This is a genomic window from Streptomyces sp. NPDC046727 (assembly GCF_040645635.1).
Classification (GTDB): Bacteria; Actinomycetota; Actinomycetes; order Streptomycetales; family Streptomycetaceae; genus Streptomyces.
Genome location: NZ_JBEYYR010000040.1, coordinates 1 through 55,088, shown reverse-complemented (window position 1 = coordinate 55,088; position 55,088 = coordinate 1). Strand labels below are relative to the sequence as shown.

The 55,088-nt window shown below is 72.1% G+C and carries 57 protein-coding genes (1 of these 57 running past the window's edge); 33 read left to right on the top strand and 24 right to left on the bottom strand.

The features are described 5' to 3' along the window. The 3 genes from ABZ937_RS35300 to ABZ937_RS35290 form a co-directional block, all read left to right on the top strand. Positions 1–1,570: the 3' portion of an ABC-F family ATP-binding cassette domain-containing protein gene (locus ABZ937_RS35300; protein ID WP_361698140.1), read on the top strand. The gene continues 29 nt to the left of window position 1, outside the view; only the last 1,570 of its 1,599 coding nucleotides appear in the window; its start codon lies off the left edge, out of view; its stop codon occupies positions 1,568–1,570. Positions 1,571–1,917: 347 nt separating this feature from the next. Continuing rightward, on the top strand, positions 1,918–2,139 hold the full coding sequence (locus ABZ937_RS35295; protein WP_004002281.1) for a helix-turn-helix domain-containing protein: 222 nt from the start codon (positions 1,918–1,920) through the stop codon (positions 2,137–2,139). A 116-nt stretch (positions 2,140–2,255) separates the two neighbouring features. Then, positions 2,256–3,059 (top strand): enoyl-CoA hydratase/isomerase family protein, encoded by an 804-nt coding sequence (locus ABZ937_RS35290; RefSeq protein ID WP_361698077.1) that lies wholly within the window; start codon positions 2,256–2,258, stop codon positions 3,057–3,059. Positions 3,060–3,089: 30 nt separating this feature from the next. On the opposite strand, the gene ABZ937_RS35285 is transcribed toward ABZ937_RS35290, so the two are convergent. Continuing rightward, positions 3,090–3,815, bottom strand: a complete 726-nt coding sequence (locus tag ABZ937_RS35285; RefSeq protein ID WP_361698075.1) for a nucleopolyhedrovirus P10 family protein — start codon at positions 3,813–3,815, stop codon at positions 3,090–3,092. 155 nt (positions 3,816–3,970) lie between these two features. Here ABZ937_RS35285 and ABZ937_RS35280 point away from each other — a divergent pair, with 155 nt between their 5' ends. The 5 genes from ABZ937_RS35280 to amaP are packed head-to-tail and all read left to right on the top strand — an operon-like array spanning position 3,971 to position 6,235. Then, positions 3,971–4,441 carry an Asp23/Gls24 family envelope stress response protein gene (locus ABZ937_RS35280; RefSeq protein ID WP_361698073.1) on the top strand — a complete coding sequence of 157 codons (471 nt, stop codon included), beginning with the start codon at positions 3,971–3,973 and terminating at the stop codon, positions 4,439–4,441. Between the two features lie 30 nt (positions 4,442–4,471). Next, the gene (locus tag ABZ937_RS35275) at positions 4,472–4,666 is read left to right on the top strand and encodes a hypothetical protein (RefSeq protein ID WP_361698072.1); all 195 of its coding nucleotides are present in this window, start codon (positions 4,472–4,474) and stop codon (positions 4,664–4,666) included. Continuing rightward, positions 4,663–5,031 carry a hypothetical protein gene (locus tag ABZ937_RS35270; protein WP_361698070.1) on the top strand — a complete coding sequence of 123 codons (369 nt, stop codon included), beginning with the start codon at positions 4,663–4,665 and terminating at the stop codon, positions 5,029–5,031. The genes ABZ937_RS35275 and ABZ937_RS35270 overlap by 4 nt, the downstream gene beginning before the upstream one ends. Next, on the top strand, positions 5,031–5,651 hold the full coding sequence (locus ABZ937_RS35265) for a DUF6286 domain-containing protein (RefSeq protein ID WP_361698068.1): 621 nt from the start codon (positions 5,031–5,033) through the stop codon (positions 5,649–5,651). The genes ABZ937_RS35270 and ABZ937_RS35265 overlap by 1 nt, the downstream gene beginning before the upstream one ends. Positions 5,652–5,656: 5 nt before the next feature. Then, the gene (gene amaP, locus ABZ937_RS35260; RefSeq protein ID WP_361698066.1) at positions 5,657–6,235 is read left to right on the top strand and encodes an alkaline shock response membrane anchor protein AmaP; all 579 of its coding nucleotides are present in this window, start codon (positions 5,657–5,659) and stop codon (positions 6,233–6,235) included. 12 nt (positions 6,236–6,247) lie between these two features. Here amaP and ABZ937_RS35255 read toward each other — a convergent pair whose 3' ends face one another. The 6 genes from ABZ937_RS35255 to ABZ937_RS35230 all read right to left on the bottom strand — a co-directional run bounded on the left by ABZ937_RS35255 (position 6,248) and on the right by ABZ937_RS35230 (position 12,272). Continuing rightward, on the bottom strand, positions 6,248–7,003 hold the full coding sequence (locus ABZ937_RS35255) for an SDR family oxidoreductase (protein WP_361698064.1): 756 nt from the start codon (positions 7,001–7,003) through the stop codon (positions 6,248–6,250). A 5-nt stretch (positions 7,004–7,008) separates the two neighbouring features. After that, entirely contained in the window at positions 7,009–8,814 is a 1,806-nt protein-coding gene (locus tag ABZ937_RS35250; protein ID WP_361698062.1) for a glycoside hydrolase family 15 protein, read from the bottom strand. Positions 8,815–8,919: 105 nt separating this feature from the next. Beyond that, entirely contained in the window at positions 8,920–9,750 is an 831-nt protein-coding gene (locus ABZ937_RS35245) for an SURF1 family protein (protein ID WP_361698060.1), read from the bottom strand. A 16-nt stretch (positions 9,751–9,766) separates the two neighbouring features. Further along, on the bottom strand, positions 9,767–10,000 hold the full coding sequence (locus ABZ937_RS35240; protein ID WP_361698058.1) for a hypothetical protein: 234 nt from the start codon (positions 9,998–10,000) through the stop codon (positions 9,767–9,769). Positions 10,001–10,098: 98 nt separating this feature from the next. Beyond that, positions 10,099–11,082, bottom strand: coding sequence for a DEDDh family exonuclease (locus ABZ937_RS35235; RefSeq protein WP_361698056.1), 984 nt, complete (start codon positions 11,080–11,082; stop codon positions 10,099–10,101). A 548-nt stretch (positions 11,083–11,630) separates the two neighbouring features. Then, positions 11,631–12,272 carry a TetR family transcriptional regulator gene (locus tag ABZ937_RS35230; protein ID WP_361698054.1) on the bottom strand — a complete coding sequence of 214 codons (642 nt, stop codon included), beginning with the start codon at positions 12,270–12,272 and terminating at the stop codon, positions 11,631–11,633. Between the two features lie 101 nt (positions 12,273–12,373). Between ABZ937_RS35230 and ABZ937_RS35225 the strand changes: the two genes are divergently transcribed. The 6 genes from ABZ937_RS35225 to ABZ937_RS35200 all read left to right on the top strand — a co-directional run bounded on the left by ABZ937_RS35225 (position 12,374) and on the right by ABZ937_RS35200 (position 18,504). Beyond that, positions 12,374–13,171 carry an acetoacetate decarboxylase family protein gene (locus tag ABZ937_RS35225; RefSeq protein ID WP_361698138.1) on the top strand — a complete coding sequence of 266 codons (798 nt, stop codon included), beginning with the start codon at positions 12,374–12,376 and terminating at the stop codon, positions 13,169–13,171. Next, entirely contained in the window at positions 13,171–14,055 is an 885-nt protein-coding gene (locus ABZ937_RS35220) for an SDR family NAD(P)-dependent oxidoreductase (protein WP_361698052.1), read from the top strand. The genes ABZ937_RS35225 and ABZ937_RS35220 overlap by 1 nt, the downstream gene beginning before the upstream one ends. Positions 14,056–14,068: 13 nt before the next feature. Beyond that, on the top strand, positions 14,069–15,379 hold the full coding sequence (locus ABZ937_RS35215; protein WP_361698050.1) for an amidohydrolase family protein: 1,311 nt from the start codon (positions 14,069–14,071) through the stop codon (positions 15,377–15,379). Further along, on the top strand, positions 15,376–16,602 hold the full coding sequence (locus ABZ937_RS35210; protein ID WP_361698048.1) for an amidohydrolase family protein: 1,227 nt from the start codon (positions 15,376–15,378) through the stop codon (positions 16,600–16,602). The genes ABZ937_RS35215 and ABZ937_RS35210 overlap by 4 nt, the downstream gene beginning before the upstream one ends. A 25-nt stretch (positions 16,603–16,627) precedes the next feature. Beyond that, entirely contained in the window at positions 16,628–17,338 is a 711-nt protein-coding gene (locus ABZ937_RS35205; protein ID WP_361698046.1) for a VIT family protein, read from the top strand. A 110-nt stretch (positions 17,339–17,448) separates the two neighbouring features. Continuing rightward, positions 17,449–18,504, top strand: a complete 1,056-nt coding sequence (locus tag ABZ937_RS35200) for a zinc-dependent alcohol dehydrogenase family protein (RefSeq protein WP_361698044.1) — start codon at positions 17,449–17,451, stop codon at positions 18,502–18,504. A 6-nt stretch (positions 18,505–18,510) separates the two neighbouring features. Here ABZ937_RS35200 and ABZ937_RS35195 read toward each other — a convergent pair whose 3' ends face one another. Continuing rightward, complete coding sequence (locus ABZ937_RS35195; RefSeq protein ID WP_361698043.1) at positions 18,511–19,887, bottom strand: CoA transferase; 1,377 nt, start codon at positions 19,885–19,887, stop codon at positions 18,511–18,513. A gap of 74 nt (positions 19,888–19,961) precedes the next feature. Next, complete coding sequence (locus ABZ937_RS35190) at positions 19,962–21,500, bottom strand: S8 family serine peptidase (RefSeq protein ID WP_361698041.1); 1,539 nt, start codon at positions 21,498–21,500, stop codon at positions 19,962–19,964. A gap of 286 nt (positions 21,501–21,786) precedes the next feature. On the opposite strand from ABZ937_RS35190, the gene ABZ937_RS35185 reads away from it, so the two are divergent. The 3 genes from ABZ937_RS35185 to moaA all read left to right on the top strand — a co-directional run bounded on the left by ABZ937_RS35185 (position 21,787) and on the right by moaA (position 24,926). Further along, entirely contained in the window at positions 21,787–22,143 is a 357-nt protein-coding gene (locus ABZ937_RS35185; RefSeq protein ID WP_361698039.1) for a DUF485 domain-containing protein, read from the top strand. After that, positions 22,140–23,765 (top strand): cation acetate symporter, encoded by a 1,626-nt coding sequence (locus ABZ937_RS35180; RefSeq protein WP_361698037.1) that lies wholly within the window; start codon positions 22,140–22,142, stop codon positions 23,763–23,765. Before ABZ937_RS35185 ends, ABZ937_RS35180 begins: the two co-directional genes overlap by 4 nt. A gap of 171 nt (positions 23,766–23,936) precedes the next feature. Beyond that, on the top strand, positions 23,937–24,926 hold the full coding sequence (moaA, locus tag ABZ937_RS35175; protein WP_361698035.1) for a GTP 3',8-cyclase MoaA: 990 nt from the start codon (positions 23,937–23,939) through the stop codon (positions 24,924–24,926). A 37-nt stretch (positions 24,927–24,963) separates the two neighbouring features. On the opposite strand, the gene ABZ937_RS35170 is transcribed toward moaA, so the two are convergent. Both ABZ937_RS35170 and ABZ937_RS35165 read right to left on the bottom strand, forming a co-directional pair. After that, positions 24,964–25,182 carry a hypothetical protein gene (locus ABZ937_RS35170; RefSeq protein WP_361698033.1) on the bottom strand — a complete coding sequence of 73 codons (219 nt, stop codon included), beginning with the start codon at positions 25,180–25,182 and terminating at the stop codon, positions 24,964–24,966. 225 nt (positions 25,183–25,407) lie between these two features. Beyond that, positions 25,408–25,830 (bottom strand): DUF3099 domain-containing protein, encoded by a 423-nt coding sequence (locus ABZ937_RS35165; RefSeq protein WP_361698031.1) that lies wholly within the window; start codon positions 25,828–25,830, stop codon positions 25,408–25,410. A 239-nt stretch (positions 25,831–26,069) separates the two neighbouring features. Between ABZ937_RS35165 and ABZ937_RS35160 the strand changes: the two genes are divergently transcribed. Then, positions 26,070–26,348, top strand: a complete 279-nt coding sequence (locus ABZ937_RS35160; protein ID WP_361698028.1) for a GlsB/YeaQ/YmgE family stress response membrane protein — start codon at positions 26,070–26,072, stop codon at positions 26,346–26,348. Between the two features lie 42 nt (positions 26,349–26,390). On the opposite strand, the gene tyrS is transcribed toward ABZ937_RS35160, so the two are convergent. The 3 genes from tyrS to ABZ937_RS35145 are packed head-to-tail and all read right to left on the bottom strand — an operon-like array spanning position 26,391 to position 30,630. Beyond that, a complete protein-coding gene (gene tyrS / locus ABZ937_RS35155) occupies positions 26,391–27,659 on the bottom strand; it encodes a tyrosine--tRNA ligase (RefSeq protein WP_361698025.1) in 1,269 nt (422 codons plus the stop codon). A 56-nt stretch (positions 27,660–27,715) separates the two neighbouring features. Continuing rightward, on the bottom strand, positions 27,716–29,110 hold the full coding sequence (locus ABZ937_RS35150) for a TldD/PmbA family protein (protein WP_361698022.1): 1,395 nt from the start codon (positions 29,108–29,110) through the stop codon (positions 27,716–27,718). Further along, positions 29,107–30,630: a TldD/PmbA family protein gene (locus ABZ937_RS35145; RefSeq protein ID WP_361698019.1), complete on the bottom strand. Its 1,524-nt coding sequence runs from the start codon at positions 30,628–30,630 to the stop codon at positions 29,107–29,109. The genes ABZ937_RS35150 and ABZ937_RS35145 overlap by 4 nt, the downstream gene beginning before the upstream one ends. 249 nt (positions 30,631–30,879) lie before the next feature. Between ABZ937_RS35145 and fabG the strand changes: the two genes are divergently transcribed. The 3 genes from fabG (at position 30,880) to ABZ937_RS35130 (ending at position 32,892) form a co-directional block, all read left to right on the top strand. Further along, the gene (fabG, locus tag ABZ937_RS35140; protein WP_361698016.1) at positions 30,880–31,584 is read left to right on the top strand and encodes a 3-oxoacyl-[acyl-carrier-protein] reductase; all 705 of its coding nucleotides are present in this window, start codon (positions 30,880–30,882) and stop codon (positions 31,582–31,584) included. 5 nt (positions 31,585–31,589) lie between these two features. Then, positions 31,590–32,357: an enoyl-ACP reductase FabI gene (fabI, locus tag ABZ937_RS35135; RefSeq protein WP_361469014.1), complete on the top strand. Its 768-nt coding sequence runs from the start codon at positions 31,590–31,592 to the stop codon at positions 32,355–32,357. 184 nt (positions 32,358–32,541) lie between these two features. Next, a complete protein-coding gene (locus ABZ937_RS35130) occupies positions 32,542–32,892 on the top strand; it encodes a hypothetical protein (RefSeq protein ID WP_361698013.1) in 351 nt (116 codons plus the stop codon). Here the strand turns inward: ABZ937_RS35130 and ABZ937_RS35125 are convergent. Next, a complete protein-coding gene (locus ABZ937_RS35125; RefSeq protein WP_361698010.1) occupies positions 32,870–33,562 on the bottom strand; it encodes a FadR/GntR family transcriptional regulator in 693 nt (230 codons plus the stop codon). The genes ABZ937_RS35130 and ABZ937_RS35125 overlap by 23 nt on opposite strands. A gap of 70 nt (positions 33,563–33,632) precedes the next feature. Here ABZ937_RS35125 and ABZ937_RS35120 point away from each other — a divergent pair, with 70 nt between their 5' ends. From ABZ937_RS35120 to ABZ937_RS35105, 4 genes are all read left to right on the top strand, one after another. Next, complete coding sequence (locus ABZ937_RS35120) at positions 33,633–34,976, top strand: CynX/NimT family MFS transporter (RefSeq protein ID WP_361698007.1); 1,344 nt, start codon at positions 33,633–33,635, stop codon at positions 34,974–34,976. Positions 34,977–35,036: 60 nt separating this feature from the next. Next, positions 35,037–35,156 (top strand): SGM_5486 family transporter-associated protein, encoded by a 120-nt coding sequence (locus ABZ937_RS35115; protein ID WP_361698004.1) that lies wholly within the window; start codon positions 35,037–35,039, stop codon positions 35,154–35,156. Between the two features lie 234 nt (positions 35,157–35,390). Next, positions 35,391–35,597 carry a hypothetical protein gene (locus ABZ937_RS35110; RefSeq protein WP_361698001.1) on the top strand — a complete coding sequence of 69 codons (207 nt, stop codon included), beginning with the start codon at positions 35,391–35,393 and terminating at the stop codon, positions 35,595–35,597. A gap of 79 nt (positions 35,598–35,676) precedes the next feature. Further along, positions 35,677–36,195 (top strand): histidine phosphatase family protein, encoded by a 519-nt coding sequence (locus ABZ937_RS35105; protein WP_361697999.1) that lies wholly within the window; start codon positions 35,677–35,679, stop codon positions 36,193–36,195. Between the two features lie 105 nt (positions 36,196–36,300). On the opposite strand, the gene serB is transcribed toward ABZ937_RS35105, so the two are convergent. After that, a complete protein-coding gene (serB, locus tag ABZ937_RS35100) occupies positions 36,301–37,524 on the bottom strand; it encodes a phosphoserine phosphatase SerB (RefSeq protein WP_361697996.1) in 1,224 nt (407 codons plus the stop codon). A 464-nt stretch (positions 37,525–37,988) separates the two neighbouring features. After that, complete coding sequence (locus ABZ937_RS35095) at positions 37,989–40,100, bottom strand: streptophobe family protein (protein ID WP_361697994.1); 2,112 nt, start codon at positions 40,098–40,100, stop codon at positions 37,989–37,991. A 242-nt stretch (positions 40,101–40,342) separates the two neighbouring features. Here ABZ937_RS35095 and ABZ937_RS35090 point away from each other — a divergent pair, with 242 nt between their 5' ends. Continuing rightward, positions 40,343–42,940, top strand: a complete 2,598-nt coding sequence (locus ABZ937_RS35090) for an FHA domain-containing protein (protein WP_361697991.1) — start codon at positions 40,343–40,345, stop codon at positions 42,938–42,940. Positions 42,941–43,031: 91 nt separating this feature from the next. Here the strand turns inward: ABZ937_RS35090 and ABZ937_RS35085 are convergent, their stop codons facing one another. The 3 genes from ABZ937_RS35085 to ABZ937_RS35075 form a co-directional block, all read right to left on the bottom strand. After that, a complete protein-coding gene (locus ABZ937_RS35085; protein ID WP_361697989.1) occupies positions 43,032–43,790 on the bottom strand; it encodes a transglycosylase SLT domain-containing protein in 759 nt (252 codons plus the stop codon). 297 nt (positions 43,791–44,087) lie between these two features. Further along, entirely contained in the window at positions 44,088–45,173 is a 1,086-nt protein-coding gene (locus tag ABZ937_RS35080; RefSeq protein WP_361697987.1) for an S-adenosylmethionine:tRNA ribosyltransferase-isomerase, read from the bottom strand. Continuing rightward, positions 45,170–45,865, bottom strand: a complete 696-nt coding sequence (locus ABZ937_RS35075; RefSeq protein ID WP_361697984.1) for an SDR family oxidoreductase — start codon at positions 45,863–45,865, stop codon at positions 45,170–45,172. Before ABZ937_RS35075 ends, ABZ937_RS35080 begins: the two co-directional genes overlap by 4 nt. 227 nt (positions 45,866–46,092) lie before the next feature. Between ABZ937_RS35075 and ABZ937_RS35070 the strand changes: the two genes are divergently transcribed. From ABZ937_RS35070 to chpE, 3 genes are all read left to right on the top strand, one after another. Beyond that, entirely contained in the window at positions 46,093–47,238 is a 1,146-nt protein-coding gene (locus ABZ937_RS35070; RefSeq protein ID WP_361697981.1) for a GAF domain-containing sensor histidine kinase, read from the top strand. Further along, positions 47,231–47,872, top strand: a complete 642-nt coding sequence (locus ABZ937_RS35065) for a response regulator transcription factor (RefSeq protein ID WP_361697978.1) — start codon at positions 47,231–47,233, stop codon at positions 47,870–47,872. The genes ABZ937_RS35070 and ABZ937_RS35065 overlap by 8 nt, the downstream gene beginning before the upstream one ends. Positions 47,873–48,041: 169 nt before the next feature. Then, positions 48,042–48,287, top strand: coding sequence for a chaplin ChpE (gene chpE, locus ABZ937_RS35060; RefSeq protein ID WP_361697975.1), 246 nt, complete (start codon positions 48,042–48,044; stop codon positions 48,285–48,287). A 220-nt stretch (positions 48,288–48,507) separates the two neighbouring features. Here the strand turns inward: chpE and ABZ937_RS35055 are convergent, their stop codons facing one another. Continuing rightward, positions 48,508–49,296: a hypothetical protein gene (locus tag ABZ937_RS35055; RefSeq protein WP_361697973.1), complete on the bottom strand. Its 789-nt coding sequence runs from the start codon at positions 49,294–49,296 to the stop codon at positions 48,508–48,510. A 151-nt stretch (positions 49,297–49,447) separates the two neighbouring features. Here ABZ937_RS35055 and ABZ937_RS35050 point away from each other — a divergent pair, with 151 nt between their 5' ends. From ABZ937_RS35050 to ABZ937_RS35040, 3 genes are all read left to right on the top strand, one after another. Next, positions 49,448–50,245 carry an ABC transporter ATP-binding protein gene (locus tag ABZ937_RS35050; RefSeq protein WP_361697970.1) on the top strand — a complete coding sequence of 266 codons (798 nt, stop codon included), beginning with the start codon at positions 49,448–49,450 and terminating at the stop codon, positions 50,243–50,245. Positions 50,246–50,305: 60 nt separating this feature from the next. Then, entirely contained in the window at positions 50,306–50,737 is a 432-nt protein-coding gene (locus tag ABZ937_RS35045) for an NfeD family protein (RefSeq protein ID WP_361697968.1), read from the top strand. Positions 50,738–50,860: 123 nt separating this feature from the next. Next, positions 50,861–51,802 carry an SPFH domain-containing protein gene (locus ABZ937_RS35040; RefSeq protein WP_361697966.1) on the top strand — a complete coding sequence of 314 codons (942 nt, stop codon included), beginning with the start codon at positions 50,861–50,863 and terminating at the stop codon, positions 51,800–51,802. A 113-nt stretch (positions 51,803–51,915) separates the two neighbouring features. On the opposite strand, the gene ABZ937_RS35035 is transcribed toward ABZ937_RS35040, so the two are convergent. The 3 genes from ABZ937_RS35035 to ABZ937_RS35025 all read right to left on the bottom strand — a co-directional run bounded on the left by ABZ937_RS35035 (position 51,916) and on the right by ABZ937_RS35025 (position 53,958). Next, positions 51,916–52,422 (bottom strand): HNH endonuclease, encoded by a 507-nt coding sequence (locus tag ABZ937_RS35035; RefSeq protein WP_361697964.1) that lies wholly within the window; start codon positions 52,420–52,422, stop codon positions 51,916–51,918. A gap of 168 nt (positions 52,423–52,590) precedes the next feature. Continuing rightward, a complete protein-coding gene (locus tag ABZ937_RS35030; RefSeq protein WP_361697962.1) occupies positions 52,591–53,130 on the bottom strand; it encodes a YbhB/YbcL family Raf kinase inhibitor-like protein in 540 nt (179 codons plus the stop codon). A 45-nt stretch (positions 53,131–53,175) separates the two neighbouring features. After that, a complete protein-coding gene (locus tag ABZ937_RS35025; RefSeq protein ID WP_361697960.1) occupies positions 53,176–53,958 on the bottom strand; it encodes a sporulation protein in 783 nt (260 codons plus the stop codon). 100 nt (positions 53,959–54,058) lie between these two features. On the opposite strand from ABZ937_RS35025, the gene ABZ937_RS35020 reads away from it, so the two are divergent. Further along, entirely contained in the window at positions 54,059–54,709 is a 651-nt protein-coding gene (locus ABZ937_RS35020) for a DNA-3-methyladenine glycosylase (protein ID WP_361697957.1), read from the top strand. The last annotated feature ends 379 nt before the right edge of the window (positions 54,710–55,088 follow it).

Below are 55,088 nucleotides of genomic sequence, written 5' to 3'. Positions count from 1 at the left end.
CGCCGGTGCGCGCGTCCTCATCGAGAACGCCACCTTCCGTGTCGCCAAGGGCGACCGCATCGGCCTCGTCGGCCGTAACGGCGCAGGAAAGACCACCCTCACCAAGTGCCTGGCCGGCGAGGGCATCCCGGCCGCCGGCCAGATCGCCCGCTCCGGCGAGGTCGGCTACCTCCCGCAGGACCCCCGCACCGGCGACCTCGACGTCCTCGCCCGCGACCGCATCCTGTCCGCGCGCGGCCTCGACGTACTGATCCGCAAGATGCGCGAGAACGAGGAGCGCATCGCCAACGGCAAGGGCGGCACCCGCGAGAAGGCCCTGAAGCAGTACGAGCGCCAGGAGACGGAGTTCCTCACCAAGGGCGGGTACGCCGCCGAGGCCGAGGCCGCCACCATCGCCGCCGCCCTGAACCTGCCCGACCGGGTGCTCGGCCAGCCGCTGCACACGCTCTCCGGCGGCCAGCGCCGCCGTATCGAGCTGGCCCGGATCCTGTTCTCGGACGCCGACACCCTGCTGCTGGACGAGCCCACCAACCACCTCGACGCGGACTCGATCATCTGGCTGCGGGACTACCTGAAGACCTACCGCGGCGGCTTCATCGTGATCTCCCACGACGTCGATCTCGTGGAGACCGTGGTCAACAAGGTGTTCTACCTGGACGCGAACCGGTCCACGATCGACGTCTACAACATGGGCTGGAAGCTGTACCAGCAGCAGCGCGAGGCCGACGAGAAGCGCCGCAAGCGCGAGCGCGCCAACGCCGAGAAGAAGGCCGCCGCGCTCAACGCCCAGGCCGACAAGATGCGCGCCAAGGCCACCAAGACCGTCGCCGCGCAGAACATGGCCCGCCGCGCCGACAAGCTGCTCTCCGGACTGGAGGCGGTCCGCCAGTCCGACAAGGTCGCCAAGCTCCGCTTCCCGGAGCCCGCGCCCTGCGGCAAGACCCCGCTGATGGCCGAGGGCCTGTCGAAGTCGTACGGCTCCCTGGAGATCTTCACCGACGTCGACCTGGCCATCGACAAGGGCTCCCGGGTCGTCATCCTGGGCCTCAACGGCGCCGGCAAGACCACCCTGCTGCGTCTGCTCGGCGGGGTGGAGACGCCCGACACCGGTGAGGTCGTCCCGGGCCACGGCCTCAAGCTCGGCTACTACGCGCAGGAGCACGAGACCCTGGACCCCGACCGCACGGTCCTGGAGAACATGCGCTCGGCCGCCCCCGACATGGACCTGGTCGAGGTCCGCAAGGTGCTCGGCTCGTTCCTGTTCTCCGGCGACGACGTCGACAAGCCGGCCGGTGTCCTCTCCGGCGGGGAGAAGACCCGTCTCGCCCTCGCCACGCTCGTCGTCTCCTCGGCGAACGTGCTGCTCCTGGACGAGCCGACCAACAACCTGGACCCGGCCAGCCGCGAGGAGATCCTCGGCGCCCTGCGCACCTACAAGGGTGCGGTCGTCCTCGTCACCCACGACGAGGGCGCCGTCGAGGCGCTCCAGCCCGAGCGGATCATCCTGCTGCCGGACGGCGTCGAGGACCTGTGGGGCTCCGACTACGCGGATCTCGTCGCCCTCGCCTGATCGAAAGGCGGATCCACCGCGTATGGATCTGCGTATGGATCATTCGGCCCATCCGTGATCCATCATCTGTGTGAGATCTCCTCGTATCGAGGTGTGTCGTACACGGATTTTCCGGCCGATCCCCCGGCAGCCGAGGGATCGGCCGCTTTGCGTCCCTGACCTGGTACTTCGCGAATCCACCCGTACGGACCCATGCCTCCCATCCTCTGGAATCCTTGATTCCGCTTGTGGGGATCCACTCCTGTCGTCACAACGATGTCTCACGGACCTTGCCGAATGGGTGGCCATCACGCCCCAGAGGGGTGATCATGAGGAGACCAGAGCGCACTTCCCATGAGGAGGCACGGGTGGCCGAGACTCTGAAGAAGGGCAGCCGGGTGACCGGCGCCGCGCGCGACAAGCTCGCGGCAGACCTGAAGAAGAAGTACGACTCCGGTGCGAGCATCCGGGCGCTGGCCGAGGAGACCGGCCGCTCGTATGGCTTCGTGCACCGGATGCTCAGCGAGTCGGGCGTCACGTTGCGTGGGCGTGGCGGAGCGACCCGGGGCAAGAAGGCCGCTTCGTCCTGACTCCGGGCGGCCCATCGCCTTCGATGGTGGCCACCCGGTCGGCGGACCGACCGGCCGGGTGGTTACTGTGCAGTCACTTAGCTCCGCTCTGCTGACCGCACCCATCGGAGGGCCCCATGGCTTCGCCCGACCAGGACCTCGCTCCTGCACTCGACAAGGACGGCGTACGGCTCACCGTCGACGACGCGCTCGCCACGGTGACGTTGACCAACCCGGCCAAGCGCAACGCACAGAGCCCCGCCCTGTGGCGGGCACTCGCCGAGGCCGGGCGGTCACTGCCGGGCTCCGTCCGGGTCGTCGTGCTGCGCGGCGAGGGCAAGTCCTTCTCCGCCGGGCTGGACCGACAGATGTTCACCCCGGAGGGGATCCCGGGCGAGCCGACCTTCATCGACCTCGCGCGTCGAGACGACGCCGGGCTCGACGCGTCCATCGCCGAGTTCCAGGAGGCGTTCACCTGGTGGCGGCGGACCGACATCGTGTCCATCGCCGCCGTGCAGGGGCATGCCATCGGGGCCGGCTTCCAGCTCGCGCTCGGCTGCGACCTGCGGGTCGTCGCCGACGACGTGCAGTTCGCCATGCGCGAGACCAGCCTCGGCCTCGTTCCCGACCTGACCGGCACCCACCCGCTGGTCGGCCTCGTCGGATACGCCCGCGCGCTGGAGATCTGCGCGACCGGGCGGTTCGTCGGAGCCGAGGAAGCGGTGTCGAGCGGGCTGGCCAACCTCGCGGTGCCCGCGGCGGAACTCGACGCGGCGGCGCGGGACCTGGCCGCCGCGCTGCTCGCCGCGCCGCGGGATGCCGTGGTGGAGACCAAGGCGCTGCTCCGCGGTGCCGTCGACCGCACCTACGACGAGCAGCGTGCGGCCGAACGGGCCGCGCAGGCACGGCGGTTGCGGGACCTGGCCGGCCTCGGCGAATGACCCCTGCGCCGGGCCGGTGCCCGGCATCGGTCAGTTCACCGCGGTGACCAGCACCGCCACCGTCGGCCGGTCCGGCAGCGCGGTGCGCACGGCCGCGCGGACCAGCCGGGCCACGTCCACGGCCCGGTGGGTCGCGTCCGTCGTCAGTTCCACGCGGACATGACGGCGCGGCAGCGCGGCCTCGTCGGCGTGCTCCTCGATGTGCACCGCCCGGCCCGGGCCGCCCAGCGACCCGGTCAGGCGGACCACCCCGGGGACGCCGAGGGCTGCCGCGGCCACCGCGCTCTCGTCCGGGTCCGTCGGCTCCCGGGCGGGGGGTGGCTGCGGGGCCGGTGCCGCCGCCGGGGCCGGCTCGTCCGTCTCCAGCAGGTCCGTCACCCGTAGGTCGATCTCCGTGACCGCGAGGCCGAGCCGCTGCGTCGCGGCCGCCGCCAGGGCCGACCGCAGCCGGGACGCCACGGCCGGCAGCGGCTCGCCGCCGGTCGCCGCGAAGTCCGCCGTCACCCGCAGCACCCCCGGCGGCAGCGCGCTCGGCGGCGCCGGTACGACGGGCTCCCGCACATCCTCCGGGTCGGCCAGGGAGATCCGCAGCGCGCCCAGGCGCACCCCCGGCGCCCCGTCCGCCGCCGCGCGCCCCAGCACGGCACCGGCCGCCCCCTCCACGATCCACGCGCCGTCACGCGGCTCGCCGAGCGGCAGCAGCCTGCCCAGCCCTACCTGATGCCGCACCATTCGGGTCCACCGGTCCGCCGTCATTCCACCAGCCTGCCGCATCCCCGGCGCACGGCGGCGCAACCTTGCATACCGTGGTCGCAGGACGACGAACTGAGCAGGACGACGAACCGAGCAGGACGACGAACTGAGCAGGACGACGAACCGAGCGGGACGACGACCGAAAGGGACGTACGGCGATGACCGACATGACGACGACCCCCGAAGGCGACCGCGAACCGCAGCCGACGACCCGCAAGGCCACCCGGCGCGGTGGCGGCGATCCGGCGACCCGGGGCCGCACCACCATCGCGGACGGTGTCGTGGAGAAGATCGCCGGGCTCGCCGCCCGTGACGTGGTCGGGGTGCACGCCATGGGCAGCGGCCTGGCCCGCACCTTCGGCGCCGTACGGGACCGGGTGCCGGGCGGCAGCAAGTCGGTGACCCGCGGCGTGAAGGCGGAGGTCGGCGAGGTGCAGACCGCGCTCGACCTGGAGATCGTCGTGGACTACGGCGTCTCGATCGGCGATGTCGCCCGTGCCGTGCGGGAGAACGTGATCGCCGCCGTGGAACGCATGACCGGACTTGAGGTGGTCGAGGTCAACATCGCGGTCAGCGACGTCAAGCTGCCCGAGGAAGAGGAAGAGGAACCGGAACCCCGGATCCAGTGATCGCACGCCCGACGAGCTGAGGAGCGTCGCATGAGCATGGCCGTGGCCGGCATGATCGCCGGAATGGCGCTGGGATTCGCCGGCTACTTCGGGGGTTTCGGCGCCTTTCTGCTGGTGGCCGCGCTGGGCGCCGTCGGCTTCGTGGCCGGCCGGTTCGCGGACGGCGACCTCGAACTCGGTGACTTCTTCCGCACCCGCGACGGCCGGCGCGACCGGCGGCGGTGACCCCGGTGAGCGCCGAGACCGGCACGTCGCGCCCGGCGCCGGCCCGTGTGCCGCCGGCCGAGCGCGGTGCCGTCCGGATCGCCGACCGGGTCGTGGCCAAGATCGCCGCCCAGGCCGCCCGCGAGGCCCTCGCCCCGCTGCCCGGCACCGCCTCCTCCCCGCACGCCACGGTCGCCGTGAGCCACGGGACGGCCCGGGTCCGGGTCCACGTCGAACTCGGCTACCCCTGCGACATCGGCGCCCACTGCGCCGCCGTACGCCGCCATGTCACCGAGCGGGTGGGCGCGTTGACGGACATGGCGGTGCCGCAGGTCGCCGTCCAGGTCGAACGGCTGCACCCGGTGACGGGCCAGGGGAGGGTCTGATGAGCGACACGCGGAGCACCCCGGCGGTCGGCGAGTCACCCGGCACGCACCCCCCTGCCGGCGAGCCCTCCGCCGACGGCAGCGGCCGGTTCTGGTCGCCGCGCCGGGTCCCCGCCGCCCTCGTCGCCGTGCTGCTCCTGGGCGGCGCGGGCCTCCTGCTGTACGACATCGCCGCCGTACGGGCCCACCACTCCGCGATGCGCTGGCGCCGCGCCCTGGCCCGGCAGCTGGCCGAACGGCCCCTGGACGACCCCTGGGTGCTGGCCGGTGCGGGCGTCGTCGCCGCCCTCGGCCTGTGGCTGGTCGTCCTCGCGGTCACCCCCGGCCTGCGCGGCCTGCTGCCGATGCGGCGCCCGCATCCCGATGTGCGCGCCGCACTCCGGCGCGACGCGGCGGCCCTGGTCCTGCGCGACCGGGCCATGGACGTGTCCGGGGTCCGCGCGGTACGGGTACGGATGCGCCGCAGGAGAGCCGACGTCCGGGTGGTCTCGCACTTCCGTGACCTGGACGACGTCCGCGCCGATCTGGACACCGTGCTCACCGCCGCGGTCCGGGACCTCGGCCTGACCCGCCCGCCCACGCTGTCCGTGCACGTGGCCCGGCCCGGACGGAAGGGGTGAGCGCGATGCGCACCGGCGTCCACCGCGCCCTGCTGGCCCTCGCCGGGCTGCTGCTGCTCGCGCTCGGCGGGGCGGTCCTGGCCGTCGGCCTGGGCGCGCCGCCGCCCTCCTGGTGGCTGCACACCGGCCCGCACGACGTCCTGCTCACCAGGGCCGAACGGACCCGCTGGCGGGACGCCGCCTGGTGGTGGCCGACGGTCATCGCCGTCCTGACCGTCCTCGTCCTGCTCGCCCTGTGGTGGCTGACGGCGACCCTGCGCCGCCGCCGGCCGGCCGAACTCCTCATCGACACCGGCGACGGCGCGGGCGCGCAGCTGCGGGGCAGGGCCCTGGAGAGCGCCCTGGCGGCCGAAGCGGCCGGCCTGGAGGGCGTGACCCACGCCCATGTCGTCCTGCGGGGCCGTCGTACGAAACCGGCCGTACGGGTCTGGCTCCAACTGGACGCCGACACGGCTCCGGCCGAGGCACTGGCCGCCTTCACCGCCGGGCCACTGACCCACGCGCGCGAGTCGACGGGTCTGGCGTCCCTCCCGGCCGAAGTCCGGCTGGGCGAGGTCAAACACCGTGCGGAACGGGTGACATGACGGCGCCCGCGGCTAGAAGCCGTGCCGGGCGCCCCCGTCCACCGACACCATGACCCCCGTCACATAGGAGGCCGCCGGGGACAGCAGGAACGCCGCGACCCGCCCGAACTCCTCGGGACTGCCGTACCTCCGCAGCGGAATCCGCGACTCGTTGGCCGCCCGCGTGGCCTCCGGGTCGGCCGACAGCGCGTCCAGTTCGCGCAAGCGGTCCGTGGCGATCCGGCCCGGCAGCACCCCCACCACCCGGATCCCGCGCGGCCCCAGCTCGTCCGCGATCGACTTGGCGAACCCGGCCAGCCCCGGCCGCAGCCCGTTGGAGATGGTCAGCGCCGGGATCGGCTCGTACACCGACCCGGACAGCACGAACCCGATGACACCGCCCTCCTCCAGCTCGGCCGCCGCCGCGCGGGCGATCCGTACCGCGCCGAGGAACACCGACTCGAACGCGTTCCGCCACTGCTCGTCGGTGTTGTCGGCGACGAACCCGGGCGGCGGCCCGCCCACGCTCACCAGCACACCGTGGAAGCCGCCGAAGTGCTCACGGGCGGCGGCGATCAGACGTTCGGCGGCCTGCGGGTCGGCGTTGTCCACCGCCACGCCCACCGCGTTCGGGCCCAGTTCGGCGGCGGCGTCGGCGACCCGCTTCTCGTCCCGGCCGGTGACGACCACCTTCGCCCCGTCGGCGACGAGTTCCCGCGCGGTGGCGTTGCCCAGTCCCCGGGTGGCTCCGGTGACGACGTACACCCGGTCCTTCAGTCCAAGATCCATGGCCCCTATCCTGCCCCCTGCCCGGCCTCCGCCGTCCCGCCGCCCCCGAACAGCGTGAGGGCGGTGTTCACCAGCGCGATGTGGCTGAACGCCTGCGGGTAGTTGCCCACCTGACGGCCCAGGCCGGGGTCGTACTCCTCGGCCAGCAGTCCCACGTCGTTGGTGAGGGCCACCAGACGCTCGAACAGCTCCCGGGCCTCGTCCGTGCGGCCCGTCATGTGCAGGGCGTCGGCGAGCCAGAACGAGCAGGCGAGGAAGGCGCCCTCGCCGCCCGGCATCCCGTCGACGCCGATGGCGTCGGTGTCGTAGCGGCGCACGAAGCCGCCGTGGCCCAGGTCCGCGCGGATCGCGTCGACCGTGCCGATCACCCGCGGATCGTCGGGCGGCAGGAAGCCGACGCGGGGGATCAGCAGCAGGGAGGCGTCCAGTTCGCGCGAGCCGTAGTACTGCGTGAAGGTCTTGCGCCGGGGGTCGTACCCCTTCTCGCACACCTCCCGGTGGACCTCGTCGCGCATCGCCCGCCAGCCCGCGAGGTCGCCCTTCAGCTCATGGTGCCGCTCCAGCGTCCGTACGGCGCGGTCGGCGGCCACCCACACCATCACCTTGGAGTGCACGAACTGGCGCCGGCCGCCGCGTACCTCCCACAGGCCCTCGTCGGGCTGCCGCCACTGCGACCGCAGGAAGTCCATGAGCGAGCGCTGGATGGCCCATATGTGGGGCTTGGCGGGCAGACCCGAGGAGCGGGCCAGCGACAGCGAGTCCATCACCTCGCCGTACACGTCCAGCTGGAGCTGCTCGACGGCGCCGTTGCCGACGCGTACGGGCGCGGACCCGGCGAATCCGGACAGCCAGGGCAGCTCCCACTCCGGCAGCCGTCGCTCGCCCGCGAGCCCGTACATGATCTGCAGGTCCGCCGGGGCGCCCGCGACCGCGCGCAGCAGCCAGTTGCGCCAGGCCTCGGCCTCCGCGTGGTAGCCGGCGGCGAGCAGGGCTTCGAGGGTGAGCGTGGAGTCGCGCAGCCAGCAGTAGCGGTAGTCCCAGTTGCGGACACCGCCCAGCTCCTCGGGCAGCGAAGTGGTGGCCGCGGCCACGATCCCGCCCGTCGGGGCGTAGGTGAGGGCCTTCAGTGTGATCAGGGAGCGTTCGACGGCGTCCCGGTACGGCCCGTCGTAGCGGCAGCGGGACGACCAGCGCCGCCAGCCCCGGACGCTGGCGCTCAGCGCCTTGTACGGGTCGATGAGCGGGGGACGCGGCTCGTGCGAGGGGTGCCAGGTGAGCACGAACGCGACCCGCTCGCCCGCGGCGAGGGTGAACTCCGCGTGGGTGCTGAAGTCTTCGCCCCAGACGTCGACGTGGGGTTCGCTGCGCAGCCATACCGAGTCGGGTCCGGCGACGGCCACGCGGTGGCCGTCGGAGCGGCGCATCCACGGCACGATGGATCCGTAGTCGAAGCGCAGCCGGATGGTGCTGTGGACGGTGACGCGCCCGCTGACGCCTTCCACGATCCGTACGACGTCGGGGGCGCGGTCGCGCTGCGGCATCAGGTCGGTGACGCGCACCGTGCCCTCGGCGGTCTCCCACTCGGTGTCGAGGACCAGGGTGCCGGGCCGGTAGGCGCGCCGCGTGCAGGCGCCCGCCCCCTTCGGCGCGATTCTCCAGTGGCCGTTGTCCTCGTCGCCCAGCAGCCGGGCGAAACAGGCCCCGGAGTCGAAGCGGGGCAGGCACAGCCAGTCGATCGAGCCGTCCTTGCCCACCAGGGCCGCGGTCTGTTCGTCGCCGATGAGGGCGTAGTCCTCGATGCGCGCGTCCACGGGATGCGGATTCCCGGCGGACCTGGGGGCCAATCAGGTGGTGCGCCGGGGGAGTGACGACCCCTCGCGGGACGTATGCGCCCTCGGCGCGAGGCGGGCGCGGGCTCAGACCGTGGCCGGTTCGCTCTCCTCCGGCTGCCGCTCCGCCGTGGTCTCCTCCCGGTCGCGGATCTCCCGCCGGACCAGGAACCACCAGCCGACCGGAACGGCCGCCGCGAACAGCCACCACTGGATCATGTACGCGTAGTTCAGCGGGGCGTCCTCGCTGCCCGGGTCGGAGATCTGCTGCGGGGATCCGCTCCCGGCCCGGGGCGCCGTCTGCTGGATGTAGCCGCCGAGCACCGGCGCGCCCAGCCGCCGCGCCTCCTCCGCGCTGTTGATCAGCATGATCTGCCGGTCGGGGAGGCCCTTGACGTTCTTGATGCCGCTCGCCGCGGTCGTCTCGTCGGCCATCAGCCGCCCGGTGACGGTGATCCGGCCGGCGGGCGGGGCGGGGACCTTCGGGAAGGCGGTCTGCGCGCCGTTCGCCGGGATCCAGCCGCGGTTGACCAGCAGCACCTTGCCGTCCGTGAGGACGAACGGGGTGAGGACGTGGAAGCCGACCTCGTCGTCGGAGTTGGTGCGCCGGCGGACCACGACCTCCTTCGTTGTGTCGAAGGTGCCGGTCGCGGTGACCGTGCGGTACTTCTCGGCGTGGGTCACGGCGTGCCCGGGGGAGGTCAGCCGCTCGACCGGGACCGGCGCGGCGTGCAGCGCCTCGGAGACCAGGTCGTTGCGGGCCGTGCGCTCCTCGTACCGGTGCTGCTGCCAGAAGCCCAGCCTGATCATCGTCGGGATCAGCGCGATCGCGACGAGGGTGAGGATCACCCACTGGCGGGACAACAGGAAGCGGTAGCGATGCACCCCACGACGGTACCTCCGGGCCGTGGGGTGCATTCAGGCGGGTACCGGGTCAGACGTGGTCGACGATCCCTGCCTTCCCCTGGGCGCGGGCGCAGTGCGCGCCGCAGTAGAACGTGCCGTCGGCTTCCACGCCCTGGCCGATGATCGAGACCTTGCAGTTCTCGCAGACCGGGGCCATGCGGTGGATCGCACAGGAGAAGCAGTCGAAGACGTGGACAGCACCCTGTGCGCGGACCTCGAAGGTCATCCCGTAGTCATTGCCGCAAACTTCGCATTTCGCCATGCGCCACAGGGTGTGCCGTCGACGTTCTGCGGGCGAGCCGGGACCGGGTGAGTCGTGCGGCAATCACCCGTTCGTACGATCACCTGACAGCGGGGCGGCTACTCGTCGGCGGGCTCGACGTCCCTGAGCAGCTGCCCGAACGCGGCCTCGTCCACCATCGGTGTGCCGTACTGCCGCGCCTTGACCGTCTTCGAGGTGCCCGAGTCGGGGTCGTTGGTCACCAGCAGGCTGGTCAGCCGGGAGACGCTGGTCGCGACATGCAGCCCGGCCTCGACGGCGCGGTCCTCCAGCAGCTCGCGCTCGGTCGACGTGTCGCCGGAGAACGCCACCCGCATGCCCTGTTTGAGTCTTTTGCCGTCTTCGTAGCGACCCGGGTTGGGATAGGGGCATGCGGGCCTTTTGCGGGAGGGGCGCCAACTGCTGGACCGGTAGCCGCCGTAGCCACCCGTGGACTGCCGGGGCACGGGCCGGTCCGACCACTCCGTGAGCGGCCGGCACTCCAGCAGCGGCAGCCGTACGCCGCCCGCCGCCGCGGCGTGCAGGCTCGGCCGGAACGCCTCCGCCAGCACGCGCGCGTCGTCCAGCGCGTGGTGCGCCCGCTGCTGGACGACGCCGAAGTGCGCCGCCAGCGACTCCAGCTTGTGGTTGGGCAGCGGCAGCCCCAGCTCCTTCGACAGCGCGATGGTGCACAGCCGCTGCCGCACCGGTGCCTCGCGCCGCACGCGCGCGTACTCCCGCGCGATCATCTGCCAGTCGAAGACGGCGTTGTGCGCGACGAGCACCCGGCCGTCCAGGCGGGCGGCGAACTCCTCGGCGATGTCCGCGAACAGCGGCGCCCCTTCGAGCGTCTCGCTCGTCAGACCGTGTATCCACACAGGGCCGGGATCGCGCTCCGGGTTGACCAGCGTGTACCAGTGGTCCTGGACCTCGCCGCGCGCGTCCAGCCGGTAGACGGCCGCGGAGATGATCCGGTCGTCCCTGGCCAGGCCGGTGGTCTCCACGTCAACGACCGCGTATCCCTGCGGATACGCGGCCGGCCACTGGGTGGGGGAGGACACTGCGGTCGCACGGTCTTCGAGCATGGTCAATGAGGATACGGGCCGCGACTGACAGCGCGGTGCCTCAGGTCCCGGCCGGGCGCCCCGGGCTCGCTCCCGCACTCGGTCACCGCGCAGCTGCGCGAGCCGCCGCGGGAGGCCGGCACCCGGGCGAGTCCGGTCCGGTCGTACGCCGTCACCCCGGCGAGTCCAGGCCGGCCGTACGCCGCCACCCCGCTCCGCCACCGGGTCCCCGGCTCGCGCCGCCACCGGCTCCCCGGCCACCTGCGGATCGAGCCCGCAGTCGTCGACCGGGCCGGGCGGCGGCCGGTACAGCACACCGGTCGCCCCCTCCGGCGCCACCCCGCCGTGCACCGGCGCCGGCAACAGCTGCCTCTTCGCCGCCGCTTCACCCGCACGGGCGTCGGCGTCCGCCGCCTCTCCCACGGGCTCCCCCCCGTCCGGCGCCTCACGGGCCCGCAACCGGGCGGGCGAACGCGGTGTCCGGGGTCCCACGGTGTCGTACGGCCGTGCGCGAAGTGCTGGAACAGGTCCTGGGCGACCCGGCCCGGTGTTTCCCGGTGCCGGTCCACTCACAGGCGCCGGGACGAGGGCGCCAGCAGGGATCCGACCAGCGCCCGTACCGCCGTCACGAACAGCCGTTCCGTGTCCACCGGGCGGGCCAGCGCCCGGGCCAGCGCGGCATCGTCCCCGGCGCTCCCGGCCCGCCACAGCTCCTCCTCGCCCGGATTCTGCGCCGGGGCCCGCTCGCGGTTGCGCTCCACCAGCACATGCCCGACGACCTGGAACTGCACGGCCCGCACGAACTCGGCGGCCCGCACCCCGCGCAGCCCCGCCGCGTGCGCCTCGCGCACCAGGACCTGCTGGGCGGGCAGGAACATCCGCTCGGTCAGACCGCGCTCGTGCACCAGGGCCACCAGATGCGGATGCTCGCGCAGCCGGCGACGCAGGGAGCGCGCGACGGACAGCACGCGCTGCTCCGGCGTGCGCCCGGTCGCGCGGATCTCGCCGAGGTCGGCCACGGTCCGCTCCACGAGCGCGTCGAGCAGTGCCTCCCGGCCCCCCACGTGCCAGTAGATCGAGGTCACCGCGGTGCCCAGCCCGGCGGCGAGTCCGCGCATGGTCAGCGCGTCCGGGCCGTGCCGCCGCACCAGCTCCGCGGCGGCGTCCAGCACCGCCTCCCGGGTCAGCGTGCTCCTCGCCCCGCTCGCCATGATCCCCCCAACTCCCGTCGGCGCACGTGTGTTTACCCCGCGCCGAGTCTGCTGTAACCCTGTTACAGATGACGGTCCGTCAGGAGAAGGGCGGTACGGTTATGGCACGCGTGCGGTACGGCGCACGGACCGAGCGGGAGATCGCCGCCACGCGCACCGCGAGCGCACGGCTTCCCGACATCTGGTCCACCGGAGTGGTGGCCGTCTGGGAGACCGACCCGGACGCGGTCGCGGCGGTGCTGCCGCCCCCGCTGAAGCCCGCCTCACGGCCCCTCGTGCGGGTGAACATCAGCGAGGTCGACCTGGCCGGGTATCCCCTCGGGGCGGGTTCCTTCGCGGTCGCCGCCGCCCACGGCGAGGTCGACGGCTGGTACCCGCTGGTGATGCCGATGACCCACGAACGCGCCCTCACCGGCGGTCGTGAGGTCTTCGGGGAGCCCAAGAAGCTCGGCGAGGTCACCGTCGAGCGCGACGGCCTCGTCGTACGGGCGTCGATGGCGCGGCACGGCATCGCCTTCGTGGAGGTGCGCGGCGCGGTCGGCGGCCCGCTGCCGCTGCCCGAGCCCACACGCAGGACCGACTTCTACTTCAAGTTCCTGCCCGCGGTGGACGGTTCCGGCTTCGACGGCGACCCCGTGCTGGTGCACTGCGTACGGCACGAGAAGGTCCGCCGGCTGGAACGGATCACCGGGGACGTGGTGCTCCGCGAGTCCCTGTACGACCCCGTCGCCGACCTCCCCGTGCTGCGCCTGCTGGAGATCAGCATCGGCGAGAAGACCAGCGACCAGAGCGGCCGGGTGGCCGAACGCGTCGACGCGCAGGCCCTGCTGCCGTACGTCCACCAGCGCTACGACGACCCGCTCCAGATCCATGACGGGCCGCCCGAGAGGAGGGCGTGATGGACCTCCGGGCAGGTCAGGTCGCCGTCGTCACCGGAGCGGCGAGCGGGATCGGGCTGGCGATGGCGCGGCGGTTCGCGGCCGAGGGCCTGAAGGTCGTCCTCGCCGACATCGAGGAGGCGGCGCTGGACAAGGCCGCGGCGGACCTGCGCGCACAAGGCGCCGACGTGCACGCGCGCGTGGTCGACGTCGGCGTCCGCGCACAGGTCCTGGAGCTGGCCGAGTCGGCGTACGACACCTACGGCGCCGTGCACGTCCTGTGCAACAACGCGGGCGTCGGCTCCGGCGCCGAGGGCCGCATGTGGGAGCACGACCCGAACGACTGGCAGTGGGCTTTCGCCGTCAATGTGTGGGGCGTCTTCCACGGTGTCCAGGCGTTCGTGGCCAGGATGATCAACTCGGGTCAACCCGGTCATGTGATCAACACGTCCTCCGCCGACGGCGGTGTCGCGCCGCTCCCGACCGCCTCCGTGTACGCCATCACCAAGGCGGCCGTCGTCACCCTGACCGAATCCCTCTACGCCCACCTGAGGGCCGAGCACGCGCGCGTGGGCGCCTCCGTGCTCTTCCCCGGGCCGCACATGCTGCGCACCGGCCTGTGGGAGTCGCACCGCAACCGGCCCGAGCGCTACGCCAAACAGCGGCCCCGGAAGACGCCGTACCGCACCCTCGACCAGTGGGAGGCGGCGATGCGCGAGGCCGGCCAGGAGGTCCGCTTCACGCCCGTCGAGGAGGTCGCCGCACTCGTCGTGGACGGCATCCGCGCGGACCGCTTCTGGCTGCTGCCGGAGAGCGAGCACAGCGACACGCAGATCCGCGCGCGGGCGCGCTCGATGCTGGACCGGGCGAACCCGACGTACCTCGAACGTTTCGTACTGGATTGACCGGGAGGCTGCTGTGGCCGGCCAGGACCCGTACCTGATCATCTCCTCCGACTGCCATGCCGGGCTGCCCACCGAGCGGTACCGGCCCTATCTGGAGTCCCGTTTCCACCGGGACTTCGACGACTTCCTCGCGGGCCGCGACCGGCGCCGCGAGGAGATGACCCGACTCGGCATCCGCAACGAGACGTTCGCGGCCAAGTGGTTCCACGACAACGAGGAGGGCCTGCGCGGCGGCTGGGACGCCGCGCGGCGACTGAAGGAACTCGACGGGGACGGCGTGGCCGCCGAGGTCGTCTTCCCGGACGCCGACGCCGTGGACAGCCGGACCGCCGCGCCCTTCGGCGTGGGCCTCGGCCTCTCCGGCGACCAGGACCCGGAACTCGGCATGGCGGGCGCGCGGGCGCACAACCGCTGGCTCGCGGACTTCGTCTCGGAGCACCCCGAACGGCACTGCGGAGTCGCCCTGCTGCCCGTCACGGCCCCCGTCGACCGGGTCGTCGCCGAGATCCGCCGTGCCCGCGAGTCCGGCCTCGGCGCCCTGATGATCCCGTCCATGTGGGCCGACAGGGAGCCCTACCACGACCGCCGCTACGACCCCGTGTGGGCTGCCGCCGCCGAGTGCGGGACGCCCGTGCTCACCCACTCCGGCGCGGCCCCGCGCGAGGAGTACGGCGACCACCTCGGCATCTACGTCAGCGAGGTCACCTGGTGGCCGGCCCGCCCGCTGTGGTTCCTGCTCTGGTCCGGCGTCTTCGAACGCCACCCGGGGCTGCGCTTCGGCGTCGCCGAGTCGGGCTGCTGGTGGCTGCCCAACCTGCTCTGGTTCATGGACCGCCTCTACCTCGGCGCGCACGGCGGCAAGAAGCTCTCCCCGTTCCAGGAGCTGAAGCGACCGCCGCACGAATACCTCGACCGGCAGATCTTCGTCTGCGCCACCAACACCAAGCGGCGCGAACTGGCCCAGCGCTACGAGATCGGCGTCGACAACATCCTCTGGGGCAGCGACTTCCCGCACCCCGAGGGCACCTGGCCCGACACGCGCGCGTGGCTGCGCCGTACCTTCCACGACATCCCGGTCGCCGAGACCCGCCGCATGCTGGGCCTCGCCGCGGCCGAGGTCTTCGGCTTCGACACCGCGAAGCTGGCACCCCTGGCCCGCCGCATCGGCCCCACCCCCGCCGACCTCGGCCAGCCCGCCGACCAGGCGGCCGTGGAGGCGTCCTGGGCGCGCTCACGCGAGGCCGGACGGCACTGGCTGACCGGCGGCGACTTCCCGCTCCAGGGACCCGACCGCGACTTCCCCCTCCCGGAGGTGACCCGGTGACGGACCGCTACACGGTGATCTCCGCCGACTGCCACGCAGGCGCCGACCTGCTCGACTACAAGCCGTACCTGGCCAAGCGCCACCACGACGACTTCGACGTCTGGGCGGCCACCTACGTCAACCCCTACGAGGACCTGCTCGCCGACTCCGCCGACCGCAACTGGAACTCCGGCCGGCGCCTCGCCGAGATGGAGGCGGACGGGATCGTCGCGGAGGTGATCTTCCCGAACACCATCCCGCCGTTCTTCCCGTCCGGCTCGCTCATGGCCCCGCCCCCGGACGCCGGGGACTTCGAGCGGCGCTGGGCGGGCCTGCGCGCCCACAACCGCTGGCTCGCGGACTTCTGCGCCGCCGCGCCCGGCCGCCGGGCCGGCGTCTTCCAGATCCTCCTCGGGGACGTCGAGGAGGCCGTCAAGGAGATCCGGTGGGCCGCGTCGGCGGGCCTGAAGGGCGGCCTGATGCTGCCGGGCGCACCGCCCGGCTCCGGCCTGCCCGAGCTGCACTCGCGGACGTACGACCCGATCTGGGCCGCCTGCGCGGAACTCGGCCTCCCCGTCAACCACCACGCCGGCTCGGCGTCCCCGCCGCTCGGAGAGGAACCGGCCGCACGCGCGGTGTTCATGGTGGAGACGACCTGGTTCTCCCACCGCGCCCTGTGGCACCTGGTCTTCGGCGGCGCCTTCCGCCGCCACCCGGACCTGCGGCTGGTCCTGACCGAGCAGGGCTCCGGCTGGATCCCCGGGGTCCTGGACATGCTGGACTACTACCACGGCCGCCTGGTCGCCACGGCCGCGCAAGGGGGCGGCGCGGAGGCGAAGTTCGGCGCCGGCCTGGCGGAGGGCATGGGCGGGGCGCCCTCACAGGTCTGGCGGGACCACTGCTACGTAGGCGCCAGCTTCATGCGCCCCCACGAGGTGCCGCTGCGCGACCGCATCGGCGTCGACAAGATCATGTGGGGCAGCGACTACCCGCACGACGAGGGCACCCACCCCTACACCCGAGAGGCCCTCCGGTTCGCCTACGCGGGCGTCCCGCGCGCGGAGGTCGCGGCCATGCTCGGCGGCAACGCGGCCCGGGTCTACGGCTTCGACCTGGACCTCCTGGACCCCATCGCGGCGAAGGTCGGCCCCACGGTGGCGGAGATCGCCGAGCCCCTGGAGGAGCCGCCGGCCGACGCGACCAGCCCGGTGTTCGCGTCAGGAGCGTCGGTACGGGTCTGGTGACGGGCGGGGTGCGATCCTCCCTGCTGTGACGGAACCAACCCATGACGAGGCTCATGGCGGTGCGCTGGGCTCCCGCCTGAACTGGCTGCGGGCGGCCGTCCTCGGCTCGAACGACGGCATCGTGTCGACCGCCGGACTCGTCGTCGGCGTGGCCGGTGCCACCGACTCCCGCGCCGCCCTGCTCACCGCCGGCCTGGCCGGCCTGCTCGCCGGGTCCATGTCGATGGCGGCGGGGGAGTACGTCTCGGTGTCGACCCAGCGGGACTCCGAGGTGGCCGCGCTGGCCGTGGAGAAGCGAGAACTGAAGGAGCGGCCGGAGGCCGAACTGGAGGAGCTGACCGAGCTTCTCCAGCAGCGCGGGCTGTCCCATGAGGTCGCCCGGGAGGCCGCCGCGCAGCTCACCGCGCGGGACGCGCTCAAGGCGCACGCGCGCGTGGAGCTGGGCATCGACCCGGACGAGCTGACCGTCCCCTGGCACGCGGCCTGGGCGAGCTTCCTGGCCTTCACGGCGGGCGCGCTGCTGCCGCTCCTGGCGATCGTCCTCCCGCCGGCCGGCCGGCGGCTCCCGGTCACGGTGGTCTGCGTGCTGGCCGCGCTCGTCCTCACCGGCTGGACCAGCGCCCGGCTGGGAGCGGCCGACCCGAAGCGCGCGGTGCTGCGGAACGTGGCGGGCGGGGCGCTCGCCATGGCGGTGACGTACGCGGCGGGGACGCTGCTGGGCGCGGCGGGCGTGTAGCGGTCCCGCACCCTGGCCGCGCGGCCCGCCGCGGCCACGGCGTACGGTGAAGTGCGCTCGACCACCCCCTGAGCACCCCGCACGACACCCGCACGAGAAGGATCCTCGCCATGCGCGCCACCACCATCCACGCCCCGTACGACATGCGCGTGGAGGACGTGCCCGAGCCCGTGGTGCAGTTGCCCACCGACGCCGTCGTGCGGGTGCTGCGGGCCTGCATCTGCGGCAGCGACCTGTGGGCCTACCGCGGTGAGGCGGCCCGGCAGCCCGGGCAGCGGATCGGGCACGAGTTCCTCGGGATCGTGGAGGAGACCGGCTCCGAGGTGAGCACCGTCAGGCGCGGCGACCTGGTGGTCGCGCCCTTCATGTGGTCCGACGGCGTCTGCGACTACTGCCGCGAGGGCCTGACCACCTCCTGCGAGCACGGCGGCTTCTGGGGGACCGTCGGCTACGACGGCGGCCAGGGCGAGGCCGTGCGCGTGCCCTTCGCCGACGGCACCCTCGTCCAGCTCCCCAAGGACGCAGCCTCCGACGACCATCTGCTGTCCGCCCTGCTGACCCTCTCGGACGTGCTCGGCACCGGCCACCACGCCGCCCTCGGCGCGGGCGCCCGGCCCGGCGCCACGGTCGCCGTGGTCGGCGACGGCGCGGTCGGCCTGTGCGCCGTGCTGGCCGCCAGGCGGCTCGGCGCCGAGCGGATCATCGCGCTCGGCCGGCACGAGGTCCGTACCGACATCGCGCGCCGGTTCGGCGCCACTGACGTCGTCGCCGAGCGCGGGGACGCGGCCGTCGAGGCGGTCCGCGAGCTGACCCGCGGGCAGGGCGCCCACGCCGTCGTGGAGGCGGTCGGCACCGAGCAGTCCATGCGGACCGCCGTGAACATCACCCGTGACGGCGGCGCCATCGGCTTCGTGGGCGTGCCCCACGGCAGCGGCACCGGCCTGGACCTCGGCGTGATGTTCGACCGGAACATCGCCCTGCGCGGCGGCGTCGCCCCGGTCCGCGCCTACATCCCCGACCTGCTGCCCGACGTGCTCGACGGCACGATCGACCCCTCCCCGGTGTTCGACATGACCGTCGACATCGAGGGCGTCCCCGACGGCTACAAGGCCATGGACGAACGCACGGCGCTCAAGGTGCTGGTGACCAACGGCAGCAACGGCTGAACCGCCTCACCGCCACTTCGCCGGGTCCGACCCCCAGGGCACCGGAGGCCGCTCCCAGTCGGTGGGGCCACCGGTGAAGGCCACGGCCGGGCGGGCGTGCCGCAGGTGACCCAGCGGGCTGTCCGTCCCGGCCAGCCAGGCGTCCGGCCCGGGGTACGGCGCGCCCTCGGCCGGGGCCGGACGGATGCCGTCCGTCAGCCAGCGGGCGGTCCGGGCCAGGGCGAGCCGGACCAGCCGGCTCCCGCCCTCGTACGACTGCTCGGTCAGCGCCCGCAGCACGCCCGCCGCCAGCAGATAGCCGGTGCCGTGGTCCAGGGCCTGCGCGGGCAGCGCGCCGGGCCGCTCCGCCGAGCCCTCGGTGACCGCGATGCCGGTCGCGACCTGCACCAGGCTGTCGAAGCCGCGCCGCCCGCCCCACGGCCCGTACGCACCCCACGCCGACACCTGCGCCACGACCAGACCGGGGTGCCGGTCGGCCAGCGCCCGCGGTGCGAGCCCGTACCGGTCGAGGGCGCCCGGCCGGTACCCGGTGACCACGACGTCCGCCGCGCCCAGCAGCTCCTCCACCGTGTCCCGGTCGGCGGTCAGGTCGAGCGCGGCGGACCGTTTGCCGAAGCCCGTGTCGGCGTGCTGGTCCGGCAGTTCCGGCAGCCAGGGGGCGTCCACCCGCAGGACGTCCGCGCCCAGCAGGGCCAGGGTGCGGGTCGCGACGGGGCCCGCCAGCACCCGGGTCAGATCCAGGACCCGCAGCCCGGCGGCGGGCAGCAGGGGAGCGGCGGCCGGGTCCAGCGGCGGCAGCACGCGCGCGGGTGCCGCGTCCAGCCGTGCGCGCTCGACCAGCGGCCGTGCGGCCACCTCGGCGGACTGCGGGTGCGCCTGCCATTCCTCCGGCGTGCGCAGGGCCACGGCCAGGCCGCCGGCGCCCTGGACGGCCTCCTCGGTCTCCCGTGCCGAGCGCCCGGCGAGCCGGGCGGCGACGTCCTCGGCCGAGGCGTCCGCCGGCAGGCCCAGCGCGTCGAGCAGCCGGGCCCGGTGGTGCGGGTAGTTGGCGTGGGTGCGCACCCAGCCGTCGGCCGTGCGCCAGAACCGCGACAGCGGCGCGAAGACGTCCGGCGTCCGGCCGTCGACCCGGAGGAGCCGCTCGCTGTGGAAGGCGGCGGCGACCGCCCCGTCGTCCACGGTGACCGCCGGCACCTCGGCGAGCCCGGCCCGCCGCGCCCCCAGTTCGGCGGCGGCCAGCGCCCCCGCTCCCACACACGCGCGTGCCAGGTCCCGTACGGGCAGCTTCGCGTCGAGCACGTCACGGCGTACGACGGTCGACACACGCGGCAGCAGACCGGGCGCGCCGCCGAGGGCCTCCCAGGCATCATTGATAGCAGTCATTACTTCACTATGCAGTATTGATTCAATCAACACTGCATAGTGAAGGTCGACTGCTGCAGCCCTCTACGTGATCCCTACTCGACCGCGCGCAACGCGTTGACGACGCCGAAGCCGTAGAAGCCGTTCACCCGCTTGCCGCCGGCGCACGTCGCGTCCACGACCCCGTCACCGTTGCCGTCGTACGGCTCGGTCGGGCAGCCCGGGTTGTCCGCCTCCGCCTTCAGCAGCGCCTGCAGCTGGGCCGGAGTGGCGTGCGGGTGGGCGGACTTGAGCAGCGCGGCCACCGCGGCCACGTGCGGGGAGGCCATCGAGGTGCCCTGCAGGAAGCCGTACTGGTTGTTCGGCAGCGTGGACAGGATGCGGCCGTTCTTCGACGGCGTGTCCGGGATCTGGTACTTGTCGCCGCCCGGCCCCGCCACGTCGACCACACCCCGGCCGTAGCTGGAGTAGTACGACTTGGCGCCCTTCACGCCCACCGCGCTCACGGTCACCACACCGGGCAGCTGGGTCGGCACGTCGAAGCACTTGTGCGGGTCGACCGTGCGGGTCTGGGGCGTCGAGTCGTCGGGGCTGGACGCGTCCTTGATCGCGTCGGCGTCCAGGTCGTCGTTGGAGTTGCCCGCCGAGGCGACGTTGAGCGTGCCCTTGTGCTGGGCGTACAGCTGGGCCCTGTTGACCGCGTCAACGATGGCGCGCTGATCGGGGTCGTCCATGCAGTTGTACAGCCATGGATCAACGTAGTAGCTGTTGTTGGTGATCTCGATGCCGTGGTCCGCGGCGAACACGAAGGCGCAGACCACGCTCTCGGGGTAGAACAGCGAGGTCGCGTCCGGCTGGGCCACGGTGATGCTCGCGACCTTCACGCCCGGCGCCACACCCGCCACGCCCGTGCCGTTGCGGGCCGCGGCTATCTCGCCCGCCACATGGGTGCCGTGGTAGTGGTCGGCGTCCGCCGGCCGCCACGCGCCGTACGTGGTGTCCGCCTTGCCGCTCACGCAGTTCGCCGACTGGGACGCGGAGAAGTTCGGGGCGATGTCCGGGTGGGTGTCGTCCACGCCCGTGTCGATGACGCCGACGGTGACGTTCCGGCTGCCCGGGTTGATCGTCGCGGCCTTGTCGGCGCCGATCGCCCGCAGGTCCCACTGGTCGGCCTCAAGGGGTTCCTCGCCCGCCGTCGCCCCCTGGGCGATCTTCGCGGCCTCCGCCTTCGACAGGACCTGCACCGCGCCCTCGTCGGTCGTGCCCGCCGCCGTCAGCGGAGCGGTCCGCGTGGCACCCGCCGACTGCACGCCGCGCACGGCACGCATGAGCGTGCCGAAGTCGGGGTTCGCGGAGTGGACGACGATCACGCCGATCCGGTCGTAACTCGCCACGATCGTCCCGCCGTTGCGCGCGATCGCCTGCTGCACCGACTCGATCGTGTGATGGTCCGTGCTGGTGTTGACCACGTACGCGAGGCCGGGGCCGTCCGCCGCCCGCGCCGTCGTGGCCGCCGTGGTGCCTGCCGGGGTCGCCGCCGAGGCCACCGACGGCAGGAAGCCGAGCGTGGCGGTCAGCGACAGCACGACCGGCACGGCGAGCCCGAGTCGGCGTCTGGAGCGCAGATGAGCCATGGGATCTCCACATCATCCGGATACGGAACCGCCCGAGACGCAGGGTGCTGCTCGGGCAGGTACATGACGAGTGGTGCAGGGCGAAGCTATATCCCGAGGCTGATCTCCGAAAGAGCCAGGCCGACTTGAACCGGTCCGCGCGTGGCGCCGTGACCGTGGACGGAGGGCCCATCAGGATCGTGGCCCCCACCGGAATCACACCGAGGAGTCGAGTGATGACTCCCTGTAATGTGATCTCCGTTCCTGTGAGATCAGAAAGCGCATGTCCGTGACGCGAGGAGACTCCGTGGCTACCGAGACACCGCCGCCCGCGAAACCCCAAGCCCCCCTTCCTTCCACCGAGGAGTTCACCGCGGTGCAGCAGAGCGCGGAGTTCGGTGAACTGCGCCGCGCCCACCGCTCCTTCGCCTTCCCGCTGACCATCGCCTTCACCGCCTGGTACCTGCTGTACGTCCTGCTCTCGAACTACGCGGGCGGCTTCATGGGCACCAAGGTGTTCGGCAACATCAACGTCGCCCTCGTCCTGGGCCTCGCCCAGTTCCTCACCACGTTCCTCATCGCCTGGTGGTACGCGCGGCACGCCGCCGCCGAGCTCGACCCGAAGGCCGAGGCCATCAAGTCCCGGATGGAGGGCGGAGCATGACCCCCGCTCAGCACACCCTGCTGGCCGCCGGCGAGGCGAGCGAGCACCGGACGCTGATCATCACCCTGTTCGCGGTGTTCGTCGCCGCGACACTCGTGATCACCGTCTGGGCGGGCCGGCAGACGAAGGACGCCGCCGACTTCTACGCCGGCGGACGGCAGTTCACCGGCTTCCAGAACGGCCTCGCCGTCTCCGGCGACTACATGTCCGCCGCGTCCTTCCTCGGCATCGCCGGCGCCATCGCCCTCTTCGGCTACGACGGCTTCCTGTACTCCATCGGCTTCCTCGTCGCCTGGCTGGTCGCCCTGCTCCTGGTCGCCGAGCCGCTGCGCAACTCCGGCCGCTACACGATGGGCGACGTGCTCGCCTACCGGATGCGCCAGCGCCCCGTCCGCACGGCCGCCGGCACCTCCACGATCGTCGTGTCGATCTTCTACCTGCTGGCCCAGATGGCCGGCGCCGGCGTCCTGGTCTCCCTGCTCCTCGGCATCACCAGCGACGGCGGCAAGATCGGCATCGTCGCCCTGGTCGGCGTCCTGATGATCGTGTACGTCACCATCGGCGGCATGAAGGGCACCACCTGGGTCCAGATGGTCAAGGCGGTCCTGCTGATCATCGGTGCCCTGCTGCTGACCTTCCTGGTCCTGCTGAAGTTCCACTTCAACGTCTCGGACCTGCTCGGCAAGGCCGCCGACAACAGCGGCAAGGGATCCGCGTTCCTGGAACCCGGCCTGAAGTACGGCGCCACCGGCACCACCAAGCTGGACTTCCTCTCGCTCGGCATCGCCCTGGTCCTGGGCACCGCCGGCCTGCCGCACATCCTGATCCGCTTCTACACGGTGCCCACCGCCAAGGCCGCCCGTAAGTCCGTCATCTGGGCGATCGGCCTGATCGGCGCCTTCTACCTGATGACCCTCGCCCTCGGCTTCGGCGCCGCCGCACTGATCAAACCCGACGAGATCATCGCCTCCAACAAGGCGGGCAACACGGCGGCACCGCTCCTGGCCCTGCACCTGGGCGGCGTCGACTCCGACTGGGGAGCGATCCTGCTCGCCACCATCTCCGCGGTCGCCTTCGCCACGATCCTCGCGGTCGTCGCCGGCCTCACCCTGGCCTCGTCGTCCTCGTTCGCGCACGACATCTACGCGAACGTCATCAAGAAGGGCCAGGCCACCGAGAAGCAGGAGGTGGGCGCGGCCCGCTGGGCGACCGTCGGCATCGGCGCGGTCTCGATCGTCCTCGGCGCCCTGGCCCGCGACCTGAACGTGGCCGGCCTGGTCGCCCTCGCCTTCGCGGTCGCCGCCTCCGCCAACCTGCCGACCATCCTCTACAGCCTGTTCTGGAAGCGGTTCACCACCTCGGGCGCCCTGTGGTCGATCTACGGCGGCCTGGTGACCGCGGTCGGCCTGGTGCTGTTCTCCCCGGTCGTCTCCGGCAAGCCGACCTCGATGTTCCCCGACGTCGACTTCCACTGGTTCCCGCTGGAGAACCCCGGCATCATCTCCATCCCGGTCGGGTTCCTGCTCGGCGTCGTGGGCACCCTGCTGTCGAAGGAGACCCCGGACGCCGGCAAGTACGCCGAACTGGAGGTGCGGTCCCTGACCGGCACCGGAGCGCACTGAGATTTCCTACGGACGACCGCGTCGTCAGGACTGTACGGTCCTACGACGCGGTCGTGTCGCACCTCGTGGGATCGGGCCGCTGTCGTTGTCAGTCGGGTCACGTAGGCTCGCAGGTGACGCAGGACGCGTGCCTGACCGAGAATGAGTGACCGGCAGAGGGAGGGGGCCCACGTGCTCATCGACACCTACGGCCGAGTGGCCACCGACCTGAGGGTCTCGCTGACCGACCGGTGCAATCTGCGCTGCACCTACTGCATGCCCGAGGAGGGCCTGCAGTGGCTGGCCAAGCCCGACCTGCTCACGGACGACGAGATCGTCCGGCTCATCGACATAGCGGTCCGCACGCTCGGCATCGAGGAGGTCCGCTTCACCGGCGGCGAGCCGCTGCTGCGCCCGGGCCTGGTCGGCATCGTCGAGCGCGTCGCGGCCCTCGCCCCGCGCCCGCAGATGTCCCTCACCACCAACGGCATCGGCCTCAAGCGCACGGCGACCGCGCTGAAGGCGGCGGGCCTGGACCGGGTCAACGTCTCCCTGGACACCCTCCGCCCGGACGTCTTCAAGACCCTCACCCGCCGCGACCGTCACAAGGACGTCCTCGAAGGTCTCCAGGCCGCCCGCGAGGCCGGTCTCACCCCGGTCAAGGTCAACTCGGTCCTGATGCCGGACCTGAACGAGGACGAGGCCCCGGACCTGCTCGCCTGGGCGGTGGAGCACGACTACGAGCTGCGCTTCATCGAGCAGATGCCGCTCGACGCCCAGCACGGCTGGAAGCGCGAGGGCATGGTCACCGCCGGGGACATCCTCGCCTCCCTGCGCACCCGCTTCGACCTCACGGCCGAGGGCGCCGACGAGCGCGGCTCGGCACCGGCGGAGCGCTGGCTGGTGGACGGCGGCCCGCACCGGGTCGGCGTGATCGCCTCGGTGACCCGGCCGTTCTGCGCGGCCTGCGACCGCACCCGCCTCACCGCCGACGGCCAGATACGGACCTGCCTGTTCGCCACCGAGGAGACCGACCTCCGCGCGGCCCTGCGCTCGGGCGCCCCGGACGAGGAGATCGCCCGGATCTGGAAGCTCGCGATGTGGGGCAAGAAGGCGGGAGCGGGCCTGGACGACCCGTCGTTCGTCCAGCCGGACCGACCCATGTCGGCGATCGGCGGCTAGGCGACCGGCGGCCAGGCGATCGGCGGAGCCTGGGTGGCTAGGCCTCTTCGGCCGCCCGCCACTCCTCGAACTTCACGACGTCCTTCAGGAACCCCCGGACCCCGAGGAACTGCGACAGATGCTCGCGGTGCTCCTCGCAGGCCAGCCACGTCTTGCGCCGCTCCGGCGTATGGATCTTCGGGTTGTTCCACGCCAGCACCCACACGGCGTCGGCACGGCAGCCCTTGGCGGAGCAGATCGGGGTCTCGTCACTCACGGCTTCGTCTCGGGTTCGTCTCGCGAATGGGCGGAAACAAGGCGACGCCGGGCAGCCACGGGGGGAGCTGCCCGGCGTCGGTCCGTCGCTCCGACGGGGGATGCGGAGCGCGTACGCAGTATGTCACGGGTACCCCATCGCCCGGCACTGGTACAGCAGGATTGATCTGAGCTTTTCTTGAGTTCCACGCACGGCCGAGTTCCGCTTCCGGCGTGTCCGCAGTGCTCAGGCCGGATCCGGGCGCTCACCGCGCACTCCGGCCGCCGGGTTCGTCGGCGTGTCCTCCCGCACCGATTCCCGGGCCGATTCCCCCGCCGGTTCCGTCTGTTCGTCCCCGGCCCGCGTCGGCGCGATCATCGGGCGCAGCGGCGCGGTGACGAACGTCGACGGAAGAGAAGGCGGCCGCTCCCGGCCCGCGTTGGCGATCACCACGGCGATGTAGGGGAGCACCGCACCGAGCACGAGCGCGACGATGGCGACGTACCGCTCGACGTTCCACAGCGAGACCGCCAGGATCACCGACAGGGTCCGGATCGACATCGAGATCACGTACCGCCGCTGCCGGCCCCGGACGTCCTCGGCGAGCCCGGTCCGGGCACCGGTGATCCGGAACACCTGGGCGCCGCCGCCGTGCTGTTTCCGCGTCACATTCCACCATCCGCCCGCATCGGACTCTCCCCGGCCCGCACCCTCGCCCACGGCCGGCGGGGAACCGGGCCGGGACACCACCCACGTTACGCCGCGCCCGCGCCGCCCTCGAGACCGGGTCGCCCGCCGCCTGCGACGACGCGGCCGGCACCGCGTACGGGGGAGCCCGACATGCGTCGTACGGCGGACCGAACGACACTGGCCGTAATGCTCACGTCGAGCCGTACGAGGAGGCAGCCATGGGCTGGTTGTGGGCGATCATCGTGGGATTCGTGCTGGGCCTCATCGCCAAGGCGGTCATCCCGGGCAAGCAGCACAGCCCCCTGTGGCTGACCACGATCTGCGGCATGCTGGGCGCGATCGCGGGCAACGCCATCGCCGGAGCCCTCGGTGTCGCCGAGACCCGGGGCATCGACTGGAGCCGGCACGCCTTCCAGCTGGTGGCCGCGATCATCATCGTGGCAGCGGTCGACGCCTTGTACATGGCAACGCTGGGCAAGAGGAAGCAGCGGGCCTGAGGGAACGACCCGCGGCCCGCACACTCCCACGCCCCTGCGGCGCTACTCGGAAACGACCTCCACCGCGGCGAGGTTCTTCTTGCCCCTCCGCAGCACCAGCCACCGCCCGTGCAGCAGCTCCTCGGCACCCGGGACGGCGTCCTCGGCGGTGACCTTCACGTTGTTCACGTAGGCGCCCCCCTCCTTGACCGTCCGGCGCGCGGCGGACTTGCTGGCCACCAGACCCACCTCGGCGAACAGATCGACCACCGGAGCCAGCTCGGTGACCTGGATGTGCGGCACCTCGGACAGCGCCGCCGCCAGCGTCCGCCCGTCCAGGTCCGACAGCTCGCCCTGCCCGAACAGGGCGCGGGACGCGGCGATCACCGCGGCCGTCTGGTCGGCGCCGTGCACCAGCGTCGTCAGCTCCTCGGCGAGCGCCCGCTGCGCCGCCCGGGCCTGCGGACGCTCCTCCGTCTGCCGCTCCAGCTCCTCGATCTCCTCACGGGACCGGAAGCTGAAGATGCGCAGGAACTTGGAGACGTCCCGGTCGTCCGCGTTGACCCAGAACTGGTAGAACGCGTACGGCGTGGTCATCTCGGGGTCGAGCCACACCGTGCCGGACTCGGTCTTGCCGAACTTGGTGCCGTCCGCCTTGGTGATCAGCGGGGTGCCCAGCGCGTGCACTACGGCCTCCGGCTCGACCCGGTGGATCAGGTCCGTGCCCGAGGTGAGGTTGCCCCACTGGTCGCTGCCGCCGGTCTGCAGCGTGCAGCCGTGCCTCCGGTACAGCTCCAGGAAGTCCATGCCCTGCAGGATCTGGTAGCTGAACTCGGTGTAGCTGATGCCCGCGTCGGAGTTGAGCCGCCGGGAGACGGCCTCCTTGGCGATCATCTTGTTGACCCGGAAGTGCTTGCCGATGTCCCGCAGGAACTCGATGGCCGACAGGCCCTGGGTCCAGTCCAGGTTGTTGACCATCACCGCGGCGTTCGGCCCGTCGAAGTGGAGCAGCGGCTCGATCTGCGCGCGCAGCCGCTCCACCCAGCCGGCCACGACCTCCGGCGCGTTCAGCGTGCGCTCGGCCGTGGGCTTCGGGTCGCCGATGAGACCCGTGGCACCGCCGACCAGCGCCAGCGGACGGTTGCCCGCCTCCTGGATGCGGCGCATCGTCAGGATCTGCACGAGGTTGCCGAGGTGCAGGCTGGGCGCGGTCGGGTCGAAGCCGCAATAGAACGTGACGGGGCCGTCCGCGAACGCCTTGCGCAGTGCGTCCTCGTCCGTGGAGAGGGCGATGAGCCCCCGCCACTTCAGCTCGTCGACGATGTCCGTCACGGTTCTCGTGTCTCCTTGGTGATCTTCCGGCGGTCGGGTGACAGCCGACTACGAGGTTATACGCCCTGACTGACAGAGCTCATATTGAAATCGGGGATCCGCAGCGCGGGCATCGCGGCCCGGGTGAACCAGTCGCTCCACTCGCGCGGCAGCGTCCGCTCCGTCCGCCCGGCCTCCGTGGCCCGGCCCAGCAGGTTCACCGGCGACTCGTTGAACCGGAAGTTGTTCACCTGCCCGGTCACCTCGCCGTTCTCCACGAGGTAGACACCGTCCCGGGTCAGGCCGGTCAGCAGCAGCGTGGCCGGGTCGACCTCGCGGATGTACCACAGGCAGGTCAGCAGCAGCCCGCGCTCGGTGTCCGCGACCATCTCCTCCAGGGAGCGGTCCTGCCCGCCGTCCAGGATCAGGTTGCCGAGCACCGGCGCGACCGGCAGCCCGGTCAGGCCCGCGCTGTGCCGGGTGGTGGTCAGATGCTTGAGCACGCCCTCGCCGATCCACTCCGTGGCGTGCGTCGGCAGGCCGTTGTCGAAGACCGACTCGTCGCCGCCGGAGGAGTGGGCGACCACGAAGGGCGGGCACTCCAGGCCGGGCTCGTTCGGGTCGCTGCGCAGGTTCAGCGGCAGCTCGCTCAGCTTTTCGCCGACCCGGGTGCCGCCGCCCGGCCTGGAGAAGACCGTCCGCCCTTCGGAGGCGTCCCGGCCCGACGCCGACCACAGCTGGTAGATCAGCAGGTCCGCCACGGCAGTGGGCGGCAGCAGCGTCTCGTAGCGCCCCGCGGGCAGCTCCACGCGCCGCTCCGCCCAGCCGAGCCGTACGGCCAGCTCGGCGTCGAGCGCGCCCGGGTCGACGTCCTTGAAGTCCCGGGTGGACCGGCCGGCCCACGCCGAGCGCGTACGGTCCGGCGACTTGGCGTTCAGCTCCAGCGTGCCGGTGGGCTGGTCGTGCCGCAGACGCAGTCCGGTGGACGTCCCCAGGTACGTCGACACCAGTTCGTGGTTGGCGAAGCCGTACAGCTCCCGGCCGCCCGCACGCGCGCGTGCGAAGGCCTCGCCGAGCGCCGGGGCGAAGTCGGCGAACACGGCGGAGGAGGTCTCGGCGGGCGCGTCCGTGAAGTCCGGGGACTGCGGCACGCCACCGACCAGGGGCTGCGCGTCCTCGGCGGGCCCGGCACCGCGCGCCGCGGCCTCGGCGGCCCGCACCAGCGGCTCCAGCTCCTCGGCGGTGACCGCGGACCGGGACACGACACCGGAGGCGGTGCCCTCCTTGCCGTCCACGGTCGCGATCACGGTGAGCGTACGGCCGCGCGTCACCCCGTTGGTGGTGAGCGCGTTGCCCGCCCAGCGCAGGTTGGCGGTGGAGTGCTCGTCGGCGATGACGACACAGCCGTCGGCCCGGGACAGCGCCAGGGCCTGCTCGACGACCTCGTGCGGCTTGTTGGTGCGGGCGCTCATCGGCCGGCCTCCTGCGTGGTGTTCAGAATGTTGACGCCCTTGAAGAGGGCGGACGGGCACCCGTGGGACACGGCGGCCACCTGGCCCGGCTGGGCCTTGCCGCAGTTGAAGGCACCGCCGAGGACATAGGTCTGCGGGCCGCCGACGGCCGCCATGGACCCCCAGAAGTCCGTGGTGGTGGCCTGGTAGGCGACGTCCTTCAGCTGCCCGGTGATCCGCCCGTTCTCGATCTTGAAGAACCGCTGGCCGGTGAACTGGAAGTTGTACCTCTGCATGTCGATCGACCAGGACCGGTCGCCGACGACGTAGATGCCCCGGTCGACACCGCCGATCAGGTCCTCGGTGGACAGCCCGGCCGGATCCGGCCGCAGCGACACGTTGGCCATGCGCTGCACCGGCACATGCGCCGGCGAGTCCGCGAACGCGCACCCGTTGGACCGGTCGAACCCGGTGAGCCTCGCGATCCTGCGGTCCAGCTGGTAGCCGACGAGCGTGCCGTCCTTCACCAGGTCCCAGGACTGCGCCTCGACGCCCTCGTCGTCGTAGCCGACGGTCGCGAGACCGTGCTCGGCGGTGCGGTCACCGGTGACGTTCATCAGCTCGGAGCCGTACCTCAGCTTGCCGAGCTGGTCGAAGGTGGCGAAGGAGGTGCCGGCGTAGGCGGCCTCGTAGCCGAGGGCGCGGTCCAGCTCGGTGGCGTGGCCGATGGACTCGTGGATGGTCAGCCACAGGTTGGACGGGTCGACCACCAGGTCGTACAGGCCCGGCTCCACGCTCGGCGCCCGCATCTTCTCGGCGAGCAGCTCCGGGATCCGCTCCAGCTCGGCGTCCCAGTCCCAGCCGGTGCCGGTCAGGTACTCCCAGCCGCGCCCCACCGGCGGCGCGATGGTCCGCATGGAGTCGAACTCCCCGCTCGACTCGTCCACCGACACGGCCGTCAGCTGCGGGTTCAGCCGTACCCGCTGCTGGGTGGTCACGGTCCCGGCGGTGTCGGCGTAGAACTTGTTCTCGTGCACGGTGAGCAGCGAGGCGTCCACGTGGTTCACGCCCGGCGCCGCCAGCAGCCGGGAGCTCCAGTCCGTGAGCAGCGCCACCTTCTCCTCGTCGGGCACCGAGAACGGGTCGATCTCGTACGACGAGACCCAGGTCCGCTCCGCGTGCACCGGCTCACCGGCCAGCTCCACCCGCTCGTCCGACCCGGCGGCCTTGATCACCTGCGCCGAGAGCTTCGCCATCGCCACCGCCTGCGAGGCGACCCGCGCGGCGGCGTCCATGGTCAGGTCCACCCCGGAGGCGAAGCCCCACGTACCGCCGTGCACGACCCGGACGGCGTACCCGAGGTCGGTGGTGTCCGACGATCCGGCGGGCTTCGCGTCCCGCAGCCGCCAGGACGCGCTGCGCACCCGCTCGAACCGGAAGTCCGCGTGCTCGGCCCCCAGCGCACGCGCGCGTGCGAGCGCGGCGTCGGCGAGGGCCCGTAGGGGAAGCGCCATGAAGGCTTCGTCGATGGAATGAGGCACCGAGGTCTCCCTGCTGTCGTGGCCTGTCGGCTCCGATCATGTCGCGGGAGCGGCCCGGCGGACCACACCTTTGGGTCCCGGGACCGGCCGGTTCTGTAGGGACCCGACAGTGACACCCCCGCGCCACTGTCGGTGCCCGATTGCCCACGCGAGGGGCGCGACCGATAGGTTTTCGATGAAGCCGCCTGCCATCCAGGTGTTCGGGCGGGCTGGCCGACCGCATCAGACCGCTATCGAAAGGGTGATCCGTTGAGCCGCTCGGTTCTCGTCACCGGAGGCAACCGGGGCATCGGCCTCGCCATCGCCCGCGCATTCGCCGACGCCGGCGACAAGGTTGCGATCACGTACCGCTCGGGGGAGCCGCCGGCCGGCTTCCTGGCAGTCAAGTGCGACATCACCGACCCGGAGCAGGTGGAGCAGGCCTACAAGGAGATCGAGGACCAGCACGGTCCGGTCGAGGTCCTGATCGCCAACGCCGGCGTCACCAAGGACCAGCTCCTGATGCGCATGTCCGAGGACGACTTCACCTCGGTCATCGACACCAACCTCACCGGCACCTTCCGTGTCGTCAAGCGTGCCAACCGAGGCATGCTGCGCGCCAAGAAGGGCCGCGTCGTCCTGATCTCGTCGGTGGTCGGTCTGCTGGGCTCGGCGGGGCAGGCCAACTACGCCGCCTCCAAGGCCGCCCTGGTCGGCTTCGCGCGGTCCCTCGCCAGGGAGCTGGGCTCGCGCAACATCACCTTCAACGTCGTCGCGCCCGGTTTCGTCGACACCGACATGACCAGGGCGCTCAGCGACGAGCAGCGCCAGAGCATCGTCTCGCAGGTGCCGCTCGCCCGTTACGCGCAGCCGGAGGAGATCGCCGCGACGGTGCGGTTCCTCGCCTCGGACGACGCCTCGTACATCACTGGAGCCGTCATCCCGGTTGACGGCGGACTGGGAATGGGTCACTGATCACCATGAGCGGAATTCTTGAGGGCAAGCGCATCCTGGTCACGGGTGTCCTGATGGAGTCGTCCATCGCCTTCCACGTCGCCAAGCTCGCCCAGGAGCAGGGTGCCGAGATCATCCTGACCGCGTTCCCGCGGCCCACGCTGACCGAGCGCATCGCCAAGAAGCTGCCGAAGCCCACCAAGGTCATCGAGCTGGACGTGACGAACGAGGAGCACCTCGCGCGCCTGGCCGACGTGGTCGGCGAGGAGCTGGGCGGGCTCGACGGCATCGTCCACTCCATCGGCTTCGCCCCGCAGGACGCGCTCGGCGGCAACTTCCTGAACACGCCGTTCGAGTCGGTGGCCACCGCCATGCACGTCTCGGCGTTCTCGCTGAAGTCGCTGACCATGGCCTGCCTGCCGCTGATGCAGAACGGCGGCTCGGTCGTCGGCCTCACCTTCGACGCCCAGTACGCCTGGCCGCAGTACGACTGGATGGGCCCGGCCAAGGCGGCCCTGGAGGCCACCAACCGCTACATGGCGCGTGACCTGGGCAAGCAGAACATCCGCTGCAACCTCATCTCGGCGGGCCCGATCGGCTCCATGGCCGCCAAGTCCATCCCGGGCTTCGGGGAGCTGGCGTCCGTCTGGGACAGCCGTTCGCCCCTGGAGTGGGACCTGAAGGACCCGGAGCCGGCCGGCCGCGGTGTCGTCGCCCTGCTGAGCGACTGGTTCCCGAAGACCACCGGCGAGATCATCCACGTCGACGGCGGTCTGCACGCCATCGGCGCCTGATCCCCGCGAGGCCGCACCGACGCCCCGTTTCCCGCCGCGAGCGGGGAGCGGGGCGTCGGCCGTTGGACCGGCGTGGCACGTCACCCGTTCGGCTCACCGGCCGGGCCGCCGGCGTGCCGACGGCGCACGCTGGATTACGCCCTCCCCCGCACGTACCGCCGCAGCCGGCCGAGGAGGTCCCCTTGTGCGCCTGTCCCGCAGCCTGGCCCCGGTGACCGTGGCCCTGGCTCTCGTCCTCTCCCTGCCGTACGACGCGCTGTCCCACGCGCGCGTGGGCGACGGCAAGCCGCCCGCGCCGAGCCGGTTCGGCGCCTCCTGCCGCACGACGGTCCGCGGCTCCCATGTGGTGGCCTACTGCCACAATCCCTATGTCGACATCGATCGCGTGCGCCTGCACATCGAGTGCGCCCGCTGGTGGGACATCGACACCGACAGCGCCCCGGTGGACGCCGGGGCCGCCATGACCGTACGACTCTCCGGCCGGTGCTGGAAGGAAGTCCGCTCCGTCTGGATCAGCCACCAGAAGGCGCGCTGAACCGGCCCGGATCGCACAGGAACGGATAGCTCCCGGCCTCCACCGCCGCCGCCTCCGCGTCCCCGGCGCGGATCGCGTCCACCAGGCGCGCGTGGTCCATGTGCGACTCCGGGGTCAGCTCCGCCCCGACGTCCGCGCGCAGCCAGTCCCGCAGCACCTCGCCCAGGTCGGCGTACATCGCCGTCATCACGTCGTTGTGGGACGCGGCCACCACGGCCAGGTGGAAGGTGGCGTCGGCCGTCACGAACGCCTCCGCCTCGCCGGCCTCCCAGGCCTCCTCACGCCGTGCCAGCAGCGTGTCCAGCTGCTTGAGGTCCTTCTCGGTGCGCCGCTCGGCGGCCAGCTTGGCCGCGGCCGACTCCAGCGTGGAACGCAGTTCGGCGATGTGCCGGGGGTCGGCGCCGGCGAAGCGACGCTGCATCACGCCGGCCAGCTCGCTCGTGGCCACGACGTACGTGCCCGAGCCCTGGCGGATGTCCAGCAGACCGTTGTGGGCGAGCGCGCGCACGGCCTCGCGGACGGTGTTGCGGGCGACACCGAGCTGCTCGACCAGCTCCGGCTCCGTCGGGATGCGTGAGCCGACCGGCCACTCGCCGGAGGTGATCTGGTTGCGCAGTTCGGCGATGACCTGCTCGGACAGCGCCGAACGGCGCGGGTGGCTCAAGGGCATGGCACACCTTCGCACGAGAGGACCGGGCGCGGGCGCCTCGGGGATGGACAGGCAATCATCCTATGATTCTATGATGGGTCTCATGGCTAGTGAGGAAACACGGACAGCGGAGACCAGGACAAGGGGCACCCGTACGGCGATGTCAGCGACCGAACGCGGTACGGCCGCCGTGGCGAGCACACCCGACCCGAGCCCCGGCGCGGGCCGCACGCGCGCGTGGGCGACCCGGCTGGTCGTCGTCGGCATCGTGCTCTCCGCGCTGAACCTCCGCCCGGCCATCACCAGCCTCGGCGCCCTCCTGGAGGAGGTCCGCGACGGACTCGGCATGAGCGGCAGCGTGGCCGGCCTGCTCACCTCCGTGCCTCCGCTGTGCTTCGCCGTCTTCGGTGTCACCGCGCCCCGCCTGGCCCGCCGCTTCGGACCCGCCGCCGTGGTGTGCGCCGGCATGGCCGCCATCACCGCCGGCCTGCTCATACGGCCCTTCGTCGGCAACACGGCCGGATTCCTGGCCGCCAGCGCACTCGCCCTGATGGGCATCGCCGTCAGCAACGTCCTGATGCCGGTCATCGTCAAGCGCTGGTTCCCCGACCGGGTCGGCTCCATGACCGGCCTGTACTCGATGGCCCTCGCCCTCGGCACCTCGCTCGCCGCCGCGGTGACCGTCCCCCTGACCGACGCCATGGGCGGCAGCTGGCAGTCCGGCCTCGCCGTGTGGGCGGCCGTCGCCGCGGCGGCCGTGCTGCCCTGGCTGCCCCTCGTCCGGGACCGCGGCACCGCCACCGGCCCGTCGCGGGAGCCCGCGCGCGGCGCGGCGGAACAGCACGCTCCACTGCGCATCACCCGCAGCCGCACCGCCTGGGCGCTCGCCGTGTTCTTCGGGCTCCAGGCCACCGCCGCCTACATCACCATGGGCTGGATGCCGCAGATCTTCCGCGACGCGGGCGTCCCGGCGGGCACCGCGGGCGTGCTGCTCGCCGTCACCATGGTGATGGGCGTGCCGCTGGCCTTCGTCATCCCGCGGGTCGCCACCCGGCTGCCCCACCAGGGACCGATCGTGCTGGTCCTGGGCGCCTGCGGGCTCGCCGGGTACACCGGGCTGTACCTCGCCCCGTCCGGCGGCGCCTGGGCCTGGGCCGTGCTGCTCGGCGTGTCGAACTGCGCCTTCCCGCTCGCCCTGACGATGGTCGGGATGCGGGCCCGCAGCGGCCCGGGCGTGGCCCAGCTGTCCGCGTTCGCGCAGAGCACCGGCTATCTGATCTCCATCCCGGGCCCGCTGCTGGTCGGCGTGCTCTACCAGCAGAGCGGCGGCTGGGGGCTGCCGATCGCCCTCATGGCGGGCCTGATGGTGCCGCAGATGGCGGTGGGCTTCCTCGCGGGCCGCGACCGTACGGTGGAGGAGGAGGCGGCGCGCTGACCCGGCGACCCGGGTGCCCCCGGCGCGGCCGGGCGGGAGACGGGGTGCGAGACTGGGCGCATGCAGCCTGTGCTCGACCCGAACCCGCAGAACGGCCAGAAGAAGATGCTGCTCGTCTTCGGCTCGTTCTTCGCCATCTTCGTGATCATCGCCATCGTGGCGATCATCGCGTCTCCCTGACGGCAGCGTCCCCCGGTTCCACCGCTTCCCCGGTCCGGTCGCCCCTGTCGGCCCTACCGGTCCGCCCGTTTTCACCCGGAGGATGGTGGGGCTGACCCCACCATCCCCTAGGGGGTAAGGGTCAGGGTCAACTGGGTGGAGTTCCGGATGGGTTGGCGGCCCCGGATTCCGTAGCTTCGAGAGGTGACCGCACCAGGCGGTCACGGACCCGCTCGAAGACTCACGGAGGCGACCATGCCGGCCCGCACCCACTCCCGGCCCCACCCGGCGACCACGGGCGGCGTCGACATCCGGCTGCCCTGGTGGGCGCTCGCCCTGCCCGCCCTCGCGTTCATCGTTCTGCTCGCGCTGATACTGAACCCGTCGGACGCCCAGGCAGCGAGCGGCGACCCGGCGATAGCGCGGCTCCTGGAGCGCGCCCAGCAGCTCCTCGCGCGCTGACGGGAAGCCCCCTCACGCGGTGAATCCGCATGGTCAACTCCCTGCGCCAGGTGGCCTGTTTCATGCGAAGCTGGGTCCCATGAGCGTCGCAGAACCCCGCAGGATCGTCCTCTTCCGGCATGCGAAAGCCGACTGGCCCCAGGTCCCCGACCACGAGCGCCCGCTCGCCGAGCGGGGCCGCACGGACGCCGCAGTCGCCGGGCGCAAGCTGGCCGACACCGGCATCACCTTCGACCTGGCCCTGTGCTCCACGGCGACCCGTACCCGTGAGACCTGGAAGCTCGCCGTCCACGAGCTGTCGCACCGGCCGAAAACCGTCTACGAGGAGCGGGTCTACGAGGCCTCGCCCGGCGAGCTGATCGCCGTGCTCAACGAGCTGCCCGACGACGCGCGGAACGTGATCCTGATCGGCCACAACCCGGGCGTGCATGCCCTGGCCGAGATCCTGGCCGGCTCGGCCGACGGCGACGCCCGCGAACGGATGAACCGCCGGGGCTTTCCCGCCGCCGCCTTCGCCCTGCTGTCCTACGACGGCCCCTGGAAGGGCGTCGAGCCGGGCGTGGGCACCCTCACGGACTACTGGGCACCCTCCGAGTGACCCGGCGCTGACGCAGGACGGCGACGCAGGACGCCGGACGGCGGCGGGCGCGGCACCGCACCGGGTGCCGGGCCCGCCCGGTGGCCGGACGCGGGGCGGGCCCGCTCAGCCCTCGTCGTGCGTGTCGGCGGCCTCGACCTCTTCCCGGGTGACGCCGAGGAGGTACAGGACCGTGTCGAGGAAGGGGAAGTTCACCGCCGTGTGCGCCGCCTCCCGCACCACCGGCTTGGCGTTGAAGGCCACGCCCAGGCCCGCCGCGTTCAGCATGTCCAGGTCGTTGGCGCCGTCGCCGATCGCCACCGTCTGTGACAGCGGCACGCCGGCCTCCGCGGCGAACCGGCGCAGCAGCCGCGCCTTGCCCGCGCGGTCCACGATCTCGCCGGTGACCCGGCCGGTCAGCTTGCCGTCGACGATCTCCAGCGTGTTGGCCTGCGCGAAGTCCAAGCCCAACCGTTCCTTCAGGTCGTCGGTGACCTGGGTGAAGCCGCCGGAGACGACGCCCACTTGGTAGCCGAGCCGCTTCAGGGTGCGGATCAGGGTGCGCGCGCCCGGCGTCAGCCGGACCTCCTGGCGCACCTTCTCCACCACCGACGCGTCCAGCCCCTTCAGCAGCGCCACGCGCGCGTGCAACGACTGCTCGAAGTCCAGCTCCCCGCGCATCGCCGCCGCCGTCACCTCGGCGACCTGGTCCTCACAGCCGGCGTGCGCGGCGAACAGCTCGATGACCTCGTCCTGGATCAGGGTCGAGTCCACATCCATGACCACGAGCCGCTGGGCGCGCCGGTGCAGGCCCGCCGAGACCACCGCGACGTCGACACCCAGTGCCGCCGCATCGGAGGCCAGTGCCGTACGCAGCGGCTCGGTCTCCACGCCGGACACCGCGAACTCCACCGCCGTCACCGGATACTTGGCGAGCCGGAAGATGCGGTCGATGTTGCCGCCGGCCTTCGCGATCCGGTCGGCGATGGCGGCCGTCGACTCGGCGGTCAGCGGATGTCCGAGGACGGTCACCAGGGAGCGTCCGTGACCGCGCGGACGGTTGTCGCCGTGCCCCGAGATGATCTCCGCCTGCATCTTCATCGACTCGGCCCAGCTGTGCACCGTGGCCCGCAGGTCGCCCTCCAGACCGGCCGGCGGCTGGGTCACCAGCGCGCACAGCACCAGCCGGCCCCGGGTGACGACCTGCTCGATGTCGACGACGTCGACGAGGTAGGCGGCCAGGGTGTCGAAGAGGCCCGCCGTGATGCCCGGCCTGTCCCTGCCGAAGATCTTGACGAGGAGGGTGGGGACCTCGGAGGTCTGCGAAGCGGAGGTCTGCGAAGCGCTCATGGTGTCACCACCGTATCCGGCACCCAGTGCCGCCCGCCGCCGAGGTCCGCCTGACGGACACGGAACAATGGGTGGCGGTCCGGTGTCGGGGATCTTGCCGCCCGGGATCGACGCCGACACGCACGCACGACACCGCCTCGGCTCCCTCACGAGCGTCCCACGACAGCCCCTGAAGGGCGATCCCCGACCCCGACATCCCCCGCACGCCGACGCCTCGATTCTTGTTCCCTTGTACGCGGCCCCCTGTCTCCCGCCCCGGCCTCCGCGCACCCGCCTCCACGCCCCCCGGCTTGGGGGGCGTCGACTCCGCGCTCCCGGCTTCGAGGTGCGCGGCCTCAGCACCGGTGCGCGGCTCGCCTCCGCGCGCCGGGCCGCTGACGCCCCGCTTCCGCGCGACCCGGCCTCTGCCCGCCGTCCCTGCGCGCACCCCCGTCCAGGTGAAGCCCCGTCCCTTGCCGCCGGCCTCACCCGCGCCGCTTCGGTGATCCGGGCGGGGGAGGGGGAGGCGGCGGTCCGTCGTCCGGCGTCACCGGTGGGCGCTCAGCCGGTCGCGGTGGCGGTCGCTTCCGGGGCGACGGCGGAGGAGGGCCGAGCGGCCCGGCGATGGTCGGGGCACCGTACACGTCCTGCCCGGCCGCCGACTCTTCCTGGCCCGCCCCCTCCTGCCCAGCCGTCGGCTCTCCGGCCACCGGCTCCTGCCGGCCGGCCCGCTTCTGCCCGGCCGCCGGTCCCGGCCCGGCCGTCAGGCCCTGCCCGTACGCCCACTCCTGCCCGCCCCCAGGCTTCTGCCCGACCCCCGGCTCCTGCCCCGCCGCCGGTGGCCAGATGTCCCGCGGCTCCGCCGGGAGCCGCAGGTAGGGGTTCGTGTCAGGGTTCGGCGGCCGGTAGGGCCTGCCCGGCGCGTACGGCCCGGCTACGGATTCGTACCCGGTGCGCCCGGCGTCACCGCCGTATCCGTTCCCCGCGCCCTCATGCCCGTACCCGGAGCGCCCGCCGTCGCCGTCCGGCCCATCCCCCTCGCCCCCGTATCCGGAGCGCCCGGCATCACCGCTGTACCGATTCCCCCCGCTCCCGCCCCCGTCGCCAGACCGGGAAGTCCCACCCCAGCCCACACCCCCACCCTCATCGCCGTACCCGGAAGCCGCACCCGGGCCGGCCCCCTCATCGCCGCGCCCCAAGTGACCGGCACCCGAGCCGGTCCCCCCACCCGCCGCCCTTACCGCCCTCGCCCCCGCCGCCCCGCTGGCCCAGGCCAGCAGGGCTCCCGCCGCGCCCGCTGCCGCTCCCCATGCGGCCCCGAGGAGCAGGGCCGTGCCGAGGTGGCCGTGCAGGGTGAGGCTCGCGTCGAAGGTGTCGAAGCCGAGGACGGACAGGGCGGCGTCGGCGGACACGTCCGTCAGCCGGGCGAGGAAGGGGAGGGCGAGCGCGGTGGCGACGCCCAGCCGCAGCGCGCAGCGGGCGGCGAGGCCGAGCGCCGTGTCGCCGGGCCGCACCACCGGGGTGCGGACCGCCGTCAGCACCCCGGCCAGCAGGATCATCAGCACCGCGGCCACCACCAGCAGCCACACCCGCCCGTCCAGGTCGGCCAGCCGGCCCACGGTCACGGGCTCGTCGGACCGGCCGTCGAGGAGTTGGTCCAGCGGGTGCGGCAGCACCGCGGTGAGGACGCCGGTGGCCCTGCCGTCCCAGGGGACGAACAGGCCGAGAGGCACGCCGAGCCACACCCCGTTCGGCGCGCCGAGCAGCGCCGCGCCGGCGATCCGCCGCGGGTGGTCGTCGCCGATCGCCGCGTACGCCGCCGCCGCGAGCCCGGCCGCCACGGCCGTCAGCAGGACGGTGACGAGCGCCGAGACCGCCGGGCGGACCGCCCGGTGCACGACGGCCCAGCCGGGCGGCAGGGGAGCGCGGCGGGCGGCGAGCAGCGCGATCAGCAGGACGCCGGCGCACCAGCCGAGGCCCCCGAGGAGCGTGGCCGAGGTGTCCACGGTGAAGCCGACGGCAGCCTTGGCGTCGATCAGGTCACCGATCCGGTCCGGCAGCAGTCCGCCCACGTCGCCGAGACCGGGCAGGCTCAGCCCGCCGCCCCCCTCGCCGTCCCCGCCCGGCAGTCGGTCCAGGCCGAGCGAGCCGCCGTCGATGGTGACGACGTCGTGACCGGCCCAGGCGAGTCCGCCGAGCGTCGCCACGAAGAGCACGACCACCGCGCCCGCGCGCGCGAGGAGTTCGGCGGGCGCGATGACAACTCCGGCCGCTCGCAAGGACCGTAGGAAGAACCACGACAACAGCAGCGCACCGACCAGGCTCACGCCGAGTGGCGTGATCTCGACGGCCGTATGGGCCTCGGCCCCTTTCAGTCCGAAAGCGGACACATCACCCGACGGGGAGACCGAACCGCCCGCCCCGAGCGCCACAACGGCCGCTGTCATGGGGCCGAGTGAGCCCGCCGAGTCCACCCGCAGCAGATGCAGACCGAGCGCGGCCGTGCCCGCCATGCCGATCAACGCCCAGCTCACGGCGGCGATCGCGGACAGCAGGACGTCCACCCAGGGCAGCGGCCCACGGTGCCGTGCACTCATCGCAGACCCCCCGATCCACGCCGCGGCGCCGGATGGCCGCGCTTGTCCCCCTCGCGGGGATTACCACTCTCCGGCCCGTTTTCAACCCCGTCAACGGGGCGAGTCGGAGCGCGCGCAGGCGCCCTTGGCAAGGCCCGGGTTTCGGTCAGGGGGCCAAGCCTGAAATAGTTCCCCACGATGTTCGACATCCCTAGACTCCCTGCGACGGGGGTAACTCGGGGGACAACTCAGTGGGGCATGGAGTGCCGGAACTCGTACTCGAAACAAACGGACATACCTGGACGCTTGATCCGTCCAGGGCATACACCCTCGGACGCGATCCGCAGGGGGACATCGTCTTCGACGACGCCAGGGTGTCCTGGCGGCACGCCACGGTCAGCTTCAACGGCCGCAGTTGGGCCATCGAGGACCACGGCAGCACCAACGGCACGTTCGTGCAGGGCCAGCGGATCCAGCACATGGAGATCGGCCCCGGTTCGTCGCTGAACCTCGGCAACGCGACCGACGGACCGCGGCTGAACCTCTCGGCGGCAGCGGCCCCGGTCGGCGGCCCGGGTCAGCAGCCGCAGGCGGCGGCGCCGTACGCGGCCCAGGGCGCCGGCGCGCCCGGCTGGGCCCAGCAGGCCCCGGCCCCTCAACAGGCCGCTCCGCAGCAGGCCGTGCCCCACCAGGCGGCGGCTCATCAGCAGGATCCCCAGGCCGGCTGGCAGCAGGCGCAGCAGCCCGCGTTCCCGCAGCAGCAGGGCGGGCCCGCCGAGGGCTACGCACAGAAGGTGCCCGGTGGTGGCGCGGGGGCGCCGCCGGTCCACGGCGACCGCAGCCCGACCACGTTCCACCAGTTCGCGCTCGGCCGCGTGATGCGTATCGGTCGTGCCCTGGAGAACGACCTGGTCGTCTCCGACCTGCAGGTCTCCCGGAACCACGCCGAGTTCCACGCCACGCCCGACGGCCGGCTCGAGATCCGCGACCTCGGCTCGCACAACGGCACGTACGTCAACGGTCAGCCGATCGCGAAGGGCGGCTCGGCGCTGCTCGGCCCGAGTGACATCGTCGGCGTCGGCCACTCCACCTTCCGCATCGTCGGCGACCGCCTCGAGGAGTTCGTCGACACCGGTGAGGTCTCCTTCTCGGCCCGCCATCTGACCGTCACGGTCGACGGCGGCAAGCAGATCCTCAAGGACGTCTCCTTCGGCGTACCCGAGAAGTCGCTGGTCGCCGTGATCGGCCCGTCCGGCTCCGGCAAGTCGACGCTGCTCAAGGCGCTCACCGGCTACCGGCCCGCCAACCAGGGCGAGGTGCTGTACGACAACCGGAACCTGTACAAGCAGTTCGCCGAGCTGCGGCAGCGCATCGGTCTGGTCCCGCAGGACGACATCCTGCACAAGGAGCTGACCGTCAAGAAGGCCCTGAAGTACGCTGCCAAGCTGCGCTTCCCGGCCGACACCACCGCGCAGGAGCGCGACGCCCGCATCGACGAGGTGCTGCGCGAGCTGAAGCTCGACATCCACAAGGACAAGAAGGTCACGTCCCTGTCCGGCGGTCAGCGCAAGCGCGTGTCGGTGGCCCTGGAGCTGCTCACCAAGCCGTCGCTGATCTTCCTGGACGAGCCGACCTCCGGTCTCGACCCGGGCATGGACCGTGACGTCATGCAGCTGCTGCGCGGCCTCGCCGACGACGGCCGCACGGTCCTCGTCGTCACCCACTCGGTGGCCGAGCTGGCCCTGTGCGACAAGCTCCTGGTGATGGCGCCGGGCGGTGCGGTCGCCTACTTCGGCCCGCCGGACGAGGCGCTGAACTTCTTCGGCTACGACAGCTGGGCCGACGTCTTCTCCGCCTTCGAGAACTACCGCGACTACGACTGGGCGGGCCGCTGGAAGGGCTCGCAGCACTACCAGATGTACGCCGCGGAGATCGACGCGATCGCCCCGCAGTCCGTACCCATGCCTCCGCCGCAGGCGATGAAGCCGCCCAAGCCGCAGAGCTGGGGCTCCCAGCTGATGACCCTGATCCGGCGCTATGTGGCGGTCATCGCCTCCGACAAGGGCTTCCTGGCGCTGACGGTGATCCTGCCCGCGGTCCTCGGCGCGGTCAGCCTGCTGATCGACCACAGCCGCGGTCTGCTGGTCAACGAGGCGGTCAACCCGAAGACCGGCCAGCACGTCCCGAACGGCACCGCCACCACCGTCCTGCTGATCCTCGCCGTCGGCGCGTGCTTCGCGGGCGCCGCGAACTCGGTCCGTGAGCTGATCAAGGAGCGGGTGATCTACGAGCGGGAGCGCGCGACCGGCCTGTCCCGCTCGGCGTACCTGATGTCGAAGGTCGTCGTGCTCGGCACGGTCACGGTGCTGCAGGGCCTGCTGGTCGGCGTGATCGGCTTCGCCAGCCGCGAGATCCCGGAGGAGGGTCTCGTCCTCGGCGGCTCGACGCTGTTCGAGCTGTGCGTGCCGATCATGGCGCTCGGGTTCACCTCGATGATGGTCGGCCTGGTGATCTCCTCGCTGGTGAAGACCGCCGAGAAGACCATGCCGCTGCTCGTGATGTTCGCGATCATCCAGGTCGTCTTCACCGGCTGCCTCTTCACCCTGCACGGCACGCTCGGTGTCAACGAGTTCTCGTACCTGATGCCCTCGCGCTGGGCGGTCGCCGCGGCCGGCACCACGCTGGACTTCAACAACATCGCCCCGAACACCGACGACCCGGGCAGCACCGACCCGCTGTGGGACCACACGGCCGCGGCCTGGGGCCTGGACATGGTCGCGCTGATCGCGCTCGGTGTGGTCTGCGGCTTCTTCGTGTCCCGCTTCCTGCGCCGCCACGAGCCGGAGGTCATGCGCAAGTAACCGCGCTCCTGCCCGTACGACGCCGAAGGGCGGCGCCCCGCGATCGGGGTGCCGCCCTTCGGCGTCACGTCGCTGAGGTCCGCGCCAGACCTCAGTACGCGCTGTTGACGTTGTCGATCGAGCCGTACCGGTCGGCCGCGTAGTTGGCGGCGGCGGTGATGTTGGCGACCGGGTCGTAGATGTTCCACGAGGTGCCGGGGACGTGGTACGCGTTGAAGGTGGGCGGGATCACCTGCAGCAGGCCCTTGGACGGGATGCCGTTGATGGCGTTGATGTCCCAGTTGTTGATGGCCATGGGGTTGCCGGAGGACTCCCGCATGATGTTCTTGTGCAGGCCGTTGTAGGAGCCGGGGATGCCCTTGGCCTTCATGATGTCCAGGGCCTGGCGGATCCAGCCGTCGAGGTTGTTCGCGTACGTCTTCGCGGCGACCAGCTGCACCTGGGGACGCTGCACGGAGCGCGTGGCGGCCTGCTGGACGGCGTGCGCCTGCGCGGCCTTCTTCGCGGCGGCGGCCTTGGCGGCTGCGGCCTCCTTGGCGGCGGCGGCCACGGCGGCCTTCTTCGCGGCGGCGGCGTCGGCGGCCTTCTTCTGCGCCGCGAAGGTGTCGAGCTTGACGTTCTCGGCGGCGAGCTGGTCGGTGACCGTGCCCTTGACGTTGTGCAGGAGGGTGCCGGCGGCGACCTGCGCGGTCGTGGCCGGGGCGCCGGTGGTGACGGTGTCGGCGCTGCTGGGGGCGGCCGAGAAGGCAAGGGCGGCGGCGCCGAGCGCGGCGACGCCGGCGACGGCGATCTTCGTGTGCCGCTTGGTCAGCGGACGACTATGAGCACGGTTGAGGATGTTCTTGGGCATGGCTGATGGACCTCTTCGAGTAGCGCGGAGGTCGCTCCTGCGTCCGCCGGGGGAGTGCTCCTCCCGCACGTACGCCGCTGGCCGAAGCCGGCGGCGCTGAGCGACGGGAGCAATTCTTAGCGGGCGCAAAATGCCCAAGCAACGATGTGACGTACGATCCGGAATAGTGGATCAGGGAAGGGCAAAATAGGACAGACGGGATCGTCTTTCCCGTTCATGCGGGAGGGTGCATCTCCTATGCGCCTTCGTACGTGATGCAGGCCCTATGCGCGGGCTCACACGGAACGCGGGGCCGTCTCACAGCCGGTTGCCGTCGCAACGCTCTGCGTGAGGGCTCTCCTCCGGGAGGATGAGATGGACGTCGCCGAACTCGTGCCACAGGTAGAGCCGGCGCAGCGCCTCCTCGTAGGCACGGTCGACCGCCGCCCGCCCGGCGACCGCCTCCAGCATCAGCAGATGCGAGGCCTCCGGCTCGTGCAGCCCGGTCAGCAGCCCGTCCACCACCCGCACCCCGCGCTCGGGCGTGACCACCAGATCCGTCCACCCCTCCGCCGCCCGGACCACCCCGTCCGGCCCCGCCGCCGACTCCACGGCCCGTACGCCCGTCGTCCCGACCGCGATCACCCGGCCGCCCCCCGCCCTGACGCCGGCGATGACCCGCGCCGACGCCTCGGGCACCGCGAACCGCTCCGGATACGGCGGCTCGTGCGCCTCCGGCGACGAGACCCCCGTGTGCAGCGTGACCGGCGCGAACTGCACCCCCCGGCTCACCAGCTCCGCCACCAGCCGCGCGGTGAAGGGCCGGGCCGCACTCGGCATCTCCGCACTGCCCGCCCCGTCCGGCGACGGCAGCGCGAACACCGTCCGGTACACGGACAGCGGCTGGTCCCGCTCCGTATAGGAGTAGCGAATGGGCCGCCCGTGCTCCCAGAGCACCTCCCGTACGTCCGCCCCGGCGGCCCGCGCCCACCACAGCCGCTCCCCGCGCGCGCTCAGCGGTTCCTCCAGCACCAGCCGGCCCCCGCCCGCCAATGCCACCTCTGCCCCCGCATACGAGCCCGCACGCGCGCGCGTAGTACCGCGTCCGTTCGGTTCCCGCAGCTCGACCGCCCACCGTCCGTCGTCCCCGCGCGTGGAGAAGTGCACCACCACGCGCGCGTGCCCGAGCCGCCCGTCCACCGCGGCGGCCAGCGTCGGCGAGGTGTTCACCACCAGCAGATCCCCGGCCCGCAACAGCTCCGGCAGCTCACGGAACGCGTGATGCGCCACCTCCGTGCCGCACGACACCAGCAGCCGTACGGCGTCCCGGCCGAGCCCCGGACCCCGCTGCTCGGCGGGCACGCGCGCGGACAGCTCCTTCGGCACCCGCACGGAGGTGCTCATGCCCCCTCCACCAGAGCCGGCGCCGCATACCGCCCGCTCGCCGGCCGCTCGTCCAGCAGCCGCAGGAACGCCGGTACGACACCGGCGGGCGCCGGACGCGGACCGTCGTCGTCCGGTACGGCCGCCGCGTACAGGTCCGTCGCCATGTCCCCGGGGTCCACCGCCCACACCCTGAGCCCCGGCTGCTCCACGCCCAGCACCGCGGCGAGCTGGTCCAGCGCCGCCTTCGAGGCGCCGTAGCCGCCCCACGTCCCGTACGCCTCCGCCGCCGCGTCCGAGCTGACCGCGATCACCGCGCCCGCCGGCGACGCCTCCAGCAGCGGCAGCGCCTCCTGCACCAGGCCCAGCGCCGCCACCACGTTCACCTCCAGCGCCCGCCGCAGCCCCTCCAGGGGCAGCTCCGCCAGCCGCACCAGCGGCTCGGCACCCAGCGCGCTCGCGTTGCTCACCACCAGGTCGACCCCGCCCAGCCGCCAGGCGGCGGCCACCAGCTCGGCCCGGTGCCCCCCGTCCGTGACGTCCCCGGGCAGCGCCACCACCCGCGTACCGTGCCTCGTGACGGCCTCCGCGGCCTCTTGCAGGGCGCCGGCGCCCCGGGCGTCGAGCACCAGATCCCAGCCGCGGCCGGCCAGCGCCTCGGCGAGCGCCCGCCCCAGGCCCCTGGAGGCCCCCGTGATGATCGCTACCGGCATGACCCCGTCCCCTCGTCGCCCACCGCCCCCGCCGGGCGGTGACCCCACCGTAGGAACGGCACCGCCCGGGCCACCTCGGACGCGGGCCGGATCCCGCCGGGAACCTTCGGCGTACGCCCCGCGCCCCGGGCCCGGCGGCCTACGCCGTCCGTCCTAGGCCCAGCGGACCGGGTCCCGCGGGCACAGGTCCGATCCGCGCTGTCACACCCCGCCGGTACCGTGAGGGCATGAGTCAAGGCCCCCGGTCCGGCCTCGCCGCGGTGAGCTCCGCGCTGCTGGCCATGAGCAGGCACCTGGAGGTGCGCGACGTCCTCAAGACGATCGTCGCCTCCGCCCGTGAGCTGCTCGACGCGCAGTACGCCGCCCTCGGCGTCCCCGACGACCACGGCGGCTTCGCCCAGTTCGTCGTGGACGGCGTCAGCGACGACCAGTGGCGCGCCATCGGGCCGCTCCCGCGCCAGCACGGCATCCTCGCCGCGATGCTGCACGAGGCGAAGGCGGAGCGCCTCGCCGACGTGCGCAAGGACCCCCGCTTCGAGGGCTGGCCGTCCGCCCACCCCGACCTGGTCGACTTCCTGGGCCTGCCCATCCGCGACGGCGACGAGGTCATCGGCGCGCTGTTCCTGGCGAACAAGAACTGCACGAAGCCCCAGGGCAGTTGCGGCTTCACGCAGGACGACGAGGAACTGCTCGCCATCCTCGCCCAGCACGCCGCCATCGCCCTCACCAACGCCCGCCTCTACGAACGCAGCCGGGAACTGACCATCGCCGAGGAACGCTCCCGCCTCGCCCACGAACTGCACGACGCGGTCAGCCAGAAGCTGTTCTCCCTGCGCCTGACCGCCCAGGCGGCAGCCGCGCTCGTCGACCGCGACCCCGCCCGCGCCAAGGGCGAACTGCACCAGGTGGCCTGCCTCGCCGCCGAGGCCGCCGACGAACTGCGCGCGGCCGTCGTGGAGTTGCGGCCCGCCGCACTGGACGAGGACGGCCTGCTCGCCACCCTGCGCACCCAGATCCACGTCCTCGACCGCGCCCACACCGCGCACGTGACCTTCACCAGCAACGGCTTCCGCGCCCTGCCCGCGGCCCAGGAGGAGGCCCTGCTCAGGGTCGCCCAGGAGGCCCTGCACAACGCCCTGCGCCACTCCGGCGCCGGCCGGGTCGACGTGAGCGTGGAGCGGCGCGGCAACGGCGCCGTCCTGCGTGTCACCGACGACGGCAGCGGCTTCGACCCCACGGCGGTCCGCCGCGCCGGACGCCACCTCGGCCTGGTCTCGATGCGGGACCGGGCCGGCGGTGTCGGCGGCTCGCTGACCGTGGAATCGGCGCCCGGCAAGGGCACCACGATCGAGATGGAGGTCCCCGGTGGGTGAACCGATCAAGGTCCTGCTGGTCGACGACCACCAGGTCGTCCGCCGGGGCCTGCGCACCTTCCTGGAGGTGCAGGACGACATCGAGGTCGTGGGCGAGGCCGCCGACGGCGCCGACGGGGTCGCCCGCGCCGAGGAACTGCGGCCCGACGTCGTCCTCATGGACGTCAAGATGCCGGGCCTGGACGGCATCGACGCGCTGCGCAGACTGCGCGAACTCGGCAACCCCGCGCGCGTGCTGATCGTCACCAGCTTCACCGAGCAGCGCACGGTCGTCCCGGCCCTGCGCGCGGGCGCCGCCGGGTACGTCTACAAGGACGTGGACCCCGACGCCCTCGCCGGCGCCATCCGCTCCGTGCACGCCGGGCACATCCTGCTCCAGCCGGAGGTCGCCGACGTCCTGCTCTCCCAGGAGGAGGCCAACAGCGGCCAGGGCAGGGGAGGTTCGCTCACCGACCGGGAGCGCGAGGTGCTCGGCCTGATCGCGGACGGCCGCTCCAACCGCGAGATAGCCCGCGCCCTCGTCCTCTCCGAGAAGACCGTCAAGACGCACGTCTCCAACATCCTGATGAAGCTCGACCTCGCCGACCGCACCCAGGCCGCGCTGTGGGCCGTACGCCATGGCATGACCGGCTGAAACGCCCTGCCCAACGCCTCACCGGCGGCAACACGGAGGGTCACGGCCCTGGCCGAGATTCATACCGTCGTGGGAATGTCACCCGGATGGCGCATCCTCCGGTGATCTCCGCCGTTCTCCAGTGCGTGCCGCGGCGATCGCCGCGGTGAACGTCTAGGAGGGGTTGACAGTGAAGAACCTGAAGAAGGCAGCGGCCGTGACGATGGTGGCCGGTGGCCTGGTGGCCGCCGGCGCCGGTCTGGCCTCCGCCCACGGCGGCGCCCACGCGGCCGGCGAGGCCCAGGGCTCCCCGGGCGTCGGCTCGGGCAACGTCGTTCAGGTCCCGGTGCACGTGCCGGTGAACGCGGTCGGTAACAGCGTGAACGTCATCGGCGTGCTGAACCCGGCCTTCGGCAACCTCGGCGTCAACCGCTGAGGTCCGTCCGACCACGACCCCAGGCCCCCCGGCGTGCACCCGGGGGGCCTGTCAGGTTGCCGTCCGACGAGCACGTCCCTGGGCGTCGCCGAGAAGGCCGCGCCCGCCGTGACCGCCCTCGGGCAGCGAGGCCGGCGCATCCGCCGGCGCCGACGGGAGTGCTCAGGGCGCGGCCCTGCCGCCCCGGGCATCGGCACCCGCACAGGGCCTTGAGGGTCGCTTACCGCCCCCCTCGCTCCCGCTCCTCCACGAACGAGTTGTACGCCGCCACCTGTGCCCGCCGCGCCGTCCGCTCCACCGGCCGCAGCGCCGCTCCCCGCGCCGCCATCTCCGAGGCGCTCACCGCACCCCCGTGCCCGTTGCCGTACGCCATCGACACCAGCAGCCCCACCCGCTGGGCCAGCTCCAACACCCGCACCGCACGCGACGGGTACCCCGGCGCCAGCACCTCCCGCCCGCGCTCGGCCCGCGCCCGGTACGCGTCGATCGCCGCCTCCGCCACCGGCCCCGACCCGGCGACGTCCAGCTTCGACAGCACCTCGGTCGCGTCCCGCAGCGCCTCCGCCAGCTCCCGCTCGGCCTCGCCGAGGGACGGCACATCGGCCGGCGGCGCCTCCCGCACCGGCAGCACCTGCCAGACCACCTCGGCATGCACATCACCCTCGGGCCCGGCCTCGTACACCTCCGGCACCAGCCCGAACGCGGCACCGTGACAGACCACCGCCTCCTCGGCCTCCAGCGCCCGCGCATTGAACTCCGGCGGACCGCTCAGCCCCAGCGGATGCCCCGGCGCGGGCAGCGCCACCCGCAGCCCGCTCACCCCCAGCGCGCGCAGCCGCCCCAGCGCGAGCGTCAGCCCGACCGGCGCGGATTCGCCGGGCAGCCCCTCCACCCGGTGCACCGTGTCCTCGCCCACGATGGCGAGTGCGGCGTCATCCGGAGAGACAAGTCCGGCCAAAAGGGCATTTCCCCAAGCGGCAAGGCGTCCTGAACGCGGTTCCGAGAGCATGCCCCCACCCTAAGGACCGGACCGATGGAATGGGGCGGGGCACTCGTGGCGTAGATTTCATAAGGGCTGCGCCCACAGGCGCGGCGGACCCGAGCCACAGGCGTACGCGACAGCCGAGACCGGCGACACTGCAAGGGGAGACAACGCGCTCATGAGCGATGTTCTGGAGCTTCAGGACGTATCCGTGGTCCGCGAGGGCCGGGCTCTGGTGGACCAGGTCTCCTGGTCGGTGAAGGAGGGCGAGCGCTGGGTCATCCTCGGCCCCAACGGCGCCGGCAAGACCACCCTCCTGAACGTCGCGTCCAGCTACCTCTACCCCAGCAAGGGCACCGCCACCATCCTCGGCGAGACCCTCGGCAAGCCCGGCACCGACGTCTTCGAGCTGCGCCCCCGCATCGGCATGGCCGGCATCGCCATGGCCGAGAAGCTCCCCAAGCGCCAGACCGTCCTGCAGACCGTCCTCACCGCCGCCTACGGCATGACCGCCGGCTGGCACGAGGACTACGAGGACGTCGACGAGCAGCGCGCCCGCGCCTTCCTCGACCGCCTCGGCATGAGCGACTACCTGGACCGCAAGTTCGGCACCCTCTCCGAGGGCGAGCGCAAGCGCACCCTCATCGCCCGCGCCCTGATGACCGACCCCGAGCTGCTCCTGCTGGACGAGCCCGCCGCCGGACTCGACCTCGGTGGCCGCGAGGACCTCGTCCGCCGCCTCGGCCGGCTCGCCCGCGACCCCATCGCCCCCTCGATGATCATGGTCACGCACCACGTCGAGGAGATCGCCCCCGGCTTCACCCACGTCCTCATGATCCGCCAGGGCAAGGTCCTCGCCGCCGGCCCCGTCGAACTGGAACTGACCTCCCGCAACCTCTCCCTCTGCTTCGGTCTCCCGCTCGTCGTGGAGCAGGTCGGCGACCGCTGGACCGCCCAGGGTCTGCCCCTCTCCTGACCCCGCCGCTCTCCCCTTCGCGCCCTGTCCGCCGCCCGACCACGGCCCTACCATGACCATGTGAACGACATCGACGCATGGGTGTGGTGGCTCGTCGGCGCGGCGGCGCTCGGAATCCCGCTCGTGGTCACCGCGATGCCGGAATTCGGCATGCTCGCGGTGGGAGCCGTGGCAGCGGCGGTCGTCTCCGCCCTCGGCTTCGACGCCGTCATCCAGGTCCTCACGTTCGTCGTCGTCTCCGTCGCCCTCATCGCCGTCGTCCGGCCCATCGCGGCCCGGCACGGCACACAGCGCCCCCGACTCGCCACCGGCGTAGAGGCGTTGAAGGGCAGACAGGCCGTCGTACTGGAACGGGTCGACGCGTCCGGCGGCCGGATCAAGCTCGCCGGGGAGGTCTGGTCGGCCCGATCCCTCGACACCGGCCGCGCCTACGAAGTGGGCCAGGAGGTGGACGTCGTGGACATCGAAGGGGCCACCGCGATCGTCCTCTGAGGACAACTCGCCGAGAACGGCTCACGAGTTGCGCGACGGTCTGTCAGACTCGACCAGCAAGATCTTCAACAGTCATGAGATCTGCCGAAGGCGCCGAGGCGGAGAAGGGTACGGGGAACGACGATGGAACCGGTCATCATCGTCTTGATCATCCTGGTGGTGTTGGTCTTCATCGCCCTGATCAAGACCATCCAAGTCATCCCACAGGCCAGCGCCGCCATCGTCGAGCGCTTCGGCCGCTACACACGGACACTGAACGCGGGCCTCAACATCGTGGTCCCGTTCATCGACACCATCCGCAACCGGATCGACCTGCGCGAACAGGTCGTACCGTTCCCGCCGCAGCCGGTGATCACCCAGGACAACCTGGTCGTGAACATCGACACGGTCATCTACTACCAGGTCACCGACGCCCGGGCCGCCACCTACGAGGTCGCCAGCTACATCCAGGCCATCGAACAGCTGACGGTCACCACGCTGCGGAACATCATCGGCGGCATGGACCTCGAACGCACCCTGACCTCCCGCGAGGAGATCAACGCGGCCCTGCGCGGCGTCCTGGACGAGGCCACCGGCAAGTGGGGCATCCGCGTCAACCGCGTGGAACTCAAGGCCATCGAGCCCCCGACCTCCATCCAGGACTCGATGGAGAAGCAGATGCGCGCCGACCGTGACAAGCGCGCGGCGATCCTCACCGCCGAAGGTACGCGCCAGGCCGCCATCCTCACCGCCGAGGGCGAGAAGCAGTCCCAGATCCTGCGCGCCGAGGGTGAGGCCAAGGCCGCCGCCCTGCGCGCCGAGGGCGAGGCCCAGGCGGTCCGTACGGTCTTCGAGGCGATCCACGCCGGCGACCCCGACCAGAAGCTCCTGAGCTACCAGTACCTCCAGATGCTCCCGAAGATCGCCGAGGGCGACGCCAACAAGCTCTGGATCGTCCCCAGCGAGATCGGCGACGCCCTCAAGGGCCTCTCCGGCGCGATGGGCAACTTCGGCCCGCTGGGCGGAGGTTCGGGCAATGGCGGCGCGGCCGGCTCCGAGCGCCGAGAGAAGCCGTCGATCGACTGAGGGAGCTTTGCGACGCACGGTTCTGCCCCGCGCCCCTTCAGGGGCGCGGGGCAGAACCGTGCGAACAACCACAGACAACCCGCAGCCGCCGACGAACAGAACCCGGCAGACGCCTAGGCCGCATCCCGGGCGAGCCACTCAGGAAGCGCAGCGAAGTCCTCCTGCCCCAGAGCCAAGAGCATCGCATCCGCCGGCGTCGGCTCGAACGGCTCCCTCAGCAAGGCCATCCCGGCCTCCTCCGGAGTCCGGTTCGCCTTCCGGTGATTGTCCTCCGCACACGCGGCGACCGTGTTCAGCCACGTGTCCTGCCCGCCCTGCGACCGCGGCAGCACATGGTCCACGGTCGTCGCCCGACGCCCGCAGTACGCGCACCGGTGCCGGTCCCGGACCAGCACCCCCCGCCGCGACCACGGGGCTTGTCTTCGGAACGGCACCCGTACATACCGGCACAGCCTGATCACCCGGGGCGCGGGTATGTCCACATCGGCGCCGCGCATGCGCAGTTCGGGATGGGCCTGCTCGACCACGGCCTTGTCCTGGAGCACCAGGACCACGGCTCGGTTCAGAGTTACCGTCGACAGCGGCTCGAAGCTCGCGTTCAGGACCAACGTGTCACGCATCCAGCCCACCTCCCGTGTGCACCTGCCCACCCCCCGGCGGGCTTGGATCAACTCTGGACGGGCACGCCGAGATGGACAACGCAATAAAAAATGCCCGCCTCCGATCACTTCCAAGACCGGAGGCGGGCAAACGTTCCATGAACGCTCGGCTGAATCGGGGCGGTGCGGTCAGCCCCGCTCGGGGTTCTCGTACTCACCGATCAGCTGGGCACGCGCGAGGGCGTGGAACCGGAGGTTGAAGCCGACGACGGCCGGAGAGACGTCCGCGTCGGGACCGAGCTTCTCCTGGTCCACCGCGTACACCGTGAAGACGTACCGGTGCGGGCCGTCCCCGGGCGGCGGAGCCGCACCGCCGAAGTCCTTCGTCCCGTAGTCGTTCCGCACGTGCACGGCGCCCGCGGGCAGCCCCTCGAACTTGCCACTGCCCGCCCCCGCCGGCAGCTCGGTCACCGAGGCCGGGATGTCGAACAGCACCCAGTGCCAGAACCCGCTGCCGGTCGGCGCGTCGGGGTCGTAGCAGGTCACGGCGAAGCTCTTGGTCTCCGGCGGGAAGCCTTCCCACCGCAGGTGCGGCGAGGTGTTGCCCTCCGCGTGGACCTGGGCGCTCTTCAGCGTCGCGCCCTCCTCGATGTCCTCGCTCGTCACCGTGAACGACGGCACGGGCGGATGGAAATCGTGGGGGAGCGGCCGCCGCTTGAGCTCGGTCACCTCGGTACCTCCCTGATCGATGATCTGGAACCAGCAGTCCCGAGCCTAGAACCAGTTGCGCTTGCTGCCGACCTCGGACAGCCACTGGTTGAGGTAAGCCGCCCAGTCGGTCCCCTGCCAGTCGTTCAGACCCACCTGGAAGGACCGGAAGGTGTCCGAGCCCTCGCTGAACAGACCCGGCTTCTTGTCCATCTCCAGGACGACGTCCATGGCGTGCTCGTCGGCCACGAAGCTCAGCTCGACCTGGTTCAGACCCCGGTACTGCGACGGCGGGAAGAACTCGATCTCCTGGTAGAATGGCAGCTTCTGCCGCGTACCCCGGATGTGGCCGCGCTCCATGTCCGCGCTCTTGAAGCGGAAGCCCAGCTGGATGAAGGCGTCCAGGATCGCCTTCTGCGCCGGCAGCGGGTGCACGTTGATCGGGTCCAGGTCGCCCGAGTCCACGGCCCGCGCGATCGCCAGCTCGGTGCTCACACCGATGTGCATCCCGCGCAGCGACTGCCCGTCGATCATGGTGACCGGCGTCTCCCAGGGGATCTCCAGGCCGAACGGCACGGCGTGCACGGCCCCCGCCTGCAGCTCGAAGGCACCGCCGAGCTGCACCTTGGTGAACTCGATGTCCTGCTTGTACTCCTGGTCGCCGCTCTCCACCTCGACCTTGGCCTGCAGGCCCACCGACAGGCCCTCGATCTGCTGGTTCACGGACCCGCCCTGGATCCGCACCTCACCCTGGACGACACCGCCGGGCACGACGTTGACCTCGGTCAGCACCGTCTCCACCGACGCCCCGCCGGCCCCCAGGCTCGCGAGCAGCTTCTTGAACGCCATGACTCTCCCTTTACGAATGGACCCTCGACCCGTACAAACGCGATCGGCCCGCGCCCGGTTCCGCCAGCACGGTGCCCCGTCTGGACTACCCTCAGAGGGCATGATCGCGCCACCGGACCGTACGCCACTTCCCCGAGCCTTCTTCGACCGCCCGGTCCTGGAGGTCGCCCCGGACCTCCTCGGCCGCATCCTGGTGCGCACGACACCCGACGGCCCGATCGCCCTCCGCCTCACGGAGGTGGAGGCGTACGACGGCCCGAACGACCCCGGCTCACACGCCTACCGCGGCCGCACCGCCCGCAACGCGGTGATGTTCGGTCCACCCGGACACGTGTACGTCTACTTCACCTACGGCATGTGGCACTGCATGAACCTGGTCTGCGGACCCGAGGGCCGGGCGAGCGCCGTGCTGCTCCGCGCGGGCGAAGTAGTGGACGGCGCCGAGCTGGCCCGCAAGCGACGTGTTTCGGCCCGGAACGACAAGGAACTGGCCAAGGGACCGGCCCGGCTGGCCACCGCACTGGAGGTCGACCGGGCCCTGGACGGCACGGACGCGTGTGCCGCCGACGAGACACCACTGAAAATGCTGACCGGTACGCCGATCCCCTCCGACCAGGTACGCAGCGGCCCTCGGACCGGTGTCGCCGGCGAGGGCGGGGACGGCGACCTCCACCCGTGGCGCTACTGGGTCGCCAACGACCCGACGGTCAGCCCGTATCGGGCCCACGTACCGAGGCGCCGCCCAAGTTGACGCGGCCTGCCGAGGTGCGTAATGTATCCCGAGCCGCTGAACCGGGTACGGCGATCGCCTGCAGCCGGAGCGGCCAACCCACTACCTAGCTTCAACCCCTCAGCGGGGTCGATTCTGGCGCGTCCGTGTGCCTGAATTCGAACTCGCGAGACTCGATTATGAGTCGCCGAGGAAATCGGCTAACGTAGTGAACGTCGAAAGGCCGAACGGCGAAAAGCCAAAAGCCCGAAGACACCCCCGCCGACCGGGAATCGGATACCGAAAGGATCTGATAGAGTCAGAAACGCCGGAAAGGGAAACGCGAGAGCGGGAACCTGGAAAGCACCGAGGAAATCGGATCGAGAAAAGATCTGATAGAGTCGGAAACGCAAGACCGAAG

Excerpts from the sequence above, each read along its gene's own strand:
- ABZ937_RS35290 (WP_361698077.1), top strand. The coding sequence starts at position 2,256 with ATGGCTTCGCCCGACCAGGACCTCGCTCCTGCACTCGACAAGGACGGC.
- ABZ937_RS35285 (WP_361698075.1), bottom strand. The coding sequence starts at position 3,815 with ATGACGGCGGACCGGTGGACCCGAATGGTGCGGCATCAGGTAGGGCTG.
- ABZ937_RS35280 (WP_361698073.1), top strand. The coding sequence starts at position 3,971 with ATGACCGACATGACGACGACCCCCGAAGGCGACCGCGAACCGCAGCCG.
- ABZ937_RS35275 (WP_361698072.1), top strand. The coding sequence starts at position 4,472 with ATGAGCATGGCCGTGGCCGGCATGATCGCCGGAATGGCGCTGGGATTC.
- ABZ937_RS35265 (WP_361698068.1), top strand. The coding sequence starts at position 5,031 with ATGAGCGACACGCGGAGCACCCCGGCGGTCGGCGAGTCACCCGGCACG.
- amaP (WP_361698066.1), top strand. The coding sequence starts at position 5,657 with ATGCGCACCGGCGTCCACCGCGCCCTGCTGGCCCTCGCCGGGCTGCTG.
- ABZ937_RS35255 (WP_361698064.1), bottom strand. The coding sequence starts at position 7,003 with ATGGATCTTGGACTGAAGGACCGGGTGTACGTCGTCACCGGAGCCACC.
- ABZ937_RS35245 (WP_361698060.1), bottom strand. The coding sequence starts at position 9,750 with ATGCACCCCACGGCCCGGAGGTACCGTCGTGGGGTGCATCGCTACCGC.
- ABZ937_RS35240 (WP_361698058.1), bottom strand. The coding sequence starts at position 10,000 with ATGGCGAAATGCGAAGTTTGCGGCAATGACTACGGGATGACCTTCGAG.
- ABZ937_RS35235 (WP_361698056.1), bottom strand. The coding sequence starts at position 11,082 with ATGCTCGAAGACCGTGCGACCGCAGTGTCCTCCCCCACCCAGTGGCCG.
- ABZ937_RS35230 (WP_361698054.1), bottom strand. The coding sequence starts at position 12,272 with ATGGCGAGCGGGGCGAGGAGCACGCTGACCCGGGAGGCGGTGCTGGAC.
- ABZ937_RS35225 (WP_361698138.1), top strand. The coding sequence starts at position 12,374 with ATGGCACGCGTGCGGTACGGCGCACGGACCGAGCGGGAGATCGCCGCC.
- ABZ937_RS35220 (WP_361698052.1), top strand. The coding sequence starts at position 13,171 with ATGGACCTCCGGGCAGGTCAGGTCGCCGTCGTCACCGGAGCGGCGAGC.
- ABZ937_RS35200 (WP_361698044.1), top strand. The coding sequence starts at position 17,449 with ATGCGCGCCACCACCATCCACGCCCCGTACGACATGCGCGTGGAGGAC.
- ABZ937_RS35195 (WP_361698043.1), bottom strand. The coding sequence starts at position 19,887 with ATGACTGCTATCAATGATGCCTGGGAGGCCCTCGGCGGCGCGCCCGGT.
- ABZ937_RS35190 (WP_361698041.1), bottom strand. The coding sequence starts at position 21,500 with ATGGCTCATCTGCGCTCCAGACGCCGACTCGGGCTCGCCGTGCCGGTC.
- ABZ937_RS35180 (WP_361698037.1), top strand. The coding sequence starts at position 22,140 with ATGACCCCCGCTCAGCACACCCTGCTGGCCGCCGGCGAGGCGAGCGAG.
- ABZ937_RS35160 (WP_361698028.1), top strand. The coding sequence starts at position 26,070 with ATGGGCTGGTTGTGGGCGATCATCGTGGGATTCGTGCTGGGCCTCATC.
- ABZ937_RS35150 (WP_361698022.1), bottom strand. The coding sequence starts at position 29,110 with ATGAGCGCCCGCACCAACAAGCCGCACGAGGTCGTCGAGCAGGCCCTG.
- fabI (WP_361469014.1), top strand. The coding sequence starts at position 31,590 with ATGAGCGGAATTCTTGAGGGCAAGCGCATCCTGGTCACGGGTGTCCTG.
- ABZ937_RS35125 (WP_361698010.1), bottom strand. The coding sequence starts at position 33,562 with ATGCCCTTGAGCCACCCGCGCCGTTCGGCGCTGTCCGAGCAGGTCATC.
- ABZ937_RS35120 (WP_361698007.1), top strand. The coding sequence starts at position 33,633 with ATGATGGGTCTCATGGCTAGTGAGGAAACACGGACAGCGGAGACCAGG.
- ABZ937_RS35115 (WP_361698004.1), top strand. The coding sequence starts at position 35,037 with ATGCAGCCTGTGCTCGACCCGAACCCGCAGAACGGCCAGAAGAAGATG.
- ABZ937_RS35110 (WP_361698001.1), top strand. The coding sequence starts at position 35,391 with ATGCCGGCCCGCACCCACTCCCGGCCCCACCCGGCGACCACGGGCGGC.
- ABZ937_RS35105 (WP_361697999.1), top strand. The coding sequence starts at position 35,677 with ATGAGCGTCGCAGAACCCCGCAGGATCGTCCTCTTCCGGCATGCGAAA.
- serB (WP_361697996.1), bottom strand. The coding sequence starts at position 37,524 with ATGAGCGCTTCGCAGACCTCCGCTTCGCAGACCTCCGAGGTCCCCACC.
- ABZ937_RS35095 (WP_361697994.1), bottom strand. The coding sequence starts at position 40,100 with ATGAGTGCACGGCACCGTGGGCCGCTGCCCTGGGTGGACGTCCTGCTG.
- ABZ937_RS35085 (WP_361697989.1), bottom strand. The coding sequence starts at position 43,790 with ATGCCCAAGAACATCCTCAACCGTGCTCATAGTCGTCCGCTGACCAAG.
- ABZ937_RS35080 (WP_361697987.1), bottom strand. The coding sequence starts at position 45,173 with ATGAGCACCTCCGTGCGGGTGCCGAAGGAGCTGTCCGCGCGCGTGCCC.
- ABZ937_RS35075 (WP_361697984.1), bottom strand. The coding sequence starts at position 45,865 with ATGCCGGTAGCGATCATCACGGGGGCCTCCAGGGGCCTGGGGCGGGCG.
- ABZ937_RS35070 (WP_361697981.1), top strand. The coding sequence starts at position 46,093 with ATGAGTCAAGGCCCCCGGTCCGGCCTCGCCGCGGTGAGCTCCGCGCTG.
- ABZ937_RS35055 (WP_361697973.1), bottom strand. The coding sequence starts at position 49,296 with ATGCTCTCGGAACCGCGTTCAGGACGCCTTGCCGCTTGGGGAAATGCC.
- ABZ937_RS35050 (WP_361697970.1), top strand. The coding sequence starts at position 49,448 with ATGAGCGATGTTCTGGAGCTTCAGGACGTATCCGTGGTCCGCGAGGGC.
- ABZ937_RS35040 (WP_361697966.1), top strand. The coding sequence starts at position 50,861 with ATGGAACCGGTCATCATCGTCTTGATCATCCTGGTGGTGTTGGTCTTC.
- ABZ937_RS35035 (WP_361697964.1), bottom strand. The coding sequence starts at position 52,422 with ATGCGTGACACGTTGGTCCTGAACGCGAGCTTCGAGCCGCTGTCGACG.
- ABZ937_RS35025 (WP_361697960.1), bottom strand. The coding sequence starts at position 53,958 with ATGGCGTTCAAGAAGCTGCTCGCGAGCCTGGGGGCCGGCGGGGCGTCG.
- ABZ937_RS35020 (WP_361697957.1), top strand. The coding sequence starts at position 54,059 with ATGATCGCGCCACCGGACCGTACGCCACTTCCCCGAGCCTTCTTCGAC.